46 protein-coding genes and 1 other RNA gene (2 of these 47 cut by a window edge) are annotated in these 56973 nt (G+C 66.6%); 20 read left to right on the top strand and 27 right to left on the bottom strand.

Annotated elements, in window-relative coordinates; all coding sequences use genetic code 11:
- From AUL30_RS10500 to AUL30_RS10475, 5 genes are all read left to right on the top strand, one after another.
- Positions 1-528: the 3' portion of a SixA phosphatase family protein gene (locus AUL30_RS10500; RefSeq protein WP_083507849.1), read on the top strand. The gene continues 30 nt to the left of window position 1, outside the view; the window shows 528 of its 558 coding nt (coding positions 31-558); its start codon lies beyond the left edge, outside the window; the stop codon is at positions 526-528.
- Positions 529-605: 77 nt separating this feature from the next.
- Entirely contained in the window at positions 606-2063 is a 1458-nt protein-coding gene (locus AUL30_RS10495; protein WP_062227835.1) for a YcjX family GTP-binding protein, read from the top strand.
- Positions 2060-3130, top strand: coding sequence for a YcjF family protein (locus AUL30_RS10490; RefSeq protein WP_062227834.1), 1071 nt, complete (start codon positions 2060-2062; stop codon positions 3128-3130). The genes AUL30_RS10495 and AUL30_RS10490 overlap by 4 nt, the downstream gene beginning before the upstream one ends.
- Before the next feature lie 55 nt (positions 3131-3185).
- Positions 3186-3716, top strand: a complete 531-nt coding sequence (locus AUL30_RS10485; RefSeq protein WP_407638278.1) for a hypothetical protein — start codon at positions 3186-3188, stop codon at positions 3714-3716.
- Between the two features lie 735 nt (positions 3717-4451).
- A complete protein-coding gene (locus AUL30_RS10475; protein ID WP_157070066.1) occupies positions 4452-5747 on the top strand; it encodes a Hint domain-containing protein in 1296 nt (431 codons plus the stop codon).
- Positions 5748-6715: 968 nt separating this feature from the next.
- On the opposite strand, the gene folK is transcribed toward AUL30_RS10475, so the two are convergent.
- Both folK and folP read right to left on the bottom strand, forming a co-directional pair.
- Positions 6716-7219 (bottom strand): 2-amino-4-hydroxy-6-hydroxymethyldihydropteridine diphosphokinase, encoded by a 504-nt coding sequence (gene folK / locus AUL30_RS10460; RefSeq protein ID WP_083507848.1) that lies wholly within the window; start codon positions 7217-7219, stop codon positions 6716-6718.
- Positions 7216-7992 carry a dihydropteroate synthase gene (gene folP / locus AUL30_RS10455; RefSeq protein ID WP_244490793.1) on the bottom strand — a complete coding sequence of 259 codons (777 nt, stop codon included), beginning with the start codon at positions 7990-7992 and terminating at the stop codon, positions 7216-7218. The genes folK and folP overlap by 4 nt, the downstream gene beginning before the upstream one ends.
- 210 nt (positions 7993-8202) lie before the next feature.
- Here folP and AUL30_RS10450 point away from each other — a divergent pair, with 210 nt between their 5' ends.
- A complete protein-coding gene (locus AUL30_RS10450; RefSeq protein ID WP_062227827.1) occupies positions 8203-8817 on the top strand; it encodes a DUF922 domain-containing Zn-dependent protease in 615 nt (204 codons plus the stop codon).
- A 4-nt stretch (positions 8818-8821) separates the two neighbouring features.
- On the opposite strand, the gene AUL30_RS10445 is transcribed toward AUL30_RS10450, so the two are convergent.
- Together AUL30_RS10445 and AUL30_RS10440 are read right to left on the bottom strand one after the other, a co-directional pair.
- On the bottom strand, positions 8822-9142 hold the full coding sequence (locus tag AUL30_RS10445) for a 2Fe-2S iron-sulfur cluster-binding protein (RefSeq protein WP_062227826.1): 321 nt from the start codon (positions 9140-9142) through the stop codon (positions 8822-8824).
- 32 nt (positions 9143-9174) lie between these two features.
- Entirely contained in the window at positions 9175-9555 is a 381-nt protein-coding gene (locus tag AUL30_RS10440; protein ID WP_062227825.1) for a hypothetical protein, read from the bottom strand.
- A 400-nt stretch (positions 9556-9955) separates the two neighbouring features.
- Between AUL30_RS10440 and AUL30_RS10435 the strand changes: the two genes are divergently transcribed.
- On the top strand, positions 9956-16495 hold the full coding sequence (locus AUL30_RS10435) for an apolipoprotein A-IV repeat region-like domain-containing protein (RefSeq protein ID WP_062227824.1): 6540 nt from the start codon (positions 9956-9958) through the stop codon (positions 16493-16495).
- Between the two features lie 105 nt (positions 16496-16600).
- Here AUL30_RS10435 and AUL30_RS10430 read toward each other — a convergent pair whose 3' ends face one another.
- Genes AUL30_RS10430 through AUL30_RS10410 form a run of 5 tightly spaced genes read right to left on the bottom strand, consistent with a single transcriptional unit; the run spans position 16601 to position 21917 of the window.
- Entirely contained in the window at positions 16601-17512 is a 912-nt protein-coding gene (locus tag AUL30_RS10430; RefSeq protein ID WP_062227888.1) for an NAD(P)-dependent oxidoreductase, read from the bottom strand.
- Between the two features lie 32 nt (positions 17513-17544).
- On the bottom strand, positions 17545-18129 hold the full coding sequence (locus AUL30_RS10425) for an ABC-type transport auxiliary lipoprotein family protein (RefSeq protein ID WP_244490790.1): 585 nt from the start codon (positions 18127-18129) through the stop codon (positions 17545-17547).
- 59 nt (positions 18130-18188) lie between these two features.
- Complete coding sequence (locus AUL30_RS10420; RefSeq protein ID WP_062227823.1) at positions 18189-19856, bottom strand: MlaD family protein; 1668 nt, start codon at positions 19854-19856, stop codon at positions 18189-18191.
- Between the two features lie 5 nt (positions 19857-19861).
- A complete protein-coding gene (locus tag AUL30_RS10415) occupies positions 19862-20767 on the bottom strand; it encodes an ABC transporter ATP-binding protein (RefSeq protein WP_062227822.1) in 906 nt (301 codons plus the stop codon).
- Positions 20748-21917, bottom strand: a complete 1170-nt coding sequence (locus AUL30_RS10410) for an ABC transporter permease (RefSeq protein ID WP_062227821.1) — start codon at positions 21915-21917, stop codon at positions 20748-20750. Before AUL30_RS10410 ends, AUL30_RS10415 begins: the two co-directional genes overlap by 20 nt.
- Positions 21918-22089: 172 nt before the next feature.
- Here AUL30_RS10410 and dgcA point away from each other — a divergent pair, with 172 nt between their 5' ends.
- From dgcA to AUL30_RS10380, 6 genes are all read left to right on the top strand, one after another.
- Positions 22090-23073 (top strand): N-acetyl-D-Glu racemase DgcA, encoded by a 984-nt coding sequence (dgcA, locus tag AUL30_RS10405; protein WP_062227820.1) that lies wholly within the window; start codon positions 22090-22092, stop codon positions 23071-23073.
- A 36-nt stretch (positions 23074-23109) separates the two neighbouring features.
- Positions 23110-24084: an FAD-dependent thymidylate synthase gene (gene thyX / locus AUL30_RS10400; protein ID WP_244490789.1), complete on the top strand. Its 975-nt coding sequence runs from the start codon at positions 23110-23112 to the stop codon at positions 24082-24084.
- Between the two features lie 7 nt (positions 24085-24091).
- Positions 24092-24447, top strand: a transfer-messenger RNA (tmRNA) gene (gene ssrA / locus AUL30_RS10395).
- A gap of 160 nt (positions 24448-24607) precedes the next feature.
- Positions 24608-25171 carry an SspB family protein gene (locus AUL30_RS10390; RefSeq protein WP_062227818.1) on the top strand — a complete coding sequence of 188 codons (564 nt, stop codon included), beginning with the start codon at positions 24608-24610 and terminating at the stop codon, positions 25169-25171.
- A 16-nt stretch (positions 25172-25187) separates the two neighbouring features.
- A complete protein-coding gene (locus tag AUL30_RS19940; protein ID WP_062227817.1) occupies positions 25188-25391 on the top strand; it encodes a DUF4169 family protein in 204 nt (67 codons plus the stop codon).
- Positions 25388-25630 (top strand): ribbon-helix-helix domain-containing protein, encoded by a 243-nt coding sequence (locus tag AUL30_RS10380; protein ID WP_062227816.1) that lies wholly within the window; start codon positions 25388-25390, stop codon positions 25628-25630. Before AUL30_RS19940 ends, AUL30_RS10380 begins: the two co-directional genes overlap by 4 nt.
- A 28-nt stretch (positions 25631-25658) precedes the next feature.
- Here the strand turns inward: AUL30_RS10380 and AUL30_RS10375 are convergent, their stop codons facing one another.
- Positions 25659-29429 (bottom strand): AsmA family protein, encoded by a 3771-nt coding sequence (locus tag AUL30_RS10375; RefSeq protein ID WP_062227815.1) that lies wholly within the window; start codon positions 29427-29429, stop codon positions 25659-25661.
- Positions 29430-29574: 145 nt separating this feature from the next.
- On the opposite strand from AUL30_RS10375, the gene AUL30_RS10370 reads away from it, so the two are divergent.
- The gene (locus AUL30_RS10370) at positions 29575-32166 is read left to right on the top strand and encodes an ATP-dependent helicase (protein ID WP_062227814.1); all 2592 of its coding nucleotides are present in this window, start codon (positions 29575-29577) and stop codon (positions 32164-32166) included.
- 10 nt (positions 32167-32176) lie between these two features.
- Here AUL30_RS10370 and AUL30_RS10365 read toward each other — a convergent pair whose 3' ends face one another.
- Complete coding sequence (locus tag AUL30_RS10365; RefSeq protein ID WP_062227813.1) at positions 32177-32989, bottom strand: PhzF family phenazine biosynthesis protein; 813 nt, start codon at positions 32987-32989, stop codon at positions 32177-32179.
- Between the two features lie 85 nt (positions 32990-33074).
- Between AUL30_RS10365 and AUL30_RS10360 the strand changes: the two genes are divergently transcribed.
- Positions 33075-34250 (top strand): MFS transporter, encoded by a 1176-nt coding sequence (locus AUL30_RS10360; protein ID WP_083507844.1) that lies wholly within the window; start codon positions 33075-33077, stop codon positions 34248-34250.
- Here AUL30_RS10360 and AUL30_RS10355 read toward each other — a convergent pair.
- Positions 34236-34928, bottom strand: coding sequence for a DapH/DapD/GlmU-related protein (locus AUL30_RS10355; RefSeq protein WP_062227811.1), 693 nt, complete (start codon positions 34926-34928; stop codon positions 34236-34238). The two genes, AUL30_RS10360 and AUL30_RS10355, sit on opposite strands and share 15 nt — an antisense overlap.
- A gap of 92 nt (positions 34929-35020) precedes the next feature.
- On the opposite strand from AUL30_RS10355, the gene AUL30_RS10350 reads away from it, so the two are divergent.
- The gene (locus AUL30_RS10350) at positions 35021-35647 is read left to right on the top strand and encodes an SCO family protein (RefSeq protein ID WP_062227810.1); all 627 of its coding nucleotides are present in this window, start codon (positions 35021-35023) and stop codon (positions 35645-35647) included.
- An 18-nt stretch (positions 35648-35665) separates the two neighbouring features.
- The gene (locus AUL30_RS10345; protein WP_062227809.1) at positions 35666-36526 is read left to right on the top strand and encodes a 50S ribosomal protein L11 methyltransferase; all 861 of its coding nucleotides are present in this window, start codon (positions 35666-35668) and stop codon (positions 36524-36526) included.
- A gap of 78 nt (positions 36527-36604) precedes the next feature.
- On the opposite strand, the gene AUL30_RS10340 is transcribed toward AUL30_RS10345, so the two are convergent.
- Positions 36605-36808, bottom strand: coding sequence for a hypothetical protein (locus AUL30_RS10340; protein WP_062227808.1), 204 nt, complete (start codon positions 36806-36808; stop codon positions 36605-36607).
- A gap of 162 nt (positions 36809-36970) precedes the next feature.
- Between AUL30_RS10340 and AUL30_RS10335 the strand changes: the two genes are divergently transcribed.
- Together AUL30_RS10335 and AUL30_RS10330 are read left to right on the top strand one after the other, a co-directional pair.
- Positions 36971-38803, top strand: a complete 1833-nt coding sequence (locus AUL30_RS10335) for an aminopeptidase P family protein (protein ID WP_062227807.1) — start codon at positions 36971-36973, stop codon at positions 38801-38803.
- 31 nt (positions 38804-38834) lie between these two features.
- On the top strand, positions 38835-39143 hold the full coding sequence (locus AUL30_RS10330) for an I78 family peptidase inhibitor (RefSeq protein ID WP_062227806.1): 309 nt from the start codon (positions 38835-38837) through the stop codon (positions 39141-39143).
- Positions 39144-39207: 64 nt separating this feature from the next.
- Here AUL30_RS10330 and AUL30_RS10325 read toward each other — a convergent pair whose 3' ends face one another.
- The gene (locus AUL30_RS10325; RefSeq protein WP_062227805.1) at positions 39208-39753 is read right to left on the bottom strand and encodes a BA14K family protein; all 546 of its coding nucleotides are present in this window, start codon (positions 39751-39753) and stop codon (positions 39208-39210) included.
- Positions 39754-39996: 243 nt separating this feature from the next.
- Here AUL30_RS10325 and AUL30_RS10320 point away from each other — a divergent pair, with 243 nt between their 5' ends.
- Positions 39997-40995 carry a Tim44 domain-containing protein gene (locus tag AUL30_RS10320; RefSeq protein ID WP_062227804.1) on the top strand — a complete coding sequence of 333 codons (999 nt, stop codon included), beginning with the start codon at positions 39997-39999 and terminating at the stop codon, positions 40993-40995.
- 68 nt (positions 40996-41063) lie between these two features.
- On the opposite strand, the gene ligA is transcribed toward AUL30_RS10320, so the two are convergent.
- The 13 genes from ligA to murD all read right to left on the bottom strand — a co-directional run.
- Positions 41064-43214: an NAD-dependent DNA ligase LigA gene (ligA, locus tag AUL30_RS10315; RefSeq protein ID WP_062227886.1), complete on the bottom strand. Its 2151-nt coding sequence runs from the start codon at positions 43212-43214 to the stop codon at positions 41064-41066.
- Positions 43215-43225: 11 nt separating this feature from the next.
- A complete protein-coding gene (gene recN / locus AUL30_RS10310) occupies positions 43226-44887 on the bottom strand; it encodes a DNA repair protein RecN (protein ID WP_062227803.1) in 1662 nt (553 codons plus the stop codon).
- A gap of 25 nt (positions 44888-44912) precedes the next feature.
- On the bottom strand, positions 44913-45806 hold the full coding sequence (locus AUL30_RS10305) for an outer membrane protein assembly factor BamD (protein ID WP_062227802.1): 894 nt from the start codon (positions 45804-45806) through the stop codon (positions 44913-44915).
- A gap of 141 nt (positions 45807-45947) precedes the next feature.
- Positions 45948-46892, bottom strand: coding sequence for a UDP-3-O-acyl-N-acetylglucosamine deacetylase (gene lpxC / locus AUL30_RS10300; protein WP_157070062.1), 945 nt, complete (start codon positions 46890-46892; stop codon positions 45948-45950).
- A gap of 300 nt (positions 46893-47192) precedes the next feature.
- Complete coding sequence (gene ftsZ / locus AUL30_RS10295; RefSeq protein WP_062227801.1) at positions 47193-48716, bottom strand: cell division protein FtsZ; 1524 nt, start codon at positions 48714-48716, stop codon at positions 47193-47195.
- 132 nt (positions 48717-48848) lie between these two features.
- Entirely contained in the window at positions 48849-50177 is a 1329-nt protein-coding gene (gene ftsA, locus AUL30_RS10290) for a cell division protein FtsA (protein ID WP_062227800.1), read from the bottom strand.
- Positions 50174-51088, bottom strand: coding sequence for a cell division protein FtsQ/DivIB (locus AUL30_RS10285; RefSeq protein ID WP_083507843.1), 915 nt, complete (start codon positions 51086-51088; stop codon positions 50174-50176). Before AUL30_RS10285 ends, ftsA begins: the two co-directional genes overlap by 4 nt.
- Complete coding sequence (locus AUL30_RS10280; protein WP_062227799.1) at positions 51076-51996, bottom strand: D-alanine--D-alanine ligase; 921 nt, start codon at positions 51994-51996, stop codon at positions 51076-51078. The genes AUL30_RS10285 and AUL30_RS10280 overlap by 13 nt, the downstream gene beginning before the upstream one ends.
- Positions 51997-52116: 120 nt before the next feature.
- Entirely contained in the window at positions 52117-53073 is a 957-nt protein-coding gene (murB, locus tag AUL30_RS10275) for a UDP-N-acetylmuramate dehydrogenase (protein ID WP_062227798.1), read from the bottom strand.
- On the bottom strand, positions 53070-54485 hold the full coding sequence (murC, locus tag AUL30_RS10270; protein ID WP_062227797.1) for a UDP-N-acetylmuramate--L-alanine ligase: 1416 nt from the start codon (positions 54483-54485) through the stop codon (positions 53070-53072). The genes murB and murC overlap by 4 nt, the downstream gene beginning before the upstream one ends.
- Before the next feature lie 28 nt (positions 54486-54513).
- Entirely contained in the window at positions 54514-55617 is a 1104-nt protein-coding gene (gene murG / locus AUL30_RS10265; protein WP_062227796.1) for an undecaprenyldiphospho-muramoylpentapeptide beta-N-acetylglucosaminyltransferase, read from the bottom strand.
- Between the two features lie 16 nt (positions 55618-55633).
- Positions 55634-56803 (bottom strand): FtsW/RodA/SpoVE family cell cycle protein, encoded by a 1170-nt coding sequence (locus AUL30_RS10260; RefSeq protein WP_062227795.1) that lies wholly within the window; start codon positions 56801-56803, stop codon positions 55634-55636.
- Between the two features lie 4 nt (positions 56804-56807).
- A protein-coding gene (gene murD, locus AUL30_RS10255; RefSeq protein ID WP_062227794.1) for a UDP-N-acetylmuramoyl-L-alanine--D-glutamate ligase crosses the window boundary here: on the bottom strand, positions 56808-56973 show its 3' portion. It continues 1229 nt past the right edge of the window; 166 of the gene's 1395 nt are visible here — the last part of the coding sequence; its start codon lies off the right edge, out of view; its stop codon occupies positions 56808-56810.

Here is a 56973-nt window from a genome sequence, read left to right as displayed (position 1 = left end):
GCATATTTCCGGCAAGATGGCAGCATGCAGAGCGGCCGATCGATGCGCCTTTATTGTCTCAGACACTTCCACGCCGCAAGGCCCGTTCCGGGCCAGCGCGATTATGACCGACCTCTGGATGCCAAGGGAATGGCGCAATCTGAGCGCATCCGCGACTGGATTACGCAGCGGGCGCTCGTCTTTTCCACAGTTCTGGCGTCTCCCGCACAACGCACCCGCCAGACGGTCGCCGCCATCGGCCTGCCATCTGCGGATGAACGAATCGTCTGGCTGCCGAACCTCTACGAGGCCGAGCCGGAGGTGTATCTGCGCCATCTCGGCCAGGATGGCCCTGGGGACGCGACGCTTGTCGTCGGTCACAATCCCGGCATGGAAGAGTTCCTGGTGCAGCTCTGCGGCCCCGATACGCCGGCGCCGCTCGCCGCCGGGTTGGGAACGGGCGCGCTTGCCATTGTCGAGATCGGGCAAGGCGGCGTGCGCACCGGCAATGGCCGGCTTGTGGAGCTGATTTCACCCAAGGCACTGTGAGCACGGGCGCGTGCACCCTATCTGCCCCTCCAGGTCGATCCAACGCGTCGACACTCCAAAAGGTTTTGCGAAGGTTCATGCCCAGTCTTGCGGATGAAGCGCGCTACGCGCTCGACACTCTGACCGATCGCGCGACCGAACTGTTCCATCCGACCCTGCGCATCGGCGTTGCCGGCCTGTCGCGCGCCGGCAAGACGGTCTTCATCAGCGCGCTGGTCCACAACCTCCTGCATGGCGGCCGGCTGCCGCTGCTGGAGGCTTACGCATCGGGCCGGATCGGCAAGACCTATCTGGAGGAGCAGCCGGACGACGCCGTCCCGCGCTTCCAGTACGAGGACCATGTCCGCACCATGGTGGAAGAGCGGCTGTGGCCGCAATCGACGCGCGCCATCTCGGAACTGCGGCTGACGATCGAGTTCCAGTCGGCCTCCGGCTGGTCCCGCCTGTTCTCCGCGGGCCGCCTGTCGCTGGACATCGTCGATTATCCGGGCGAGTGGCTGCTCGATCTGCCGCTGCTCGACAAGGATTTCCAGACATTCAGTGCTGAATCCCTTCAACGCGCGCGGCTGCCCGGCCGCGCGGCGCTGGCGGGGCCTTTCCTCGCTGCCATCGACGCACTCGATCCGATGGCGCCGGCCGACGAGCCGACGAGCCAGCGCCTGGCGGCGCTGTTCACCGAATACCTGCGCCGCTGCCGCGCGGACGACAAGGCCTTGTCCACGCTGCCCCCCGGCCGCTTCCTGATGCCGGGGGATCTGGAAGGCTCCCCCGCCCTCACCTTCGCGCCGCTTGGCGGTTCGTCCGGCACCGCAGCTCCGCCGCGCAACAGTTTCGCCGCCGTGCATGCCCGCCGCTTCGAAGCCTATAAGACGGTGGTCGTCAAACCCTTCTTCCGGGACCATTTCGCCCGGCTCGACCGGCAGATCATCCTGATCGACGCGCTGCAGGCCATCAATGCCGGGCCGGATGCCGTCCGGGACCTGGAAGCCGCGCTGACGGACATCCTAGCCTGCTTCCGTCCCGGCCGCGCGACCTGGCTCGGCGGCCTCCTGTCCCGTCGGATCGACCGGCTTCTCGTCGCAGCCACCAAGGCCGACCATCTCCACCGCGACAGCCACAAACGGCTGGAGGCGGTCGTCCGGCAAATCGTCGCCCGCGCAACGGAACGCGCGCAGTTCTCGGGCGCACAGACCGATGTGGTGGCCATGGCGGCCGTGCGCGCCACGCGTGAAGCCCAGGTGACGGAAGGCCGGGAAACGCTTCCGGTGATCGTCGGCACGCCGCTGGCGGGCGAGCGCATCGCCGGCGAGATTTTCGACGGGGCAACCGAGACGGCGATCTTCCCGGGCGATCTGCCGAAGGACCCGGCCCGCCTCTTCGCCGAGGGCGCGGACGGCAAGGGGCTCGATCCGTTGAACTTCGTCCGCTTTCGGCCGCCGGTCCTGGAGCGCGACGATCGGGGCCTGACCCTGTCCCTGCCGCATATCCGGCTCGACCGTGCGCTGCAATTCCTGATCGGAGACAGGCTTCGATGAGCGACGATCCCGACATGCCGTATCGCGGCCCCCGCAGCTTCCGGCCCCCGGAGGCAACCGCCGTGACGCAGCCGGTCCCGGCCCGCGCGCCGCGTGCCGTGCGGGAACTGTCGCGCCTGTCCATCGAGCCGGACGACGCTCTGGAGCGTGAGGCGCTCGACGCCCTCGATGCAGCCCCGGGCGCCCTGCGCCCCCGCCGCCACAGGCTGACATTCGGCAAGCTCTTCATGGCGGGCCTCGGCCTGGTGGTCTCGCTTGCCACCGGTCTTGCCCTGGACAGCCTGATCCGGGACTTTTTCGCGCGGGCGGAATGGCTCGGCTGGGCCGCGGCGGCAGCCTCCGCCATACTGGTGACGGGCGCGGTCGGTGTCGTCTGGCGGGAACTGTCCGCCATCCTCAAGCTGCGCCGGGTCGAAGAAGAGCGCATCGCCGCAAAAGCCGCCTTCGACGCCAATGACGACCGCGCCGCCGAACGGGTCACCGCGCAGCTCGTATCGATGCTGGCCCACCAGCCCGCCACCTTCGCGGGCCGCGAGCGCCTGGCGCAGGCGCGCGACGATGTAATGGACGGGCGGGATCGGATCACCTTGGCCGAGCGCGAACTCCTGGTTCCCCTGGATGCCCAGGCTCGAGCCCTGCTCATGGCCTCGGCCAAGCGCGTTTCGGTGGTGACAGCCGTCAGTCCGCGGGCGATCGTCGACCTCGCCTTCGTCCTGTTCGAAACCGTCGGGCTGATCCGTCGCATGTCCGAGCTCTACGGCGCGCGTCCGGGCACGCTCGGGCTCGTGCGTTTGACCCGTGACGTCTTGGCGCACCTGGCCGTAACCGGCTCGATCGCGATCGGCGACAGCCTGATCCAGCAGGTCGTCGGCCAGGGGCTGGCGCAACGCCTGTCCGCAAGGCTCGGAGAGGGCGTTGTCAACGGGCTTCTGACCGCCCGGATCGGTCTTGCGGCCATGGATATGTGCCGGCCCATGCCCTTCATCCAGGTGGAGCGACCGGGGATCGGAAGCATCCTGAAGGCGCTGACGGTGAACGACCCGCAGCCTGGCGAAAGGAAGGATTAACCCTTCCGCGAGATTATCGGCCTACGCATTTTCGCCCCGAGGATCTTTGCCCATGTTGCGCCAGCTCGCCGCCGGACTTTCCTTCGCAGCCGCGCTGTCCGCCGGCGCCGGCCCCGTCATGGCCGGCTCGTCCGACACCTTCCTGCAGACCATCAACGGCCGCTGGGTCGGCCCCGGCGAAATCGTCGCCGGCAAATACAAGGGCACCCGCTTCACCTGCGATCTGGCGGGCGGCACGGACCAGGCCCCCTCCGCCATGCAACTCGAAGGCTCCTGCCGCGTCGGCCTGTTCTCGCAGAAGATGTCGGCCCGGGTCTCTCATGACGGACGAACCTACACCGGCGCCTTCCTGGACGGCGCCAAAGGCGCAGGGCTGGACATCGTCTCCGGCGTGGTGGAGGGCGACCGCATGGTCTTCGGCCTCGACCGCAAGCAGCTCAATGGCGCCATGGTCGCCCGGCTGGAAGACCGCGACGAGCTGAACGTCACCATTTCCGTCAAGGTCGGCGAAGACCTCGTCCCCGTCATCGGCATGAAGCTCAAACGCGACGGCGGCACCGTCCGCCAGACCGCTTTGCAGGACTGACGCAAAGCCCCCAACACAATCAGACCGTTTCGCGCCCGCCCTACCCAGTAGGGCGGGCTTTTTTGCGCTCCCAACAAACGACTCAAGCCAGCAAAAAATCAGTTACATGATATATGAATTTATGTATCTTACATATATTCCGGTTCAAGGTGAGTATCGCTTCGCAATGCGTTTTATCCTTTACATGCTTCTGGCATCGGCCATGTCGATATCCTGTTGCCTGGCTGACGATGATGACGAGCTCCATAAGCCTGACGCCGAGGACTTCAGGATCATCGAAAGCTGCATTGCCGCGAACCGCCATCCAGAGCTCTACGGCCGCTACCAATGCATCGGCCTGGTTTTCAGCCGCTGCCTGAGCCTTAGTCTACCTATGCAGCACTATTGGTGTGATGAGAGAGAGGACACCGTTTGGACCTCATTGAAGGCTCGATACTTCCGGCTCCTTTATGACAGAGAAACAAACACGGAAGAAACTCGTCGTTTGCTACTTTCATACGACAAACACCTGCATGACAGGGCCGATGATGATTGTGCATACGAGATTGAAAGAGAGGAAGAGGGATCGATCGGTCAAAGCTATGCGTCATTCAGGTGCTACAGAAATGAGCATGCCGAGCAGGCACTAAAATATATATGGCTTACCGGGATATAAGTATGTCTAATAATTATATAAGTTCTTCAGATATACGCCTGGTTCTGACTCATACAGAGCATGGTGGCGATACATCTAAGATGTATCGTGTCACACTTGCAGTGAAGGATAGCATTCTAGAAAAAGAGAGACATGGGAACTCATCAGGCTTTACGTTTGGCCTGCCGCAGTTAGACATCGGGAGTAACGATCAAGGAATAATGGCTTACGGCGAAATCCTAGACGCTGCCGTAGCCAACGGTGACATCGATCTCAAACAGTTTATAAGACTGTACGACTACATGGGTGTCAAAAGACCCGATCTTGATCGCAATCTGCAGACGCGATACAAGGAAGATAAAGCGTTCTTATCAGAACTTATCAGCAATCATCAGTATGCCAAAGATATAGTCGATAAATATTCAGATGAATATCTGAATGGAGTACTTTTAAAGAAAATAAATTCATTCTTCGACGCAATCAAAGAAAGGTGGGGCGACGACACGGTATTCAACCGTTCTCACGATGATTCGGCCATTGCAATCGCTGCTGCTCTATCGGTAGCAAATCGCTCCAATGGTCTGAATGATTTAGCATCCGCCCTCTCCGATACTCGACCTAAGACGATCGCCGCCGTTAAGGCGGCCTTTAACGGCGATGCAAATGAATGGGAATTGGTGGTCAAAGGGGCGGCTGCAATCATTGCACATTGCTTCATAGCTGACACACAGATCGCCATGTGGAATGGCCCGGATAAGCCCATTCAAGAGATCCAACCTGGCGATGTCGTGCTTGCATACGATGAGAATGGGTTCCTGCATCCGGGACGCGTCAGTAGGTTATTCCGAAATCACTCTCGCAAGGTTTTGGACCTATTCGGCGTCGGCATCACCCCAGGTCATCTAACCTACTGTGCCGACGGCCCACTGAAGGGCCAGCACGTTCCAATAATAGATATTCTGCGCGCGGACGGCGCGATCGTGCTTCAAGACGGATCTTGCGTGCGCGCCGCGACCAATTGCCCGGTTGGATCAATCGGTGATCAGTTCGTTTGGGCAGTATGCGGGGAGCTGCTTCCCTCCGGCCTTACGCGCGTGAAGGAGCGGGCGCAGTTAAGGCTTGGCACGCGGTTCATCACTGCCGACGGCATGGATTGCTCGATCTTGGAGACCATCCTCCAAGCAGACGGTATTATCGGTCATGATGGCCTGCTCCGTCTTAGTGCAGACAGGCCGGGTATGCCCTTTCATTGGACAGCGTCATCATCGCTCCCGAAGCCGGAGGACTACGTTCTAGCGCGTTCGAAGGACGCGCTAGATATCCCCGTACGCACAGAAGAGAGGGAGGGAAACCATCGAAGCGGATCATTCTGCGAATCTCCGTGTCATGTGTCGTAATGAAGCGCTGCCCATCCGAAGATTGTGCATTCTGTTCGTCTGCACAACACCAACCAAACCGCGATACTCATGCTTAAGCGCTTTGCATTCCTGACTTACATATCGTCGGCTATTCTGACACATGCCTGCTTGGCGGGCGATGCGAACGGTTATCTGTTTCCAGATACGGAAGACTTCAATATTGTAGAAAGCTGCCTAAAGGCGCATAGCCAGCCTGAGCGTTATGGGCGCTATGTCTGCATAGGCCTCGTTGCCGAACGGTGCTTATCCCTGAACCTCCCGATCGAGGACCACCTGTGCGATGACAGAGAACGACGGTTATGGGAAGATGTGAAGTATAGGTACTTCCGCCTCATATTCGACGGGAAGTCGGTAAGCAACGCAGAACGGGATCTGCTGTACGCCGATGACAAGCAATGGTCCGACAATGTGGTGGTCAGGTGCGCCCACGAGGTGAACCGGCATCCTGATACAAGCCCAGCCAGGAAGGATGAATGGTTCCGCTGCAACAGAAATGAATCCGCAGAGCAGGCAATAAAATATATTCGGCTTAGTTTTCACACAGATTAATTCTTAGATAGTCATTTTGTAGGTATATGCTTGGTAGACGGATTTCCCGCCGATACATGTCCAGCGCTTCAACTCGGGCCTTACAGTAAGCACAGGCTAGCTTATATCCTCAATCCGACTCGGTAGTTGATGCCGCTTCGTCCTGTACCTTGAGGATGTCGGCTAGCCCCTCTCACGGCAGGCGAACTCACACCGGCGCCTTCCCGGACGGCGCCAAGGGTGCCAGGGAGGAACATCTGACGGAGCTGAATATTACCATTTCCTTTGCGGTCGGCGAGGCGCTCGTCCTAGCGATCGGGATGAAGATGGAATGCGACGACGGAACCGTCCGCCATACTGCTTTGCAGGACTGACGCGAAGCAAGTTCGATCAGGAAGAAGGGCACTGCCCGCCTTCTGTCAGACCTCAGTCCACCAACCACCATCGGCCGTCACGGCCTCGATGCAGGCTGCGTCGAGCCCTTTTAGCCAGTGGCGAACCGGGTGGCCTTCGATGTTCAGGTCCGGGTTCAGTTCGGCCAAAGGGATCAGGACGAAGGCCCGTTCGCGGATACGCGGGTGTGGCAGGGTGAGGCGGTCGGTTTCGACGCGCGCTTCTCCATAGGCCAGGACGTCGATGTCGATCGTCCGCGGCCCCCAGCGCTCCAGCCGAACCCGCTTCAGGCGTTGTTCGAGCGCGAGCGCGAGATCCAGGAGGGCCGCCGGGGCGAGGTCGGTTTCCAACTCGGCGCAGGCATTGCGGAACTCCGCCTGGTCCAGCTTGCCCCAGGGCGGCGTGCGGTAGAGGCGCGACACCTTGGATACGCGCACCCCGGCCGAGCTGTCGAGCAGGCGTAGCGCCTGTGCCATGCTGGCCGCGGGGTCGCCCATATTGCCGCCAAGGCCGATGAAGGCGCGGGTCACGCGCGCACTCCGGCGGCAAGGACGGCGTCCGCCACGCGCAGCGCATCGCGGTTGGGCAGGATGGCGTGCACCCTGAAGATGTGGGCGCCGCGCTCCCGCAGCAACACGCTGGTCGCCGCCGTGGCGACATCGGGCTCCGGCTCCTCGCGGCCGATGGCGCCCCTGACGAAGCGCTTGCGCGATGTGCCGACCAGGATCGGCAGCCCCATGGCGCGCAGCTCCGGCAGGCGGGCCATGAGGGCGAGGTTTTCATCGCGCTCCTTGGCAAAGCCGAAGCCCGGGTCCCAGACCAGGCGGTCGCGCGGGATGCCGGCCTTCGCCACGATCTCCATGGAGCGCTCGAAGAAATGGAACTGGTCGTCGATCACGTCCGGCAGCTTCGTGCGCTCGCGGCCCGTATGCATGAGGCAGAGACCGGCGCCGGTGCGCGCGGCGACCTCTGCCATGGCAGGGTCCTTCTGCGCGCCATAGACGTCGTTGACGATATGGGCGCCGGCAGCGACGGCGCGCTCGGCCGTCTCCGCACGATAGGTATCGACCGAGATGAGCACGTCGGAGCATGCACACAGGCGCTCGATGACCGGAAGCACCCTGTCCTGCTCTTCCTGCGGCGATACGGGCGTTGCGCCGGGGCGGGTCGATTCCCCGCCAATATCGATGATGTCGGCGCCCTCCTCCACCATGCGCAGCGCAGCCGCGACGGCCAGGTCCACATTCCCCTCGAAACGCCCGCCATCCGAGAAACTGTCCGGCGTGACGTTGAGGATGCCCATCAGCCGGGCCGGGCCGGCCAGGTCGAGGTGCCGGCCGTGCCCGAGCTGCCACAACTTTGAGTTATCTGCCGGATCGCCCGCCACAACACACCTCGCATTAACGCTCTCTGCAATCCAATGGCGCATCCGGGCCTGTTTCTTCGCCTCACCGCCCAGGATGCGTTAGCCTGATCATACGCTGATGCAGCAAGCGGGGGCGGGAGTCGATAGATGCGAAATGTGATCCTTGCCCTTGTCCTCGGCGCCTGCGCGTCCCAGGCCGCAAGTGCCGCCGACATTGCCGAGCGGACCCGACATTTCACCGTCACCGGCGCCACCCTGGAGGAGCTGGACCGATCCTTGGCACGCAACGGGCCCATGACAGGCGGCGGCGATGCCGGGCATCCGGGCGCGACTTCCGTCACCTTCGACGGCCAGGTGAACTACCGCCCGGATGGCACCCGCTGCCGTGTCGCGGTTGCCAACTTCCAGCTTCGGACCGAGATCATCCTTCCGCGCTGGAAGCGCCCGCGCAAGCCCGACCCGGTCGTGGTGCTCCTGTGGGAGACGCTGGAGCGGGACGTCGCGCGGCACGAGCAGCAACATGCAGACATTGCGCGCAACTGGGTTACCCGCATGGAGATGGCGGTGCGCAACCTTGCGCCGCAGCGCGATTGCCATGCCATGGAGACGCTCGTTGCGCGGACGACGAACCGCTATCTGGACGGGCATGAACGTGCCCAGCATGAATTCGACCGGCAGGAATCGCACGAGATGTCGCTGCGGCTGCGGCGCCTGTTGCGCGACAGGCTGAGAGCCGATTCCCCCGCGCAGGCGGCGGACTGAAGGCTCAGCCCTGACGGGTGGGGATATGCAGCGTCAGGCCGCGCAAGTCCGGCGTGATGCGGATCTGGCACGACAGGCGCGAGGTGGGCCGAACGTCGAAGGCGAAGTCCAGCATGTCCTCTTCCATGGTTTCGGGCTGCGGCAGCGCGTCGGCAAAGGCACCGTCCACATAGATGTGGCAGGTGGCGCAGGCGCAGGCGCCGCCGCAATCGGCGTCGATGCCCGGAATGTCGGCGCGGATGGCCGCCTGCATGGCGCTGGCGCCGTCGGCTGCCTCGACGGGATAGCGCGTGCCATCAGGCGAAACGAAGATGATCTCGGTCATGGCAGAGGCTTTGGCCCGATGGGCCGCGCCTGTCAATCGAGTGAGCGCAGGAAGCTTGCCGCACGCTCCAGTTCGTCGATGAAGGCGTCGTAGGCCATGGGGAAGCTCTCGGTCGTTGCCAGCGACAGCGCCGCCGCGCTGTCGGCCACCGCAAAGGCGCCGACATGCCGGCCCGCACCCCGGATGGCATTGGCCATCTGCCGGACTTCATCCCGCGTGCCGTGCGGGGCACGCTGCAGGATGAGCGCGATCTGGGAGCGTAAGAGGGCCAGGACATCGCGCTCCACCTTGCGATCACCGCCCGTCTTGCGCGACAGGAAGACGAGATCGATCGCCCGCCCGCGGGACGGCGGCTCACCGAAAGCCTCCGGCAGGGCGTTCACGAAAGTGGCGGCAGCGGCAGTGCGTGTCATGGCATGTTTCCCCTCGGCGGCGGTCGGCGGAGCGATCGGACCGGCTCCCCCACCGGTGTCGAACTGCTCTGCGCATCCTGCGGGGAGGAAACGGCCCAATTTGCGACGGGATCCTCCCCTCGGCACAGCATCTGCCTATATGGTAAACAGAAGGAAAACGCGTAACCCACTGGTGGCAAAGGCCTATGCCGGCTGGTCGGTGGCATTTGTTAAGGCGCGTTAACCTTATGTTTAAACTTTGGGGCGGGCCAAGGGTTTAGCGGTTCCCAACCCCCGGCACCGCCTCTACCATAGTTTGGCGGGAATGCCCCTCTAGCACGCAGGACGTGACGAAGGGCTCGCGCCGGCCGCTGTTCGATCGTGAGCGGCGGCTGGACAGGAAACGAACAAGGCGGCGCAGATGTCGAAGATCAGAACGGTCGAGCTTTCAGACGAAGCGATGATCGAGATGGAGCTCGAGGAAGCCTTCCGCGAAGCCGATTTCGAGACGTCCACCCCAGCCGGCACGCAGGCCGGCACCCCGCCGCGCGGCGATCACCTTCCCGACGACGAAGGGGATTTCGACTTCGTCTTCGACGAGTTCGACAGAAACCTGAACGAAGCGCGCAACGCCTTCTCCGAGACGGGCGACGCCGCGGCAACGCAGGCCCCTTCGCTCGGCGCGGAACCGGCCATCGAGCCGCAGGACGAAGCGCCCGGTCTGTTCGATGAGGAACTGGCCGATTTCGGCTGGGACCGCGATGCCGATACGCTGCAGGCCGCCCGTCCCGACGCCCCGGATCTGATCCCCGAGCCTGCCGCCGCGGGACTGGCCGCCGGCGCCGCCGCGGGAGCCTATGCTGCCACGCGCGGCGATGCCGGCCGTCCGCGTGCCGATATCCCCTCGCCCCAGCCGTTCGGGGCCACGCCCTACCAACAGAATGCGGCCAATGACGAGCGCCGTTCGGCCACCGTCATGGCCGACGGGCTCCTGAGCCGCCGCGCCTCCGCACGCCCGGTGGTCCTGGGCGGGCTCGGCGGCATTGCCTGGCTGGGTCTTGCCAGCGTTTCCGTCTACGGCCTGTTCGGCGGGCGTGCGATGGAAGGGGTCGATCTCCTGACGGCGAGCGCCGCCATGGTGGCCGGCGGCGTCCTGCCGGCCCTGATGATCTTCGGCTTCGGCGTGATGGTGCGCCGCATGCAGGATCTGCGGCTGATGAGCCGTTCGCTCGCCGAAGTAGCGCTGCGCCTGAACGAGTCGCAGCCGGCACGCGCGAGTGACCCCGTCGCGCTGCCCGCCGCTGCCCTGCCGAGCGATCAGGTCGCAGCCCTGGAAGAGCGCATTTCGACGGAAGTCGCCGCCCTGGAACGGGCCTTTGCCGATAACGAGGTCCGCATTCGCGGCCTGGTCGGAGAACTCAGCACCGAGCGCGAGGCCATGCTGAGCCATGCCGAACAGGTCCGTTCGCTCCTGATGGGTTCGCATCAACGCCTGTCCAACGATGTAGAGGGCGCTTCCGAAAGCGCCGCCGAGCGGATCGAGACGGCGGCGCGCGGCTTCTCCGAGCTGCTGGACGATCGAACGAACGAGATCACCCGCCGCTACGAGGAGCAGAGCCGCCAGCTCGCGCAGTTCTTCGCCGAGCAGAGCCAGTCCACGCAGACCACGCTCAACGCGACCGGCGAGGAACTGGCCGAGCGAATCGCCCGCACGGCGGACGAGGCCGGCACCCGCCTGCAGGAGGCCACCTCTGCGGTGAACCGCCTGATCGAGGAGCGTTCGGGCGAGCTGGAGCGCAAGGCGGAGGAGTTGACCCGCGGGGCGACCGAACTCAGCGAGCGCATCCACGATGCGATCGCCAGCGCCAACGAGCGTATCGGGGAAGCGCTGCGCACCGGCACGGAAAGTTGGAGCGTCGACAACACGCTGTTCCTGACCACGCTGGACAGCATGCTGAGCGAGCGTGCCGACCGGATCGGGGCCGAAGGCACGCGGCTCACCGAAACGGTGGCCGGCACGCTGGAAGACCGGCTCAAGGCGCTCAGCGCCGAGGCCGACCGTTTCCTCGGCCTCATCGACGAGCAGTTCGACGAGAAGCTGCTGCGCACCTCGCTCCTGCTGGAAGGCAAGGGAGAGGACGTTCTGGAGCGCCTGGAACAGCGCATTAACCAGCTCGAGCAGACGCTGGATTCCAAGGGCGCGCCCCTCGCCGCCACGCTCGGCCGCCACGCCGACGCTATCGAGGGCAATTTCACCCGGATCGGCGCTTCGCTGGACGCGGGCGCCGAGCGCATCAGCGCCGATATGCGCAGCCACGGCGACCGGATCGGCCAGTCCTTCGCGGACGGGCAGTCCAACCTTGCCGAGCGCGCCGCAGAGGCGCTGGCAGCCGCGCAGGAGGCCTTCACCCGCCAGATCGCGGAGATTCAGTCCGTGCTGGAAGCGCGCACCCGCGCGTTCGACACGGTCGCCGGCGACCGGCTGGGCGATATCGAAACCTCCCTCGCCCTGGCACAGCAGACCATCGCCTCCACCATGGAAGAGCGGGGCCAGGCCGTCACCACCTCCATCGAAAAGGGCGTGGCCGATCTGAACCGTCTGATGCAGGGCGTGGACGAACGTCTCCTGTCCGATTTCGACGAACGCTCCCGCACGCTGGCGGGCCGCATCGGCGAGCGGGTCGAGGACATCACGGCGACCCTGTCGGAACGCGTCACGGGCCTCGACGTCTCCCTTGCAGAGGTGCGCGAAGCCATGGTCGGGACGCTCGATCATCATGGCGAAGCCATCAACAAGGCGATCGACCGCAATGTGGAGCGCCTCGCCGCGCTCCTGGAAGATGTCGACGGACGCCTTCTGCGAGGCTTCGAGGGCAAGACGGAACTCCTGGCCGACAAGATCGGCGATCGTTCGCGGCAGATCATCGAACTTGTTGAAGACAATCGCGAAATGCTCGAAACGAGCCTCGAGCAGCGGATGGGCCTGATCGCCTCGCTCCTGGAAGAGCGGCGCAACGCCATGGCGCTCTTCCTAGAGGAAGGCACCAAATCCCTGTCCGATACGCTGGAAGGCCAGTCGAGCCAGCTCCTCGAAAACATGGACAGCCGCGCCAAGGCGATCTCGCAGGAGATCACGCTGCGCATGTCCGGCGGCGAAGAGGCCCTCGTCTCGGCCGGTCGCCGTATCGTCGAGGCGCTGGAAGCCCAGAACAGCGCCATCGATACCGATTCCATCCGCCGCCTGGAAAAGGCGCTCACTGCTGCCGACGCCCAGCGCCAGGAGCTGGCCCGGCACATCAGCGAACATGCCGCGCGGCTGGAAGCCGGCATCAGCGGCACGCTGGACGACATCACCGCCGAACTGGCGGCCAAGGTCGATGCGCTGCGGGCGGTCGTGGACGAAAGCCGCAGCCGGCTCCTGTCCGGCATGGACAGCTCCGCCGCGGTGCTCGCCAAGACGCTGGAAACGGGCAACCGCGAGTTCTCCGCCGGTGTGGAATCCTCGGCAGCCTCTGTCATCCAGTCCATGGACGAAACGCTCCGCGGCCTGATGGCCGGCCTCGAAACCCGCACAATGCAGATCCAGGGCGCCGGCGGGGACCTCAAGGGCGGCCTTCTGCAGGCGCTGGACCAGCGCCTCGACTCCGTGCGCGGCCTGTTCGACGGCACGAGCTCCTCCTTCCTGTCGGACTTCGACGAAAAGGCCGGCCTGCTCGGCACGGCTCTGTCGCGCAGCAATGCGGACCTTGCCCAGACACTCGACGACCGCGTGGCCGAATTGCGCGCCGCCTTCGTGGAGGCGGATGACCGCCTGGCCAAGGCGCTCGAAAACCGCCAGCAGGATTTCGAGGCGACCCTGTCGGCCGGCACCGACGCGATCAACCAGTCCTTCGAAAGCCGCACCACGGCCATTTCGCAGACTTTGGAGCGCGGCCTCGCCAGCGTGGAACGCACCCTCGCCGGCCGCACGGCCCAGGTGGCGGATGCGGTTCGCGAGGCTGTCCTTGGCGCGACGGGCGATATGGTCCGCGAGGCGACGGCCGCCCGCACCGAGCTCGACCAGCAGGCAGAACGCTTCACGGCGAGCATCGCCCGGATCGGCTCGGCCCTGGACGGTTCGGGCGAAGAAGCCCGCCAGCGTTTCGAGGACGATATCAAGCGCCTCACGGCAGAAGTCGACCAGACGGTGGCCCGCCTGCAGGTCGCGGCGGACGAGACACGCCAGTCGCTGCAATCCGACAATGCGCAGTTCGTCACGCACCTGTCCGGCGCCTCGCTCGCCATGCGCAAGGAGTCCGAGGCGGCGCGTGAGCGCCTGGCGGAAATGGCCAGCGCTTTCGTCGAGAACCTCGAAACCCTGTCGGAGCGCTTCCGCGCCGATACCGACGGCGCACGCGGTCGCCTGGCCGAAGAGGCCCGTGCTCTGGCCGAGGCGATCCAGGGCGCCGGCACCATGCTGTCGAGCGTCGGCGAAAGCTCGCGCCAGACCGTGACCAGCAATGCCGAGACCATGGCCCGCGGCGTCGAAGAGGCAGCGCGTGTCCTGACCGAGCGCGTCGACATCATCCGCGCGGAGCTTGCGGACCGGTCCTTCGATGTCGGCTCCGATCTCGATAAGGTGGCCGACCGTGTGCGTCAGGTGGCCGAGGAAGCCCGCTCCACGCTCGGCGACGGCGCCTCGCAGATGCTGGACGGCATTGCCGAGGCCCTGCGGCAGATGGACCAGCGGGCTGCCACGCTGCGCGGCGATCTGGACCAGCGCACACAGGGCTTTGCCGACATTCTGGACGGGGTCGCCGCGTCGATCGGCCAGGAGATCGGCCAGGCCGGCGACAAGCTGCGCGGCGAGGCGGAGGAAACCTCCCGTGCCGTATCCGGCCGCATGATCGACGATGCAAGGGAAGCGCGCGAAATCCTCCTGCGCGATACGGGCGATATCTCCAACGCGCTGGCCGGCGTGTCCACCGCCATCCGGCTGGAGGCCGACCGCGCCCGCGATCAGGTTCTGGAAGCCACGAGCGCCTTTGCCAACGAGCTGGCGCGCCGCGTGGAAGCCAACGAGAACAGCCTGGCCGGCCGTGCCGCGGCCCTTGGTGCGGCCTTTGCCGAACGCGTCCAGGAGTTGGAGGAAATGCTCGGCCGCCGCAATGCCGAGATCGCCCGCCTGCTGGACGAAGAGGCCCGGCCGCTGCTGTCCCGCCTGTCGGACGAAGGCAACGCCATCGCCTCCGCCATCGGCGAGAGCGCCCAGGATGCCGCCGACCGGCTGCGCAGCGAGAACGCCGCCCTTCTGGAAAGCTTCCGCACCCATGCCCGCCAGCTTGTCGAGGAAATCTCCGGTTCCTCGTCGGAGCTCGGAAGCCAGCTCGAACGTAGCTCGCGTGAGGCGGCGGACATCGTGGCGACGGCGCAGCGCAGCCTGACGCAGGAAGCGGCTCAGCTCGTCCAGCGGATCGGCCAGGTCAGCGGCGTGCTCGGCAAGCTGGTCGCGGACGCCACGGGCGACCTCGGAAGCCTGGAAGAGCGCTTCACGCAGACAGCCGAGCGCTTCTCCGACGGCACCGACAAGGCCGTTTCGGTCATCGAGCAGTCGGGCAGCCGCTTCGACGGCCAGATCGACCGCCTCGACACGCTCAGCGCAGAGGCTGCCACGCGGGGCGACAGCATCGCTCAGCGGCTTGCGGAGCAAAGCGAGGCGCTGGCGCAGGCCGCCCAGCTCCTGGACAATGTCCAGTCGGGCATGGGCCATACGCTCGAAGAGCGCCGGGCCGGGCTGGAGACGCTGGCCGCCGGCCTGTCGCAAAGCTCGACCGACATCGCCCAGACGGTGCGCTCGCTGGAGGAAGTCGTCAGCCGCCGGATCGAGGCGACGCAGCGCAACTCGGCGACCGCTGTCGACAAGGTTCGCGAGGCGCTCGCCTCCGCCCTCGACGATGCCAATCGCCGCTTCCTGCAGGCGACCGAGGAAATGCGGCAGACCGCTGCGACGCTGCGGACCGACCTCGACGCCACGCGCCAGGAGATCAAGCGCGGTGTCTTCGACCTTCCGGAAGAAGCACGCCAGAGCACCGATGCCATGCGTCGGGCCGTGTCCGACCAGATCCGCGCCCTCAAGGAGCTGGGAGAGATCGTGACCCAGTCCGGCCGCACGCTGGATGTCCGGGCCGCACGTGCCACCGCTCCGCAGCCGGCGGCCCCCGTGGTGCAGCAGGCCGCCGCGCCGCGGGAACAGCGCCCGGCCCCGGCCCCGGCGCCCGCGCCGCGCCAGGCCGTTGCCGACGAGCAGGAACAGCTGCGCGCGGCCGACGAGTTCGAGCGCCGCGCCATGGGGTCGATCCAGGCGGAGGGCAACCTTGCCCGCGACATGCGCGGCACGGTCGAGCCCCGGCCGCAGCCATCGGTCTATGCGGCCCGGCCCGTCGCGCCGACGCCGCCGCAGGGCGGCGCGGCCGCCGGCGGGCAGGCCAAGGGGCGGAGCTGGGTTTCCGACCTGATCCGCCGCGCCTCGAGCGACGAGGACGAGCGTCCGGAGGATGACGAGCTGGAATCCGCGCTGAACGCCGCCTTCGCGACCGATCGGCCGCAGGCCCAGCCCGCGCGAACGCCGGCCCATGTGGTGGACTCGCTCAACTCGCTCTCGGTCGAGATCGTCCGCGCCATTGATCATGACGCCTCGGTCGAGCTGTGGGACCGTTACCGCCAGGGCGAGCGCAATGTCTTCACGCGCAGGCTCTACACGATGAAGGGCCAGCAGACCTTTGACGAAATCCGCCGCCGCTACCACCGCGAGCAGGATTTCCGCCATGCGGTGGATCGCTACATCGGCGACTTCGAGGCCATGATGAACGACCTCAAGCGCCGCGAGCCCGATGGCAAGCGCGTGCAGGAGTACCTCGTCTCCGATACGGGCAAGGTCTACACCATGCTCGCCCACGCCTCCGGCCGCTTCGGCCAGGCCTGAAGGCTCACAGCCCCCCGGCGGCCCGTTCGGGCCGCCCGATCACAAACGAAAGGGCCGCGGCATCGCCGCGGCCCTTTCGTTTGCTGCATCGCCCGGTCGGCGGTATCAGTCGGCTTTGGGCAAGCCGTTCAGCTCCCGCACGATATCGGCGAGGACGGGCACGAAATCGTCGCCGCGCCCGATGCCTTCGGCCGTGGCATAGCCGTTCTTGACCGCGCTCGACATATGGCTGGCGATCCCGGCTTCGTTGGCCAATGACACGAGGTAGCGCGTGTCCTTGTGGGCGTTGCGCAGTGTGAACTTATGCGCCTGCGGGTCCTTGCCGACCACGTATTTCATGAAGGTCTGGTAGAAGCCGCAATCCATCCGGCCGCCGCTGATCACCTTATGCAGCGTCTCTGGGGACACGCCGGACTTCGCGCCGATGGCGAGGGCTTCCGCGTAAAGCGCGGCATAGCCGAGCGACAGGAAGTTGTTCAGAAGCTTCATCGTGTGGCCGGAGCCGACCACGCCCGTGCGCACGATGCGGCCGGACCAGCAATCGATGACCGGCTGCACGATGGCGTAGCTCGCATCGTCCGCGCCCACCATCGTGTCGAGCGTTCCGGCCATGGCCTCGACGGGCGTGCGGCTCAGCGGCGCATCGATAAGGGTGACGCCCTTTTCCGCCGCCAACGCGGCCAGGCCGCGGGTCGAGACGGGGTTGGAGGTGGAAGAGTCGATGATGACGAGGCCGGGCCTTGCATGGGCCAGCAAACCATCAGCCCCGGCGACGACGGCTTCCACCTCCGGCGATCCCGGCAGGCACAGGACGACGATGTCGCAGCCTTGCGCAATGTCCTGGACGGAGCGCCCTTCGGCCGCCCCATGGGCCAGGAGATCGTCCATCGCCTCCCGCCGCCGATTGGCCAGCCCCATCAGGCGGTATCCGCCTTTCAGGATGTTGCGGGCCATGCCGTGGCCCATATAGCCAAGGCCGATAAAGCCCACTGTGGGCTTTGCGTCCTGCGTCGTCATCATGCGTCCTCCCGGTGCGGCCGGCCGGCGCGTCAGGTGACCCTGGCGAACCATCCGGCAATTTCTGCCGCAATCCGCTCGAAGGCGCCGTTCAGGCCTGCGACCAGACTGGGGTTGTCACCGCCTGCGAGCGGTTCGCTGACACGGAAGACACGCGTGGCGCGGACGACCCCGCTTCGGTCGTCCAGCGCCTTGACGGCAATCTCGATCGTGGCGACGGGCTGGCCCGTCGTATAGGAAATGTCGAAGCGGCGGATCTCGCTGACGGCCTGGTAGTCGATCGCCAGGCCCTGGCCCGGCAGGCCGACCGCGCCGAAGCGCCCGGAATTCTGCAGCGCCTGGACGAGCCGAAGCTGCACCAGCCTCGGCAGGCGGTCGCTCCACTGGCTCGCGCCCAGATACTCGATGGTCAGCGGCGTCGGCATGACGACGATCTGCTGGCTGTCCAGCGTCCCGGTCGTCGTGGGCTCCGGCACCAGGACCTGCGTGCGCGAAGCGGGGGCGTTGCCGGCCGTTTGCGGCGCATCGAGGTCGAAGGTCTGCGGCGGCTTCGACAGCGACGCGCAGCCTGCCAGAAGGGCAGCCAGGCCGGCCATGAGCACGGGCTTCATCATCATGGTCATCCTGTTACTCCCCCTCGTGCCGCTCAGCGTCATGGCGGTGGTCGACAGCGGCTTCATCGCCGTGTCCGACCATCGAACTCACGGACCTGGCCGGAGCCGGTCCCGCCATAGATGATGCGGCTTGGATTGTCGGCCAGTCCGATGATGGCACGTTCGATGCGCGATATGGCCCCGGATGCTTCACGGATCAGCGAGCGGACATCGTTCAGCCCCTGGCCCGAGAAGCTCTGCAGATTGGCGGCGATCGGCCCGATATTGGCGCGGACGATATCGGCCGTCTGCCGGATGGACTGCAGCGTGGCGCGCGCTTCGGCCGTCAGGCCCTGCCCGTCCGGGCTGTTCACGAGGCCGTTGACCGAGTCCAGTATGGTCTGCACCTGAACCGAGGCCGAGCGCAGGTTGGTGCTGATGTCTTCCGCATTGGTGATGATGCGGTCGATATCCTCGCGGCGGTTGCCGATGTCCCGCGCGACGCCGCCGACCGAATCCGCTGCGCTGGCGATGTTGGCGCTGGCGGCCGAGATGTTGTTCATCACCTGCGTCACGTCGTCGGCGTCGATCCCCGCGATGATCTCGTCGATCTGCGCGCGCGTGCCGTTCAGGCCGTTCAGGGCGGTTGCGAGCGACGACAGGACCGTCTGCGTGCCGCCGAAGATGGAGCCGAGCGCCCCGGACTGGGCGTTCAAGGCGTCGGCAAAACCGCGCACGCCGTCCAGCGTGGCGCGGACCTGTGCCGGGTCGATGGAGGCGACGAGCCCCTCCGCCGACTGGAGCGTCGTGTCCAGCCGCCCGGCGACGCTCTGCGCCTGCTCGGAGATCGGGCCGAGATTGGCCACGAACTGGTCGACCGAGGACAGGTTGCGGTTGATCGTCTCCCCGACGGCGCCGAAGCTGCGGGCGGCCGTGGCCACCTGCTCCACCGTGGCGGTGATGTTGCCGGTCTGGTCCCGCACCGACTGGGTGATGGCGGCGACATTCTCGATCGAGCTGTTCACCGACTCCACGTTCAGCGCCGTGATAAATTCCGATGCGCGGTCGATCAAGGTCGGCAGGCGCAGCGCCACCGAGTTGGCGCTTTCGGCCAGGCGGCCGAGGCTCGCCACGAAGTCCGGAATCTGGTCGGCATTCTGCGCCAGGCTCGCGGTGAAGACTTCCACGTGGTCGGACGTTGCGGCGATGTTGTTGGCTGTCGTGCGGACGGCCGGGCCGATCTCCTGCACCAGCCGCTCGAATTCACCCAGAATATTGTTGGCGCGTTCGGAAATATCGCGCGCCGTGGCCAGAATGTCGGTCACATCGGACGGGCTGGCGCGGATGACGGGCGTCGCGCCTTCGGCCATGGCGGATTCGATGATGTTGCGGTCGTTCACATTGCCGCCCGTCAGTCCGATGAAGCTGACGCCGGTCAGCCCCTGCGATCCGAGCGTGGCGGCGGTGGACGTGGTGATGGGGGTGGTGCGATCCACCTGCGTCGTGGCGATCACGACGCGCGGATTGTTCGGATCGATCCGCAGATTGGTGACGGCGCCGACGGCCAGGCCGTTGAAGAGCACCTGGCTGCCGACGGACAGGCCGGATACGGAGCCCTCGATCCGGACGATCAGCGGCACCCGCTTATTGGCATCCGACACATTGGCCGACCAGTAGATGAAGCCGAAGCTCAAGGCGAGGATCGCCAGCGTGAAGACGCCCACCAGAATGTAATTCGCGCGATTTTCCATGAGCCTCAGGCCTCCCCGTCCGCGGAACGTTCCGCCTTCGGCCGGACATCATCGGCCGGCTCGGCTTCGTCAGTCACGATGCTGCGGGCGCGCTTGCCGTGGAAATAGCTGCGCACCCAGGGGTCGTCACTGTCGAGCATGGTCTGAATATCGCCTTCCACCAAGACACGTTTCTGGCCGAGCACCGCGATGCGATCGCAGGCCCGGAACAGGCTGTCGAGATCGTGCGTCACCTGGTAGACGGTCAGGCCCAGCGTGTCGCGCAGCGTCATGACGAGATCGTCGAAATCGGCCGCGCCGATGGGGTCGAGGCCGGATGTCGGCTCGTCCAGGAAGACGATATCGGGATCGAGCGCCAGCGCCCGGGCCAAAGCTGCGCGCTTGATCATGCCGCCCGATAGTTCGGACGGGTACTTGTCCGCCGCATCGGCGGCCAGGCCGACCAGATCGATCTTCAGGCGGGCGAGTTCCCCCATCAGCTTGGGCGAAATGTCGAGATATTCGCGCATCGGCACCTGGATGTTCTCCAGCACCGTCAAGGATGAAAACAGAGCCCCTTGCTGGAACAACACGCCCCAACGCTGTTCCACGGCCAGGCGCTCTTCGTCGCTTGCCCGCTCGTAATCAATGCCGAAGACTTCGATGGTCCCGCTCTGCTTAGCGTTCAGCCCCAGAATAGTGCGCAGCAGCACCGACTTGCCCGTGCCCGAGGCGCCGACGAAGCCCAAAATCTCGCCGCGCCGCACGTCCATGGACAGGTTTTCCAGGATGGTCTTGGAGCCGAAGCGCACGGTCACGTCGCGGCAGGTGATGATCACCTCGCGGTCGTCGCCCCCGCCGGAGCGGCTGGGCGTTTGCGCGGCCGGTGCGCGGCCGCTCTCAGGCGGTGTCTCAGTATCCGATGGAGGCATAGAAGATCGCAAACATGGCATCCATCAGGATGACGAGGAAGATCGCCTTCACGACGGATGCGGTCACGTGGAGGCCAAGGCTTTCGGCGCTGCCGCCAACCTTCAGCCCCTCGGAGGCGGCGACGACCCCGATGACGATGGCCATGAACGGCGCCTTGATCAGGCCGGCGAAGATTGTCGCGACATCGATAGCCCCGCGCAGGCGCATCAGGAACGCTTCCGGCGTAATGCCGGAATAGAGGAAGGTCACGACCATCGCCCCGAAGATGCCGGCGATATCGGCCACGATGGTCAGCAGCGGCAGGATGATGGTGAGCGCCACCAGCCGCGGAAAGACGAGGACGCCGATGGGGTTGAGGCCGATGACCTGGAGGGCATCCACCTCCTCGCGCATCTTCATCGAACCGATTTCCGCGGTGATCGCGCTGCCGGAGCGGCCGGCGATCATGATGGCCGTCAGAAGAACGCCGATCTCGCGCAGCTGCAGGATGCCGACTAGATCGACCACGAAGATCTCGGCGCCGAAGTAGCGCAGCTGGAAGGCGCCCTGCTGGGCGATCACGCCGCCGATCAGAAAACTCATCAAGGTGATGATCGGCAGGGCGCGCACGCCCATGTGATCGATCTGGGCGACGATCGCGGCCGGACGGAACTGCGTCTTGCCCGTCAGCCTGCGCCCGGCGCCATAGAGAGAAGCGCCGACGATGTTGAGCCCGTCCACCACCTCGCCGGCCGTTCCCACCACCCAACGCCCGAGCCCTTCGAGCATGTCGAGGACGGGGTTGCCGCGTTTGCGGGGCTGAGTGTCATGCTCGGCATCCAGCGAGCGGCGGACCGCCTCGAACAGCGGGTCGTTGCCGGCCGTCAGCCCGTCGATCCGGACCTCCGAGCCCTTGTCCGACAGGCCGCGCTTCAGCTTTTCGATCAGCAGCGCACCGGCCGTATCCACGCGGCCCACACCGCTGCAGTCCAGGCTGATGCGCGCGCCGAGGTCCGAGGCGAGCGTCTTTTCGATCGTCTGCTCGACAGCGCCGACAGAGCGGACGATCCAGTCACCCGTCAACACGATGGCCACGCCGTCGCCCGCCTTGTCGGCGGACAAGGCAGGCGCATTCTCGTTGCGCTGGTCGGTCCTGGTCGTGTCCAACATACTGGTGCGGAAAATCCTGCTGCAACCTTGTGCTTCTGCCGTAAAGCGATAAGCGGGTCGCCATGCGGCACGACGAGCCGATTCTCCCCTATCCTGGCAGGAAGCTAGCGGAGGTAGTCGTTCTTGTCACCGAAGCTTCAATCGTACCAATCATTTCCTGCGGAGGTTTTGGATGGCCCGTCGTCTTTCGGTCACAGTCGAGCGGTTTCGACTTGCATCCGCCTTCACCATCTCCCGTGGCTCGAAGACCGAGGCCGTCGTGGTGAGCGCGCGCATCGAGGATGAGTTCGGCGCAGGCTGGGGCGAGTGCGTTCCCTATCAGCGCTATGGCGAAACCGTCGAAGGCGTCGTCGCCACGATCGAGACCGTGCGGGCGCTGATCGAAGGCGGCGGCTCGCGGCGCAGCCTGGGAGAGGCTCTTGCGCCCGGCGCTGCGCGCAACGCGCTCGACTGTGCCCTGTGGGACCTGGAGGCCAAGTCCACCGGCCGGCGGGTGGAGGACATGATCTGCCGCCTTCCGGCGCGGCCCGCCGAAACCGCCTACACGATCTCGCTCGGCACGCCGGACGAAATGGCCGCGGCTGCGGCCCGGGTCTCGAACCGCAGCCTGTTGAAGATCAAGCTTGGTCGGGACGGGGATGCCGACCGCATGCGTGCGGTGCGGGCGGCCGCGCCGAATGCGCGCATCATCGTCGATGCCAATGAAGGCTGGACGCAGGACAATATCCGCCAGAACCTTTTGGCCGCCGCCGCGATCCGCGCCACCCTCGTCGAACAGCCCCTGCCCGACGGCGCGGACGAGATGCTCGGCGCCATTCCCCACCCGGTCCCGATCTGCGCCGATGAATCCGTTCACGCCACGGCCGATCTTGCCCGGCTGTGCGGGCGATACGATTACGTGAACCTGAAACTCGACAAGACGGGCGGCCTGACGGAAGGCGTCGCCTTCCTGCGGGAGGCGCGTCGGCTCGGCTTCGGCGTCATGGTCGGCTGCATGGTCGGCACCTCGCTTGCCATGGCGCCGGCCGTGCTCCTGGCGCAGTCGGCCGACCTCGTGGATCTGGACGGGCCGCTGCTCCTCGCGCGGGATCGGCCGAACGGGCTTTCCTATACGTCTTCGCTCGTCTCCCCGCCTGATCCTTCACTTTGGGGGTAAGTCCCTATAGGAGACGCAAGGCATCGGATCGCAAGAATGAGGGGACGTTCCATGGAAGGCACCGGCAAGCCGCGGCTGACGGATACGCAGCAGGACGAAATCTCCGCGGCGCGCCAGCGGCGGGCCGAGACGGTGCGCCCGGTTGCGCCCGAGCTCGAGGCGATTCTGTATGAGGCGCTCCCCGTGCTCGACCACGGCTTCGTGCGCGTGATCGACTATATGGGTTCGGACGACGCCGTCGTTCAGGCCGCGCGCGTGTCCTATGGCCGCGGCACCAAGCGGGTGCAGGAAGACCGGGGCCTCATCAACTACCTGCTGCGCCACTGGCACACGACGCCCTTCGAGATGGCGGAGATCAAGCTGCATGTGAAGCTGCCGATCTTCGTGGCGCGGCAGTGGATCCGCCATCGCATGGCCAGCGTGAACGAGTATTCCGCCCGTTATTCCGTGCTCGACCGTGAGTTCTACATTCCCGAGCCGGAGCATCTGGCCGCCCAGTCCGCCATCAACCGCCAGGGCCGGGGCGCGGTGCTGGAGGGCGAGGAAGCGGCCGAGGTGCTGGACATGCTGCGCCGCGATGCCACGCAATGCTACGATCACTACGCGCTCATGCTGAACGAGGGCGATGGCCCGGACGGCGCTGCGCGTGAGGACCGGCAGGGGCTGGCGCGCGAACTGGCCCGCATGAACCTGCCGCTCAACTTCTACACGCAGTGGTACTGGAAGGCGGACCTTCACAACTTCATGAGCTTCCTGCGCCTGCGCGCCGATCCGCATGCGCAGTATGAGATCCGCGCCTATGCCGACGTAATGGTGGGCATTCTCGCACGGTGGGCGCCGCTGACGCACGAAGCCTTCATGGAGCATCGCATGGGGGCGGCGCAGCTTTCCGCATCGGCCATCGCCGCTGTCCGCCGGATGATCGGTGGGGAAGAGGTGACGCAGGAGACGAGCGGCATGAGCAAGCGCGAGTGGACCGAGCTCTGCGCTGTCCTGGGCACGAGCGCTTAGAGCATTCGCTCTTTTCAAAAGCCCACGGCACCCCTATATTCCGTTGCGTCGGGCTTGCCCCGACTATGGCGATAAACGGCCGATGTAATAAGCCATTCGGACCCGGGGGCGGTACCCGGCGCCTCCACCTGAGCCCTGCTACGCAGGGTTCAGGTGGGGGCGAAATAGGATCGACGAGGGTGTAAAGATCGGACTTTTGCTCGGCATGGTACCGCCGTTATCGGGCTATTAAAATAGTTGCCAACGACAACTATGCGGAAGCACGTCTCGCCGCTTAACGCGGTGCGATAGCTTCGATTCAAGCCCTGGGGGTTCGCACCTCTAGGCGGGGCCCGGAGGCGCCTGGCAACAGAAGCCTCCACTTTCCCTTTGTATTCGATACAATTCGCCTCGCTTCTCGCGTCGGGTCTTTCATGCCCGGCAAAGTCCGGCTATGAAACGGCGATAGTCTGCAGCGCAGCATCGGGCCTTTCGACGAGGGGTCCGCACCATGCGGGCAAACATGATCAGGAACGGGTGGCCAATGGGTCAGGATCTTATCCGCTACGACATTCTGGCGCAGGACGCGCTTCGCGGCGTGATACGCAAGGTCCTGTCCGAAGTGGTCAAGACGGGCCTTCCGGGCGAACACCACTTCTTCATCACCTTCCTCACCTCCGCCCCCGGCGTGCGCATCTCGTCCCGGCTCCGGGAAAAGTACCCGGAGTTGATGACGATCGTCATCCAGCATCAGTACTGGGATCTCTCGGTCACCGACACGGCCTTCGAGATCGGCCTGTCCTTCTCGGACATTCCGGAGCGCCTTCTCATCCCCTTCAGCGCGGTGCGCGGCTTCTACGATCCGGCGGTGAATTTCGAGCTGGAGTTCGATGTGCGGGAGGTCGAGGCCGCCAACATCCAGCCCGAATCCGCCCCCTCGCCCATCGCCGCCACCGTCACGGAAGTTCCGACCCGCCGGCCGGCTCTGGTCGATGAGGACAAGCCGGAGCCGGTCGTCGAGGCGCAGGAAGACGATGCCGCCGAAGCGGAAGCGGCCAAGCCGTCCGCCGACGTCGTATCCCTGGATGCTTTCCGCAAGAAGCCCTGACGGGAGGGCCTGGCGCATGGGTGATGTCGTCAATCTGCGCATGGCCCGCAAAAACCGGCAGCGCCAGCAAGCTGCGCAGGACGCGGAACAGAACCGCGTGACCTATGGCCTCAGCCGCAAGGAGCGGGCCAAGGCCGGCAGCGAACGGGAAACCCTTCTCAAGCAGCTCGATGGCGCGCGCCTCGACAAGCCGGCAACGGCGCCGGACCCGGACGAATGATCGTCAAACGCTCGCTGTCGATCCGCGGGCACCGGACCTCCATCAGCCTGGAAGACGCGTTCTGGGAAGAGCTGCGGCGTATGGCGGAGGTCCGTGGCCTGTCGCTGGCGCAGCTTGTGGCGCAGATCGACGCCACGCGCGGCATGGACGACAATCTTTCCTCCAGCTTGCGTGTGGCGGTCCTCAAAGACGCCCTCGCCCGGGCGAGTTCGGATACGTCCGCCCCGCCGCAAGCTTGATGCCGCGCAGCATGAGCCGGGTTGCGCTCTAGCGCAGGCTCGGATCAACGCCCGGCAGGTCCGGCAGCGGTGCGGGCTGGGCCGGCACCGGAAGCGGTTCAACATCATAGCGGAACGGGGCCGAAGGAGCGCTCGGCACCGGCAGGCGAAGTTCGGGCACCGGGAGCGTGCCACCGGGAAGGGGCGCGTCCGTCGGCGCCGATTGCGCGGCAGCATCGGCACGCTCCTGTGCGGCACGGGCCTCGGCCGCCGCTGCTTCGATCAACTGCTGGCGCAGGGCCTCCGCCTGGCGCGCCGCCTCGGCCTGTCGCGCTTCCTCCGCCTGGCGCGCTTCCTCCGCCTGACGGGCTGCCTCTTCCTGGCGCAAGCGGCGTTCCCGCTCCTGCGCGACGAAGTAGCGGGCTTCCCGCCGCAGCCGCAGCGTTTCCTGCAGATCGTCGCGCATTGCCTGGAGGCGGTCCTGTTCCTTACGATAGGCGCGCAGCGACAGGTAGGATGTCAGCGGCTCCACATCGGCGAGCGTGACCGCATCCTGGCCGGGCCAGGTCCATTCGTAGGTTGCGGCGGGCGCCGTGTCCGAGATGGCCTCCGCCTCCGGCGGCGCATAGCGCCGCTGCAGGCGCGCAAAGCCCCGCCAGTCGACGAGGTTGAACCCGCCTTCCAGGACGAGCGTGCCATCGGCAAGCGGCTGTGTCACGGGCCCGGCGCGCAGGCGGCCAAGGCCGATCTCCACCGGCATGTCCACGGGGTCGAGGCGCGCCGACCCGCCGGCAAGCGTTTCGACCAGTGCGGCCACAGGCGCCGGCTCGGCTGTGAAACCATCGATGTCCGCCCCCATGAGGAGGGCCTCGAAGGCCGGCGGCGTATAGCCCTGGACATCAAGCGACGACAGTTGCACCCGGCCCTCACCGCTCGCCGATGCGGCAAGTTCGCCATAGGATTGGCCGCTGGCCTGGACGGTCAAACGACCCGAAGCCGTTCCGCGCGCGGGGCTCTGAGCGGCATCCAGCGCAACATCGGTAAAGCGCAGTTCCGCCTGCGCCTGCGCATAGCCGCTGCCATTGGCAAGGCGGGCCTGCCCGGCCAGGCGGCCGCCGGAAAGTTCGGCGTCCAGATCGCTCGCAGTCAGCCCTTCCCCATTGCCCGTCAGGCGCAGGCGCGATGCCCCGAGCATCGCATCGCCGCCAAGGTCGATCCGCTCCGCCGAAAGATCCAGCGCGAAGGGCGGCGCCTGGGCGATGAAGGCGCCGGTAAAGGCCGTATCGGGCCAGGGCACCGTCGCAGCGCCCGAAGGATTGGGCTCCGTTCCGAACACCATGGTGGACAGCCAGGGCAGCGACAGGGACGACAGAGCGAGACCGCCGCTGACGGCCTGCCCCGGCGCGCGGGCAATGTTGCCGGACGCGACGGTGACCTCCCCGATCGAACCGGACAGGTCGGCGAGCGCCCAACCACCATCGAGACCGAAGGTAAGGCCCCCCTGACCGTCCACCGGGAGCGCGTCCAACCCTTGGGCAAGGGCAAGCCCCATGCCGGACAACCAGGGTCCGGCATCCTCAGTCGACAGGCGCATGGCAAGGCTGCCATCCGTCAGCCCGCCCGCGCCCCACTGCGTGGTGCCCTCGCCCGTCAGCTCCAGGCCGGGGGCCGAGGCCGCAAGGCGTGTCGCCGCCTCGGCGGCGGTGCCGTCGATCGTGGCGGACAGGCGGAGCGGTCCCACAACGCCAAGGTCGATCCCCACCAGCCCGAACTGGCGCAGAAGATCGAGCGGCGCATCGGATGTCAGGGCCAGATCGGCCTGGATGGCATCCGCGGCCGCCGCGTCGGCAAGGGCTGCGGCCGGAAAGGTCACGCTGGCATCGAGCCGCGTTGCGTCGGCCGCCCCTTCACCGCGCAGCGTCACCATCTGCGCATCCTCGGCCCCGGTCAGGCTGCCGCTCAATGTCAGGCGGCCGAAGGCGCTTGCCCTGGCGGGCAATCCGGCAGACAGGGACGGGCGCAGCGCGGGCAGAAGCGTCGTGGCGGCGTCGATGAGCCGGCCGGCATCCGGCGTGTCGAGGTCGAAGGCGAGGTCGGGGCGGTATGCGTCGGAGGCGCCGGACAATGTCCCCCGCGCTTCGATATTGGCGCCGGCCAAATCCGTCAGGCTCAAATTGCGTAAGTCCAGCGCGCCCTCGGACAGGGCCAGATCGACCTCGCCAGCGGCGGCCTGCACGCCGCCATAGGCAATTGGCCCGCCGGCCAGGCGCAGGTCCAGCTGGTTGGGGGCATCGACCAGGACGGAGTCGCCCATGAAGAGCCGGGCAAATTCCAGGAAGTTCTCGATGTCGAGCGCCGCGCCGTCCAGATCGGCTGTCAGCGACGTGCCGGCTGCGCCGGTGCCGCGCTCGATCCGCCCGGCCAGCGTCTGGCCGCCAACATCCACTTCCAGATTGTCGAGGGTCTGCCGCTCGGCCGACAGGTCCACCCGCGCGGAAAAACCTGCGCGGGCAAGCTCGGCAAGTCCTGTCCCCGTGCTGCCGCCAAGCCAGGTGACGAGGCCGGCCGGCTGGCGCGATGCCAGGAGCACATCGCCCCGAAAGCCCAGTGCCGTCTGTATGGCCAGAAGGCCCGACGCCTCGACGAGGGTGCGGCCTGGCAGTTCTGCGCGCAACTGCCGCAGCGCCCAACCATCGGCATTGGGAGAGGCCGTAAGTTGAAGCCCCCGGACGGTCGTATCGCCCACCGTGAAGACGGGAAGGCCGAGCTCGACCTCCCCCGCGATGGGCAAAGCGGGGATGCCGGCGATGGCCCGGCGCATCGCTTCCGCCCTGGCCGCAAAGGTGATGTGCCCGCCCGCCTCCAGCGTATCGGCGGCCAGCGCATCCAGATCGACCTGCTCGCCCTGGAGCTTCAGCCGAAAATGCGGGATCGGCCCGGATGCCAGTTCTCCGTCGCCCGTCAGCACATAGGGGGCTTCCGCTTTGCCGAGCTCCATCCGCAGCTTCGTGAGTGCCGCATTGCCGCCCGTCGCCACCATGTCGGCCGAGGCGCGCAGCTCGGGAATGGCGTCCACCCGCTCCATGCCGGGCGCGGGCGAGGTGATGTCCACCCGCCCGGTGAAATCGGCGGCCTCGTCGCCGAGCTCGGTCGAGCCGTCGAAGCCGAAGGCGGTGGCGATGGCAGGCGCGACGACGTTGATGCGGAACGGAAAATGGCCACCACCCTCGATCGTGCCGGAGGACAGGGTGAAGTCCAGCGCCTGCCCACCGCTCCTGAAGGTGCCGCCGCCCCGGAAGGGGCCGCGCAGCGTGGAGGCCGACAGGCGCGCATCGACATCGTGCAGCTCGCGCCGCTGGCCGTTGCTCCCGTTCCGCAGGCTGATCGTACCGTCGGTGACGACCACGTTTTCCAAAACGATGTTGCTGCCCTGGCGATCCAGCCCATCGCCGATCACGGGCGCGCTGGAGCCCGCCCCATAGGGAAGGATCAGGTGCGGGCCGGCCAGTTCCATCTGGAAAATGCGGATTTCGCCCGTCAGATAGGGCGCTAGTTCCGCATCCATGCGGAAGCTTTCCAGCGTCATGGACGGTTGCCCGGTCCCCTCCTCACCCACCTGCACATCGGTGAAGGTCAGGCTGGGGAATGGCAGGAGGCGCGCCTGCGCCTGGCCGCGCACCTGCACGCGCTGGCCGACGAGCCGGCTGGCCTCGCTTTCGAAGGAAGCGCGCCAGGCTGTCCAGTCGATGAAGAACGGCGCGACCAGCGCGGCGACCAGCAGTGCCAGGACAAGCCCGCCTATGGCAATGAACAGTCGCACCCTATGATCGCTCCCTCGACATCCCGGCCGCGACGGCCGTCCGGCAGGATAGGCCATGCAAAAGCTGGCTTGTCGAGGGTGAAGACGGGTCTTTACGAAATGTGTTCCCCTAGTGTTCTCCGGAAAATTCGTGGATAAGAGGGCCATGAACGATCCGAAAGACATGCAGGGCGGCGCTGGCGCGGGCAAGCCTGGCGGCATCGCGGCGCGGGCCCTGGCGGGAATGCGTGGCCGCGCGCCGGCCGCGCCGCAGGCGGCATACCTGGCCGGCCTGAACCCGGAACAAAGGGCTGCGGTCGAAACGACGGAAGGTCCGGTCCTGGTGCTTGCGGGCGCGGGAACCGGCAAGACCCGCGTCCTGACCACGCGCATCGCCCATATCCTGGCGACGGGGCGGGCCTATCCGTCGCAGATCCTGGCCGTCACCTTCACCAACAAGGCCGCGCGTGAAATGAAGACGCGCATCGGCCTGCTCGTCGGCGAAGAGGTCGAGGGCATGCCCTGGCTCGGCACCTTCCACTCCATCGGCGTGCGCATGCTGCGCAAACATGCCGAACTGGTCGGCCTGAAGCCCAATTTCACCATCCTCGACACGGACGACCAGATCCGCCTGATCAAGCAACTCATCCAGGCCGAAAACCTGGACGACAAGCGCTGGCCGGCCCGCGATTTCGCCAATCTCATGGATGGCTGGAAGAATCGGGCCTTGACCCCGGACAAGATCCCGGAAGGGGATGCACGCGCCTTCGGCGACGGGCGCGGGCGGCAGCTCTACAAGGCCTACCAGCTTCGGTTGCAGCAGCTCAACGCGGCCGATTTCGGCGATCTCCTGCTCCATCCCATCGAGATTTTCCGGAACAATGCCGGCGTTCTGGCCGAGTATCACCGCCGCTTCCGCTACATCCTGGTGGACGAGTACCAGGACACCAACGTCGCCCAATATATGTGGCTGCGCCTGCTCGCCCAGCAGACCGGCGCCGAGGGCGCCCGCAATGTCTGTTGCGTGGGCGATGACGACCAGTCCATCTATGGCTGGCGGGGCGCGGAGGTGGACAACATCCTGCGCTTCGAAAAGGATTTTCCCGGCGCCACGGTGATCCGGCTGGAGCGCAACTACCGCTCCACGGCGCATATCCTCGGCACGGCCGGCCACCTGATCGCCCATAACGAAGACCGGCTCGGCAAGACGCTCTTCACCGACATGGCCGACCCGGAAGACGAGCGTGTCACCGTCCATGCGGCCTGGGATTCGGAAGAGGAAGCCCGCGCGATCGGAGAAGAGATCGAGCAACTCCAGCGCAAGGGCCACAATCTGAACGATATGGCGATCCTTGTCCGCGCCTCGTTCCAGATGCGCGGCTTCGAGGATCGTTTCGTCACGCTCGGGCTGAACTACCGCGTCATTGGCGGGCCCCGCTTCTACGAGCGGCTGGAGGTGCGCGACGCCCTCGCCTATTTCCGCGCCACCGTGCAGCCAGCGGACGACCTCGCCTTCGAGCGTATCGTGAACACGCCCAAGCGCGGGCTGGGCGATACCGCCATCCGGCTCCTGCGCGACTATGCCCGCGCCAAGGCCATCCCCCTTCTGGCGGCCGCTGCGGAGCTGGTGCAGGGCGACGAGATGAAGCCGAAGCCGCGCGCCGCGCTGGCCGAGGTGGTGGCGAACTTCACCCGCTGGCGGGATCTCCTGCCCTCCATGCGCCACACCGATCTTGCCGAGATGATCCTGGAGGAATCCGGCTACACCGCCATGTGGCAGAACGACCGCTCGGCCGAGGCGCCGGGCCGGCTGGAGAACCTGAAGGAGCTGATCCGCTCCATGGACGATTACGAGAGCCTGCCCGGCTTTCTGGAGCATATCGCGCTCGTCATGGACAATGAGCAGAATGCAGAGATGGACGCCGTTTCCATCATGACCCTGCATTCCGCAAAGGGGCTGGAGTTCGAAACGGTCTTCCTGCCGGGCTGGGAGGAAGGTCTTTTCCCGCACCAGCGCGCGCTCGACCAGGGCGGACGCTCGGGGCTGGAGGAGGAACGGCGCCTGGCCTATGTCGGAATCACCCGCGGCAAGAAGCGGGTGAAGATCTGGTTCGTCTCGAACCGCCGGATCCACGGCCTGTGGCAGAGCACCATCCCGTCCCGCTTCCTGGACGAACTGCCCGAGGACCATGTCGAGGTGATCGAGGCGCCGTCCTCCTATGGCGGCTACGGCGCGAGCCGATGGGATCAGGGGAGCTTTTCGACCGGTTCCTACCAGACGCCGGGCTGGCGCCGCGCACAGGCGGCCGGCGCCAATGCAGGCGGCTATGCCGGAGGCCGCGATGGCCGGATCGCCTATGGCGAAGGCGGCGCCACCAGCGCCCGTGACCGTGCCGCCGCCCAGGCCGACCGCTATATCGGCCGGGACGGCACGCTGCGCGACGAGGGGGCGCCCGGCTTTGCCGGCCGCATGGAGGAAGCCCATACGGCCCAGCACGGGCGCGGCTCGAACCAGCCGCCGCGCAAGGGCGCGGGGCTTTACAGCTCCGCCCTCGGCGGCGGCCCGCGGGAGATTGCCGGCGAACTCGTCGCCAAGTCCGTGGCGGTGGAGGAAAGCCGTTTTGCGGCCGGCGACAGGGTCTTCCACCTGAAATTCGGCAATGGCACCGTCTTCCTGGTGGAAGGCAACAAGCTGACGATCGATTTCGACAAGGCCGGGCGAAAGCGGGTCCTGGACGGTTTCGTCCAGCCGGTCTGACGGGGGTCGATCAGTCGTCCCCGTCCAGGACGATGCTGCCGCGCAGATAGATGACGCCCTCTCCCGCGACGATCACCCTGTCACCCGCCAGACGGCAGTGCAGGATGCCGCCCCGTGGAGAAACCTGCCGGGCGGTGAACTGCGTGCCGCCGAGCTGCTCGGCCCAGTACGGCACCAATGCGCAATGGGTGGAGCCGGTCACGGGATCCTCGTCGATGCCGTGGCGCGGCGCGAAATAGCGGGACACGAAATCCACATCGTCCCCGCGCGCGGTGACGATCAGGCTGCGCGCGTCCAGTGCGGCAATGGCGCCGATATCGGGCCGCAGCGACAGGACGGCGCCGGCATCGGCCAGGACGGCGAGGACCGTCTCGTCGCCGTCCACCGGAACGAGGCGCGTCTCAACGACCTTCGCGCCGATGGCGCGGGACACGGCATCGGCATCGCCGCCGGCGTCGACCCGACGCCGCGGCAGATCGAGCGTATAGAGGCTGCCCTCCCGCGTCACCGTCAGGACGCCGGACTTGCGCGTCCGGAACCGGAATGGCGGCTCCAGGCCGTATTCCTGCGCAAGGACAAGTGCGCTCGCCAGGGTGGCGTGCCCGCAGAGCGGCACCTCGACCGTCGGGGTGAACCAGCGCAGCTCGTGGCTTCCATCGGCTTGCGGAACCAGGAAGGCCGTTTCAGCCAGGTTGTTCTCGGCCCCAATCGCCTGCAGCAGACGGTCCGCCGGCCAGCTTTCCAGAAGCACCACGGCGGCCGGGTTGCCCGCAAATCGGCGGTTGGTGAAGGCGTCCACCTGGAAGATAGGCCTTTGCGACATATTCGAACTCCTTCGGCTGGTGAACCAGTAGCCAAGGACAGCCCTCATCCGCTAGACTTTTCGCACTGCACAAAGGCCTTGCATCATGAGTCCCATGCCGACGATCAGCCGCACCATGACATTCGTCATGGCTGTGACATGCGGCGTCCTTGCCGCCAACCTCTATTATGCGCAGCCCGTCCTCACGCTGATCGGCGCGAGTTTCGACATGGCGCCCGCGCTGGAAAGCCTGCTGGTTACGGCCACGCAGCTCGGTTACGCGCTCGGCCTCGTGCTCCTGGTGCCGCTCGGCGACATCGTCGACAACCGGCGGCTGATCCTCGCAACGATCCTGGCCTGCATTCTCGGGCTCGTGGCCCTGGCGCTGGCGCCCGGGCTCGGCTGGCTCTTCGGCGCCATGATCCTGGTGGGCGCGGCATCCTGCGCGGCGCAGATGCTGGTTCCGCTTGCCGCGCATCTGGCGCCGCCCGAGCGGCGCGGCGCCGTCGTCGGCAATGTCATGGCGGGTCTGCTCGGCGGCATCCTCCTGGCCCGGCCCGTTTCCAGCCTGAGCGCCGAGTATTTCGGCTGGCAAGGCATCTTCGTCCTGTCGGCCGGGCTTCTCTGCATCCTCTGGCTGGTCTGCCTTCGCATCATCCCCGAGCGCAGCCCGCCGGCGCGGGCCCGCTATGGGGCGCTGATCCGCTCGCTCGGCTGGCTCTTCCTGGAGCAGCCGACCTTGCGCCGACGTGCGCTCTATCACGCGACCATGTTCGGCGCCTTCGCCATGTTCTGGACCGGAGCGCCCATCGTCCTGTTGAGCCCGCCCTATGGCTATAGCGGCCATGCCGTCGCCCTCTTCACCTTGAGCGGCGTTTTCGGTGTCTTCGCCGCACCGCTGGCGGGCCGGCTTGCGGATCGGGGCTATACGCGCGTCGGCACGGCAGCGGCCATGGGACTTGCCGTCGCCGCGATGCTCGTGGCGGCTGTTGCCGGCGGGTCCATGGCGCTGTTCATCCTGTCGGGAATCCTGATCGACCTGGGCGTCCAGGCCAACCTCGTCTTCGGCCAGCGGGAAATCTTCGCGCTCGACGATTCCATCCGCAGCCGCCTGAACGCGGTCTATATGGCGGTGTTCTTCCTGGGCGGGGCCTTCGGATCCGCCATCACCAGTCCCGTCCTGCAGGGCTTCGGCTGGCCGGCGGTCGCTCTTCTGGCGGCGGCCCTGCCGGGCATCGCGCTCGTCTTCGTGGCCACCGAGCGGCGCTCAACCGGCGCCTGAGCCTGCGCCAGAACGGGCGCCAGCCTCCCAGCGGTCCAGAAACGCTTCGATCGGCAGGGACTGCATGTCTGGAATGGAACTGTAGAGCGTCTCCAGCGGCCAGTCCCACCATTGCAGCGCCAGGAGCCTGTCCACGACATGCTGCGGAAAGCGCGGCCGCAAGGTGCGGCCCGGCACCCCGGCCACGATCATGTACGGCGCCACATCCTGGCGGATCACGGCATTGGCGCCAATCACCGCGCCATGGCCCACCGTGACCCCGGGCAGGATCACCGCGCCATGACCGATCCACACATCGTGGCCGATCGTCACATGCGCTGCCCGGCGCCGCGCCCGAAAATCGCCATCGACGGGCAGAAAGCGGAAATACTCGTTGGGGCGGTAGCTGATCTTATGGGTGGTGACCCGCTCCATGGGATGTTCCAGCGCGTTGATCCGCGCATTGGCCGCAATGGATACGAACCGTCCGATCGTCGCGTAGATCGCCTCCCCGCCGCGCTCGACATAGGAGAAATCCCCGAGCGCGACCTCGCGCAGGACGCAGCGGGGACCGACCTCGCAATAGCGCCCCAGCGTCGACTGCTTCACTTCGGCGCTGCCATGGACCTTCGGCGTCTCTGCCCGGAACCGCAGTTCCGTGTCCTCGTCCGGCGCCATGCCGTCATCACCCGCCGTCATGCCTGTTCCCGATCCGGGGCCGCGCCACGCTCCGCCCCCTTTCCCGTCCCTGCGGCTTCATGTATCGCGATGCCAGAGATTGGAGAAGCGCCATGTCGAACGAACCGACGAACACGCCACGGCGCCGTCGCGCCAGCCTGCGCATCGCACTCTGGGTCCTCGTCGCGCTGGTCGCGGCGCTGCTGGTGCTGGTCTGGGCGGTCGGGCTGCGGCAGTTCCGCACCGCCGAGGACGTCGCCGAGCCCTACGGCGTGCCGTTCCAACTCGTCGATCAGGACAACGCGCCCGTCACGGAAAGCATCCTGCGTGGCGGAGCGACCGCGCTCTTCTTCGGCTTCACCCATTGCCCGGATGTCTGCCCCACGACGCTCTACGAACTGGCGGGCTTCCAGAAGCAGCTTGCCGATGAAGGCAAGTCGCTGAACGTCGTCTTCGTCACCGTCGATCCGGCACGCGACACGCCCGATGTCCTGAAGACCTATGTCGCCGCCTTCGGCCCCGGCATCACCGGTGTCACCGGCACGCCGGAAGCGGTGAATCAGATGCTGGACGGCTTCGGTGTCCATCATGAGCGCGTCCAGACGGGCGATGGCTACACGATGGATCATACTGCCTCGGTCATTCTTCTGGGCTCGGCCGGGCAGTTCGTCGGCACGATCGCATACCAGGAAAACTCCGATACGGCGCTCGAGAAGCTCGATCGCCTGACGACACTCTAGCGCAGGCGGCAGACGAGATTGGGCCAAGCACGTTACTTTGCACGCGGTACCCAGCCCGCGGCCGACCGCGCCTATGCCGCACTCGATGCGGCCTTCGGCGATGAAGGCCTGCCCGTCTCCATCTTCGAATGGGACGAGGCGGCAGGCATTTTCGAGGTGGCGGTCTATTTCGACGTCTCGCAGGAGCCGGCGCAGGATGCGGCCATAGCGGCCTTTGCACCGCTCACTCCCGAGCGTGAGGACCTGCCGGATGTGGACTGGATGCAGAGCGTCCTGGCGGAGCTCAAGCCCGTGCGGGCCGGCCGGTTTCTGGTGCATGGCGCCCATGACCGGGGGCGCGTCAAGGCCAACGATATCGGCATCGAGATCGAGGCGGGCCAGGCCTTCGGCACCGGCCATCATGGCACGACGGCAGGCTGCCTCCAGCTGATCGGGGATGTGCTGCGCCGCAAGGCCCCGCAGACCGCCCTCGACCTCGGCACCGGAAGCGCGGTCCTGGCCATCGCCATCGCCAGGCTCGGCCGCATCCCCGTTCTGGCGACGGATATCGATCCGGTCGCCGTGCGGGTCGCGGTGGACAATGTGCGCGCCAACGGGGTCGCGGGCCTTGTCACCGGCGCGGTCGCGACGGGATTTGCCGGCCCTGCCTTTGCAGATGGCGCACGCTTCGACCTGATCGTCGCCAATATCCTGGCCGGCCCGCTCATGCGCCTTGCGCCGCAGATGGAGCGCCGGCTGCAACGCGGCGGCGATATCATCCTGTCGGGCATCCTGGCACGTCAGCGCCGCGCCGTGCTGGCCGCCTATCGCGACCAGGGGCTCTATCACCGCCGCACCTTGCAGATGGGGGACTGGGTCACTCTCCATCTGACCCGGTAGGCACGGCGTGCCAGAAACGCAAAAGGCGGCCGAGGCCGCCTTCCCGATCATGCCCCCGATGGGGCGTGTAGCGAAGCGTCAGTGACGCTCGGGGCTGCATACCTCGAAGAAGGAGCCGCGGCGTCCGACAAGGCTCGTCATTTCGTCCTGCAACATGCCGCGCGCGCTGGCGACCTGCAGCCGCGACGGCAGTCGACGGCCTTCCGCACTGCCGATGCGGCGGGACGGGAAGCCCTGACGGGGCGAAACGGGTGCGGTACGGTGGTTGTTCAGCGTCAACATGATAAAGCCTCTGATGGGTGGTCCTTAGCACCTCTCCCAGCACCGTTATGCTCCATACGAGCCTATTGAGCTATACGGGCAAACGCATAGGTCCGTTTCGCGAAGCGCACGGCAAAGAGCCGGATGTTTTCACACTTCGTTCATGATTCATGAGAGGCACTGATGGTGTTCCAGTCTTTCGAAGAAACCGCGAGTTCTGCCGCCAGCGCCAGCCGGCTGGAAAACCTGCGCTCCGAACTGCGCCATCTTGGCGTGGACGGTTTCATCGTTCCGCGCGCCGACGAGCACCAGGGCGAGTACATTCCCGACGCCTCGGCCCGCCTTGCCTGGCTGACGGGCTTTTCCGGCTCGGCCGGCTACGCCGTCATCCTGCCGAACCAGGCGACGCTCTTCGTCGACGGGCGCTACACGACCCAGGCGCGCGAACAGGTCGACCCGGCCGCCATGGCCACGGGCAGTTCCATCGAGCAACCGCTGGATAGCTGGCTTGCCCGCAACGCCGCCGGCCTGACGATCGGCTTCGACCCTTGGCTCCACACGCGCGGGGAGGTCGAGCGCCTGCGGCGGGCGGGCGCCGAGCATGGCTTCAAGCTCGTATCCCTTCCGCACAACCCGATCGACCGCATATGGCAGGATCGCCCCGCCGCGCCGAAGGGCCAAGTCACCGTCCACCCCGAAACACTGGCCGGGCGTTCGGTGGCCGACAAGCTCGCCGAGCTGTCCGAATCGATCCGCGCCGATGGCGGCACGGCAAGCGTCCTGACCGATCCGTCCTCGATCGCCTGGGCCTTCAACATTCGCGGGGAAGACGTTCCGCACACGCCGCTGCCCCTCTCCTTCGCCATCCTGCGCACCGATGGCAAGCCGAGCCTCTTCATCGATCCGGACAAGCTCGACCGCGCGGCGCAGGCCCATCTGGAGGCGGTGTCGCAGCTTCTGCCCCCGGCACGCTTCGAGCCGGCGCTGGCGGCCCTCGGGCCGGCCGAGCGGGTGCTCCTGGACGATTCCCTCTGCGCCGAGCGCATCGGCAATCTCGTGGCCGAAGGCGGCGCCAAGGTGATCGCCAAGCCCGACCCCGCCCGGCTTCCGCGCGCCCGCAAGAACATGACGGAGGTTGCCGGCTGCCGGGCGGCCCATCTGCGCGATGGCGCGGCAATGGTCCGCTTCCTGCGCTGGCTCGATTCGCAGACGCCCGGCCAGGTGACGGAGATCGATGCCGCCACCATGCTGGAGCGCCTGCGCGCGGAGACCGCCTCGCGCGCGGGGAGCCCGCTCCTCGACATTTCCTTCGATACGATCGCGGGTGCCGGGCCGCATGCGGCTCTGCCGCATTACCGGGTCAACCAGAACTCCAATATCGCCATCGAGGATGGATCGATCTTCCTGATCGATTCCGGCGCCCAGTATCGCGATGGCACGACGGACATTACCCGCACCGTGGCCATCGGCACCGTGGACGAGGAGCGCCGCCGCAAGTTCACGCTCGTGCTCAAGGGCATGATCGCCATTTCCACCATCCGCTTCCCGGTCGGCACGCGCGGACTGGACCTCGATCCTCTGGCGCGCGTGGCCCTGTGGAAGGCCGGATGCGACTACGCCCATGGCACGGGCCACGGCATCGGCTCCTACCTCGCCGTTCATGAAGGGCCGCAATCCATATCCCGCCGCGGCGCGACGGTCCTGGAAAGCGGGATGATCCTGTCCAACGAGCCCGGCTACTACCGCGAGGGCCATTTCGGCATCCGGATCGAGAACCTCATTCTCGTGACCCCGCCCGAGCCGATCGAGGGCGGCGATCTGCCCATGCATGGCTTCGAGACACTCACCTTCGCGCCGATCGACCGCAGGCTCGTCCTGCCCGATCTGTTGGAGTCATGGGAGCGGGCCTGGCTGGATGCCTACCACGAGGATGTGCGAAACAAGCTTGCCCCGCACCTGCCGGACGATGCCGACCGCGCCTGGCTGGCCCGTGCGACAGCGCCGCTGGGCGATTGAGCCCCACCCCGGACGCAAAAGGAGCCATCCCATGAACTTCAGACGGAACCTCGCCTTTGCCGCAGTGCCGGTTGCCCTCGCCCTTCTGGCAGGCTGCCAGTCCGGCGGGCAAACCGAACCTGCGCCGGAGCAGGCGGCCGGCCTGTGCCGTGCCGATGGCGCCGCCGCGCTGGCGGGCCGCGACAGAATGACCGATGCACAGCTTATGGCCGCAACGGGCGCGGCATCGGTGCGCCAGATCACGCCGGGCTCCCCCGTCACCATGGATTATCGTGCCGAGCGCGTAACGGTGGAGACCGACCCGGCCTCCGGCCGGATCGTGGAGGCGCGCTGCGGCTGAGGACAGCACAAACGAAAAGGCCCCGCCGGGATCGGCGGGGCCTTATTGCTACGATGCGCCAAGCCTACTGGCAGAAGCGCCGGGGGCCGTTATAGGGCTGGAACGTCCCGCTGCCCGGATCGAAGCTGCGGTAGCGCTGCGAGCAGTACTGATACCATTCCCGCGTCCAGGGCTGCGGCGCATAGGCGGGCTGCGCGTAGTAGCGGCGCGGTGCCGGCTGGACATAGCGGGGCTGATTGTTGTTGGCGATGGCCGCGCCGACGCCAAGGCCGACAATGCCGCCGATGATGGCGGCCGCCGCTGCGTCGTTGCCGCGATGGCGGCGATAGTAGCGCCGATCGTCCCAGCCGCGCCCACGGTAATAGCCGGGGCCGCCATTCCAGCCCGGGCCACGGTTCCAGCCCGGACCACGGTCCCAGCGCCGGCCGCCACCCCACCCCGGAGGTCCACCCCACGGATCGGCCTTGGCCGAGGTTGCGCCCAGAAGGTTGGAAACGGCCGCGCCGACCGGCCCGGTGGTGTTCTGCGGCACAGCCACGCTGGCCGGCACCATGGCCATACCCAGCGCCACGATCAGCGCTTTGCCGCTCAGTCTGTTGAAGAATGACATGTCACGTCTCCTCGGAGATCCTATGCCCCGATTAACCATTGTCCACCTGAATGGTCGCTGAATGGGAGAGTGCCCGATCGAAGATCCAGGTGCATCGAATGGTTAACGCGCCAAACGCCGATTTGATCGCATGTTGCCGCAAATTTGATCATCAGGCGGTGCCTTGGCTTGCGCAGACCCTTCAATCTGCCCGGACGCACCCCCTATATCGGGGCACATGATGATTCCGGAGGAAGGCTCCCCATGGCTCTATTTCACAGAATGCGCTTCGGCGTTCTGTTCGCTGTCTTCACACTGATCTTCTCGGTGGTGGCGGTGGACTACGCCGAGGCGCGGCGTGGCGGCAGCTTCGGCAGCCGTGGCGGACGCACCTTCCAGTCTGCACCGGCCACCAACACGGCGCCCTCCGCGGCACCCGTGCAGCGTTCCATGACACCGGGCACGCCGGCGCAGGGAACCGCCGGGCGCGCTACCGGCGCCGCCGCCGGTGCGGCGGCCAGCCGTGGCTTTCTCGGCGGCGGTCTGATGCGCGGCCTGATGCTGGGCGGCCTCTTCGGCCTTTTGATGGGCGCCGGCTTCGGCGGCATGGGTGGGCTTCTGGCCATGCTGGTCCAGGTGGCGATCATCGGTGGGCTCATCTGGCTGGCCATGCGCCTGTTCCGGTCGAGGTCCCAGCCGGCAGCCGCGGGCGGGCGCCCCAATGCCACGCACTTCCAGGCGCAGCCCGAACGGCCGATGGGCGGCAGCAATGCCGGCGGCAGACGCGATTTCAGCCATCTGGGCGCAGGCGTCGGCGGGACCGCCCCGACCAACCGGACCAACCTCGCCCAGCCCGACGAACTCGGCATCACGCCCGATGATCTCGGCGTCTTCGAACAAAGGCTGTACCAGCTCCAGGACGCCTTCGGGCGCGAGGACTATGCCGCCCTGCGTGAGATCACCACGCCGGAGATCATGTCCTACCTGTCGGAAGAGCTGTCGCAGAATGCGACCCGCGGCCAGAAGAGCGACGTGCGCGACGTGAAGCTACTGCAGGGCGATATTGCGGAAAGCTGGAAGGAAGGCTCGCGCGAGTTCGCCACGGTGGCCATGCGCTATTCCATGATCATGGTCCTGCGCGACCGGCAGACCGGCGCCATCGTCGAGGGTTCTGAGACCGAGCCGGTAGAGTCGACCGAGGTCTGGACCTTCCTGCGCGATCATCAGGACGAGTGGAAGCTCACCGCGATCCAGGAAGCCTGACGGCACCCCGTCATCCTTCGATGGAAGGGCCGCCGGCGCGAGCCGGCGGCCCTTTTGCATGCGCCGCATCAGCGGCCGATCAGTTTAAACCAGGCGTCTTCGTCGATGACTTCGATGCCGAGTTCCTGCGCCTTCTTCAGCTTGGAGCCGGCGCCCGGACCGGCCACGACGAGGTCGGTCTTGCGCGAAACGGAATCGACCGATTTGGCCCCGAACTCCTCGGCCATGGCCTTGGCTTCGTGCCGCGACATGCGCTCCAGCGCGCCGGTGAAGACGATGGTGCGGCCCGACACGGGCGATGCGGTATCGGCCACCGGGGGGATTTCCTCCTCCGGCCGGACCTCGCGCAGGAGGGCGTCCACCGCCTCGCGGTTGTGCGCTTCGTGGAAGAACTCCACCACGGCGCCCGCCACGATGGCGCCGATGCCGTCCACCGCGTTCAAGGCCTGCCATTCTTCGTTGCCGCGGTCCTTGCGTTCGACCGGCGGCTCGGCTGCTTCCGCCGCCGCTCGCAAATCGTCGAAGCGCAGGTAATGGCGGGCGAGCCGCCTGGCGTTGGTCTCGCCCACATGCCGGATACCGAGCGCATAGAGGAAGCGGGAGAAACTCGGCCGGCGCCGCGCATTGATGGCATCGAAAAGGTTCTTCACCGAACGCGCGCCGAAACCGTCGAAATTCTCCAGCCGCGTCAGGGAGGATGCCTGCCGCTTTTCCAGCGTGAAGATATCCGCCGGACTTGCGATCCGTAAGGACGGGTCCGTCTGCTCGAAGAAGAACTCGACCTGCTTGTCGCCCAGACCCTCGATGTCCAGCGCGTTGCGCGATACGAAATGGCGCAGGCGTTCCACCGCCTGTGCGGGGCAGATCAGGCCGCCCGTGCAGCGCGTCACCACCTCGCCGTCCTCGCGTACGGCATGGCTGCCGCAGGCCGGACAGGTCGTGGGGAAGGCAAAAGGCTCGGCATCGGCAGGCCGCCGCTCGGCGACGATGTCCAGCACCTGGGGGATCACGTCGCCCGCCCGCTGGACGATGACCGTATCGCCGACACGAATGTCGCGGCCCTCGCGCAGGATGGCCCCGCCCTGCCCGATGCCCTTGATGTAATCTTCGTTGTGGAGCGTGGCATTGGACACGACGACGCCGCCCACCGTGACCGGGTCCAGCTTGGCGACGGGCGTGAGCGCGCCCGTCCGGCCGACCTGGATTTCGATGGCGCGCAGCACTGTCATGGCCTTTTCGGCTGCGAACTTGTGGGCGATGGCCCAGCGTGGGAAGCGAGAGACGAAGCCGAGCCGCTTCTGCAAGGCAAGCGAGTCGACCTTGTAGACCACGCCGTCGATATCGTAGCCGAGCTCGGCCCGGATCAGTTCGATATGGTGGTAATGCCCGATCAGGCCCTCGATCGTGTCGAAGCGCCGCATCAGGTCGTTGACCGGAAATCCGAACCGGCCGATCGCCTCCACCACCTCCGACTGCGTTTGCCCCGGAACGGCGCTCGCCTCTCCCCAGGCATAGGCAAAGAAGCGTAAGGGGCGCGCCCGTGTGACGGCGGGATCGAGCTGGCGGAGCGACCCGGCCGCCGCATTGCGCGGATTGGCGAACAGAGGCAATCCCGCCTCCGTCCTGCCGGCATTCAGCGCGGCAAAGTCGGCATGGCTCATATAGACCTCGCCCCGGACCTCGAAGATGTCCGGAGCATCGCCCGTCAACGCGTGCGGTATGTCGTCCACCACGCGGGCATTGGCGGTGACGTCCTCTCCCACGCTGCCGTCGCCACGCGTCGCAGCGCTGACGAGCTTGCCCTTTTCGTAGCGTAAGGAGAGCGAAAGACCGTCGATCTTCGGCTCGGCCGTGATGGCGAGCGGCGCGTCGTCCGACAGTTTCAGGAAGCGCCGCACGCGCCTGGCAAAGTCCGCCACGTCCTCGTCGGAGAAGGCGTTGTCGAGCGACAGCATCGGCACCGAATGGGTGATCTTGCCGAACTTTTCCGACACGCCGGCACCGACGGTCTGCGAGGGCGTATCGGCGCGCTGCAGTTCCGGGAAACGGGCCTCGATGGCCAGGTTGCGTTGGCGCAGCGCGTCATAGGCGGCATCGTCGATTTCGGGCGCGTCGTTCTGGTAGTAGAGGTTGTCGTGGTGGGCGATTTCGCCGGCGAGCGCCGCCAGTTCCTCGGCGGCGTCCTCGAGCGTCAACGCGTCGACTGGCTTCTCCCGCAACATGGATCGGATCAGCTCCCCTGGCCCATCAATTGCACCGCCGCGGCGCGGGCAGCCTCGGTGATGTGCTCGCCGGCCAGCATCCGGGCAATTTCCTCGCGCCGGGCGGCCGTGTCCATCTGCGCGACACGCGTGGAGACGCGCTCCTCGCCGGATTTGGATATCAGAAGGTGCGTATCGGCACGCGCGGCGACCTGCGGCGCATGCGTGACCGACAGGACCTGCACATTGGCCGACAAGCGCGCCAGACGGCGCCCGATCGCATCGGCCACGGCACCGCCCACGCCGGTGTCGATCTCGTCGAAGACGAGCGTCGGCGCCGAACCGCGATCGGCCAGCGCAACCTTGAGCGCCAGGAGAAATCGCGACAACTCACCGCCCGACGCCACCTTCATCATCGGGCCCGCGCGGGTGCCGGGATTGGTCTGCACCCAGAACTCGACCGTGTCGAACCCGGCCGCGCTCGGCGCATCTTCGTGCGTGTCCTGGCGTATGATGAAGCGGGCGCGCTCCAGCTTGAGATCGGGCAGCTCGGCCATTACGGCCGCTTCGAGCTGCCCCGCTGCCGCCTGGCGCCGGGCCGACAAAGCGCGGGCGGCGGTGACGAAGGCTTCCCGCGTTTCATTTGCGGCCCCTTCGAGCTGCGCCACGCGTTCCTCTCCGGCGTCGATCTCCGCCAGTTCCCCGGCCATGCGGGCCGCCAGCGCCGGCAGATCGTCGACCAGCACATTGTGCTTTCGACCGGCCGCGCGCAGCGCAAAGAGGCGCTCTTCGGTAGATTCCAGGGCGCGGGGGTCGAATTCGATCCGCGCCAGCGCCTGTTCAAGGCCGACCTGCGCATCGGACAGCGCGTCCAGCGCCTCGCCCAGGCGCTCCAGCACGCCATCGAGCAAGCCGGGGATCTCCTCGCGGCGGCGGTCCAGCCGGCGCAACAGGCTGGCGAGCCCCGGCACGGGGGAGCCGGGGCCGGACAGTTCCTCATTGGCTTCGTTCACATCGCCCGCGATCTTTTCCGATCGCATCATGGTCTGGCGCCGCGCGGCCAGCTCCTCTTCCTCGCCCGGCTGCGGCGCCAGGATGGTGAGTTCATCCACCACCGCGCGCAGATATTCGCCTTCGCGGGCGGCGGCCTCGATGCGCTCCCGCTGCTGGCGCAGCGCGGCCTCGGCGGCGCGCCAGGTGGTATAGGCGGCTTCCACCTTCGCGGCCTGCGCGGTCAGGCCGCCAAAGGCATCGAGCAGCGTGCGGTGGGCGGCGGCGTCGACAAGCGCCCGGTCGTCATGCTGGCCATGGATTTCGACGAGCGTTTCGCCGAAGGCCCGCATCAGCGCCACGCTGGAAGGCCTGTCATTGACGAAGACCCGCGTGCGCCCGTCCGCGCCCTGGACCCGCCGCAGGATGACGTCGCCATCATCGTCCAGCCCGTTGTCACGCAGGAGCTGGCGTGCGGCGTGCGCGCCCGGAACGTCGAACACGGCCGTTACCTCGCCCTGGGTGGCGCCATGGCGCACCAGCGAGCCGTCGCCGCGCCCTCCGAGGGCGAGCGACAGGGCATCCAGGAGGATCGACTTGCCGGCGCCGGTCTCGCCCGTCAGGACGGACAGACCGGCGCCGAGCGTCAGATCCAGCTTTTCGATGAGTACGATGTCGCGGATGGCCAGATGTACGAGCATGGGTCAGACCCGGCTCCTGGCGGCGTCAGCCCTGAGGAGCCGCGCCGCCGCCGGCCAGGCGCCGCGTGGCATTGCCGAACCAGGAGCCCTGGTTGGCGGCCTGCGGCTCGAGCCCTTCGCGCTGCAGGAGCGCATAGGCATTCTTGTACCACTCCGATTCGGGGAAGTTCTGGCCGAGCACCGATGCCGCGGCCTGTGCCTCCGGGCGGATGCCCATGGCCAAATTCGCCTCGACCAGGCGGTAGAGCGCTTCCTCGACATGGCGGGTCTGGCCGAACGTATCGACCACGGTCTTGAAGCGGTTCACCGCGCCGATGTAGTTGCGCCGCTCCAGGTAGTAGCGGCCGACCTGCATTTCCTTGCCGGCGAGCTGGTCGCGCGCTTCGCGCAGCTTGACGCGGGCATCGGGGGCATATTCGGAATCGGGGTAGCGATCGACGACCTCCTGCATGGCGGCGGCGGCGCGGATCGTGTCGGTCTGGTCGCGGGTGACTTCCGGGATCTGCCGGTAATAGGACAGGCCGATGATATACTGCGCGTAGGCTGCCTCGTCCGAGCCGGGATACAATGACAGGTAACGCCGTGCGGAGGAGACGGCCTCGTCGTAATCGCCATTGCGGTAGGAGGTGAAGGCGCGCATCACGAGCGCCTTGCGCGCCCATTCCGAATAGGGGTGCTGCCGGTCGATCGCTTCGAACTTGGCGGCGGCTTCGCCCAGGCGGCCGGCTTCCAGATTGGCCAGGCCCTGATTGTACAGGACATCGGCCGGCTCGGTCTGCGATGCCAGGGCGAGCGCATCGATATCGGTGTCCTTGCCGGACATGCAGCCGGACAGTCCGACCACGGAACCCGCGAGCAAGACCGCAGCCAGCGACCGCGTGACGGCGAACCGGCCATGATTGGGCAAGAACTGGCGCATAGAAACGTTTCCCCTGCTGCATTCCGGCGGCGGATGATCCGCCAACGCCCTTCTACTTGTCAGGACGGCAGCCGACAATGTTTCAAGGCCTTTCCAACGCGCCTTTTTTGAGGCGGACCGGCGGCACCGCGATCCGTGCGCCTAAAGCTTCTGCGCTTCGTAGGCCGGCGCGGCAACGGCGACGGCCGGCTCCGGGCGCGCCCGCGTGCCCGTCCGCATCGGCAGCTCGACGATCTCGTAGGCCGTGGGATCGGACAGGAGGGCCTGCAAGGCCATGGCGTTCAGCCGATGCCCGCCGCGATAGGAATGGTAGCAACCCAGGATACGCGCGCCAGCCAGCGCCTGATCGCCGATCGCGTCGAGCGTCTTGTGGCGCACGAACTCGTCCTTGTAGCGCAGGCCACCTGGATTGATGATGCGGTCGTCATCGCCGATCACCACCGAATTCTCGAGCGAGGAGCCGAGCGCATGGCCGGAGGCCCAGAGCCGCTCGACATCCTTCATGAAGCCGAAGGTGCGCGCACGGGAAATCTCGTCGCGGAACATGGCAGGGGTCAGGTCGCCCGCAAAGCTCTGCCGGCCGATTGCGCCGGAGGCAAAATCGATCTCGATCTCGAAGCGCGTTCCGTCGTGCGGGCGATACTCCCCGAAGGCTCCACCCATCTCCACCCGGATCGGGCGCAGAACACGGACATAGCGGCGCGCGACGCGCTGCTGCACGATTCCCGCCTCTTCCATGGCCTGGACGAAGGCATGCGAACAGCCATCCATGATCGGGATTTCGCCGCCATCCATTTCGATGACGACATTGTCGACATCCATGGCGTAGAGCGCGGCCATCAGGTGCTCGATCGTGGCGACATGCGGTCCGCCCGGCTCGCCGACCACGGTGGCGAGATCGGTGGAGGAAACATTGGCCGATACGGCGGCGATCTCACGGACGCGTCCGGACGGCCCCGCCAGGTGGAAGACCACGCCGGTCCCGGCGTCGGCGGGATGCAGCGTCATCTCGACCGCTTCGCCGCTGTGAACGCCGACCCCACGAAAGCCGATGCTGGCTCCGATCGTTTGCTGCTGCCTGGCCACACTCAAATCCTTGATCACACCCGCGGGTTGTCCACTGCCATGCCATGCGCTGCAAGAAGCATGTCGGGCGGAGCCCGGGCGCCGCTCCACGCATAAAGGCGGAGCGAAACCATCACGTTGCCGGGAAACTAGGATTTGAGGCCCTTAGGGCCAAATCACGCTTCTTTTCCCCATGTTACCGGGCACAAGCTTAACCGGGGGTAAAAGCGTTACTTTGCAATACCTTAAGTAGAACGGGCCCGCCTCGTGAGAGGCGGACCCGGTCAAAGCTTGCGACGATTTTGTGAAGTCGCGAACCGCTTAGCTGGACTGGCGGCGCAGGAAAGCGGGGATTTCGAGCTGCTCGTCGTCGGATTGGGGCCGAACCTGGCTCACCGGACGGGCCGCCGAGTCAGCCGCCACGCGGCGCGGCGCGTAGGGGTTGTGCTCCGGCTGCGCACGGCGCTCGGCATAGGCTTCCGGCTCTTCCTCGCGGCGCGACAGGCCGCTGGTCAGCTTGCGGATCAGTCCGAGCGCACCGCGCTCTTCGACCGGCTCGTGCTCGACACCGCCGCGGCGCTCCATCTCCGACTGCACCATCGGCGGAAACTCGTCGACGCGGGGCATGCGGGTCTGCTGCGGGGCATGTGCACGCTGCGGGGTCGGCGCGGCGACCTGCGACAATTCCTGCTCCAGCGCATTGGTGAAATCGTCCTCCAGCTCGAGCGGCGCAGCGGCGGCCGGCGCCGGTGCACCCTGATGGAAGGACGGAATCTCATGAGCGGGACGCGGAGCCGGAGCAGCGGGAGCAGCGGCGGCCGGACGGGCCACGGCCGGCGTCTGCTTGACGTGCGGCTCGCGGTCGAAGGCCTCGGCGGCTGTCTTGTCGATGCCGGTGGCCACGACCGACACGCGGATCACGCCTTCCAGGTTCTCGTCGAAGGTGGCGCCCAGGATGATGTTGGCGTCCTGGTCGACTTCTTCGCGGATGCGGGTCGCGGCTTCGTCGACCTCGAACAGCGTCAGGTCACGACCGCCGGTGATGGAGATGAGCAGGCCCTTGGCGCCCTTCATCGAGGTTTCGTCCAGCAGCGGGTTGGCGATGGCGGCTTCCGCCGCGGCCATGGCACGGCCTTCGCCGGAGGCTTCGCCGGTGCCCATCATGGCCTTGCCCATTTCGCGCATCACGGAGCGAACGTCCGCGAAGTCGAGGTTGATGAGGCCTTCCTTGACCATCAGGTCGGTGATGCAGGCGACGCCGGAATAGAGGACCTGGTCCGCCATGCCGAAGGCATCGGCGAAGGTGGTCTTGTCGTTGGCGATGCGGAACAGGTTCTGGTTCGGAATGACGATGAGCGTATCGACGTTCTTCTGCAGTTCCTCGATGCCCTGTTCGGCGATGCGCAGGCGGCGCTGGCCTTCGAAGTGGAAGGGCTTGGTCACGACGCCGACCGTCAGGATGCCCTTTTCACGCGCGGCGCGGGCAACCACCGGGGCCGCTCCCGTGCCGGTGCCGCCGCCCATGCCGGCGGTGACGAAGCACATATGCGAGCCGAGGAGATGGTCGCAGATTTCGTCCAGTGATTCCTCGGCGGCGGCGCGGCCGACTTCCGGCTGCGAGCCGGCGCCTAGACCCTCGGTCACGGCGACGCCCATCTGGATGACACGCTCCGCGCGGGAGGACCGCAGAGCCTGCGCATCGGTGTTGGCGATGACGAACTCGACGCCTTCCAGGCCGGCATTGATCATGTTGTTGACGGCGTTGCAGCCACCGCCGCCGACACCGAACACCGTGATGCGGGGCTTGAGTTCCGTGATATCCGGCTTCTGCAGGTTGATGCTCATATCCAGTTTCCCTTTTCGCAGTTGGCCGCCTCGGCGCGCCGGCCCAAATTCGTTGCTAAAGTCTGCCAGTGCGTGTGAAGGCACCGTATCCCGCAAGGCCCGCCTGAAACTTGCGGCCCCTGCTTCAAATCATCAAAAACTTCGCCGCAGCCATGAGCCGATGCGCCCGACGCGCGTCGTCTCGTCGAAGGCGAAATCGAGGGGCGAATTCTCGGCCACATATTCCTGCCAGGCGATCTGCGGGTAGATCAGAAGCCCGACGGAGGTGGAGAAGATCGGGCTCTTGTTGGTGGTCGACAGGCCGGCGACACCGACCGGCCGCCCCAGGCGCACATTGCGCTGGAGGATGTCATGCGCCGCGCCGGCCATGCCCGAAAGCTGGCTGGCCCCGCCGGTCAGAACGACGCGCTTGCCGATCACGTGGCCGAGCCCGGAATTGGCCAGCCGGTCGCGGATCAGCTCCAGCGTTTCCTCGACACGCGGCCGCACGATGCGGGCGATGAGCGAGCGCGAGACGTGGATCTCGCCCTCTCCGTCATCGTCGCTGAGGGGCTCGACCGTCACCGGCTCGCCGTCTTCCATCAACTCGGTCAGCGCGTTGCCGTGCATGACCTTGAGGCGCTCGGCCTGTTCGGGGCGGATGGACAGGCCGCGGGCCAAATCCATGGTGATGTGCTGCCCACCCATGGCGACCGCATCCGCATAGGCGAAATGGCCGTTCTGGAAGATCGAGATCGTCGTCGTGCCGGCGCCCATGTCGATGCAGGCCGAGCCCATCTTGGCCTCGTCCTCCACCAGGGTCGCCAGGCCCGATGCATAGGGCGCGGCGACGAAGGCCTCGACCACCAGATGCGCGCGGTTGATCGCCGCTTCGAGGTTGCGCAGCGGGGTTTCCTCCGCCGTCAACACATGCAGTTCGGCGCCCAGCACTTCCCCGACCATGCCGAGCGGATCGTCCAGCCCGGCCTCTCCGTCGAGCGCCATGTCGAAGGGCACCGAATGCAAGGCGACGCGGCCCGGCGCCATCTGGGTGCGGGCGGCCTGGTTCAGGACGCGGCGCAGATCGGACGGCCCCACCTCGTTGCCCGCAATGGTCAGCTCCGCCTTGCCGCGCAGGCTCTTCAGCCGGCCGGCGGTGACCGAGACGATGAGGCTCTCGATGGTCAGCCCGGCCTGCCGTTCGGCCGCGTCGACGCAGGCGCGGATCGACTGTTCGGCAGCCGAGATATCCACCACCACGCCGGACTTGATGCCCCGCGAGCGCTGGTGGCCGATGCCGATGACTTCCGCCACATGCGTCCGGTTCGGCAGGACTTCGCTTTCCGGCCGGGGCTTCAGCCGGGCGATCAGGCACGTGACCTTCGACGATCCGACATCGAGGATGGAGAAGAGATGCGTGCGCCGCTGCGACAGTTTCTCAATGCGCGGCAGGGCATCTTTCCTGCCCAGGAAAAGGCTCATGCCGGATTCCCCCTCTTGGCCTGCTTGGCAAGCTTTTCGCGTTCCGCCAGCATCGCATCGCGCCGGGCCTTGGCCTCGGGCGTCAGCTTGACGGTGACCCTGTCGGTCAGGCGCATGTCCACGGCGGCGATGTCGCGCGACAGAAGACCGTAGCTGCGGTCCATGCGCACCACTTCGGCCGCCGCCTCGATGGCGTCTTCCTCGGGCAGGCGCACCGTCACGCCATTGTCGAGCCGCAGGTCCCAGCGGCGCGAGCCAACGCGCACATAGGCACGCACCCGCGGCTTGAGCTCCGGCACGAGTTCAATATTGTCCAGGAACGCCGCAGCCGTGGTATCAGCGCCCTCACCCACCACCAGCGGCAGTTCGGTGAAGCGCGTCGTCGCAAAGGGCACGATCGCCACGCCGTTGCGGTCGATGATGGTCAGGTCCTGTCCACGCTGCCAGATGGCGAAGGGCTGCTTCTCGGTCACCTCCACGAGGAGTTGGCCGGGATAGACCTTCGTCACGCTGGCCGAGGCGATCCAGGGCATGGCTTCCAGCGCCATGCGCGCCGCATCGACATCCAGCCCCGGCAGGGTCTGCGCGCCGACGCCGTAGATGGTCTGCAGAATATCGATCTGCGATGTTTCCGACGCGCCGGTCACATCCACCTGCTCGATGGCGAAGCCGACCGGTTCGGCCAAAGCATCGATGACCTGCGTCGTGTGGCCGCCGCTCGACATGCCGTAGAGCGCCGAAGAGCCCAGCACCAGCGTGGCCAGAACCGAAAAGCGCGGCAGCGGCAGCGCCTGGCAGACGCGCGCATAACCGGCCAACCGGCGCATGGCGATCTGCGTGCGCATGGCGAGGCGGCCGGTCGGCCGCATGTCGGAATGGTCGGCCCGGCCGATTCCCCTTACCGGCGGCATGATGCGTCCCTCACCATCCAGTCGAGCAGCTTGCCAAAGGGCAGTCCGCCGGCAGCCGCGATATCGGGCACGAGAGAGGTGGAGGTCATGCCGGGCTGGGTATTGATCTCCAGCCAGACGACGCCGTCGCTGCCGGCCGAAGGATCGTAGCGGAAGTCCGAGCGCGAGACGCCCCGGCACCCGATGGCGCGATGCGCCGCCAGCGACCAGTCCTGGACCCGCGCCGTCACCTCTGCATCCAGCTCGGCCGGAATGATGTGGGACGAGCCGCCGGGCGCGTATTTGGCATCGTAGTCGTAGAAGGCATGGTCGTTGGACACGATCTCGCAGACGCCGAGGACTTCATCGCCCATCACGGCGCAGGTCAGTTCCCGGCCGGGCACGAAGCGCTCCACAAGGACCATGTCACCGAAGCCCCATGCCGGGTCGGAAAGCTGCTGCGGAGGGTGCTCCTGCCCGTCCCGCACGATCACCACGCCGAAGCTCGACCCTTCGCAGATGGGCTTGACCACATAGGGCGGCTGCATGACGTGCCGGCGGGCGATCTCCAGCCGGTCCACCAGGAGCTGCTCGGCAACGCCGACGCCCGCCGCCACGGCAACCGTCTTGGCCTTGACCTTGTTCATCGCCAGGGCCGAGGCCAGCACGCCCGAATGCGTGTAGGGAATTTCCAGAAACTCCAGAATGCCCTGGATGGTGCCGTCTTCTCCGAAGGGGCCATGCAGGGCATTGAAGGCGACGTCGGGCTTCAGTTCCGACAGGACCGAGGCGATATCGCGGCCCACGTCGACACGCGTGACGCGATAGCCTTCCGCCTCCAGCGCATCGGCACAGGCATTGCCGGAGGAAAGGCTCACCGGCCTTTCGCTCGACATCCCGCCCATCAGGACCGCCACATGCCGCTGCATCGAAACCGAACTCCTTCACCAAAGGTTACAGAGCCCATTCATGCTGTGCGGATGGTTAAGCGCTGGTTAACCGAGTGTGGCGAAGCTAAGAAAATCGTAAGGTCATATGCGGGCCCGCCGTCAACGCGGAGGTTGGAACGGGGCCACGTCCCGCCCGTCCAACGGCAGGCCGATCCTTTGGATCTCCCATTCCAGAACGATGCCCGACGCCTCGTAGACGCGGCGGCGCACCGTCTCTCCCAGCAGCTCCAGGTCATGGGCCGATGCCGCGCCGCGATTGATCATGAAGTTGCAATGCATCTGAGACATCTGCGCATCGCCGATGCTGAGGCCCCGGCAGCCGGCCTTGTCGACCTCTGCCCAGGCGGAGGTACCAGGCGGGTTCTTGAAGGTCGATCCGCCCGTCTTCTCGCGCACGGGCTGCGCCGCTTCGCGGTGGGCCTGCACATCGTCCATGGCCTGGCGGATCGTCTCCGGCGCGGTCTGTGGCCCGCTAAAGAGCGCAGAGGTGAAGATAAGCCCCGCATCGGCATCGCAATGGCGGTAGCGAAAGGCCATGTCGGCGGCGGTCAGATCGACCAGCCGTCCCCGGCGGTCGATCGCCCGGGCAGAAATGAACCGCTCGGCGGTCTCGACCCCGTTCGCCCCGGCATTCATGCGCAGGGCGCCGCCGATCGATCCCGGTATGCCGTGCAGGAAGTGGAAACCGCCAAGGCCAAGTTCCAGCGCCACGGCGGCGACCCGCTTGTCCGAGGCGCCGGCCCCGGCACGCAGGAGCCCCGGGCCCTCCGGCGCGACGGTGCCGAAGCCCTTGGGCGGCAGCCGGATGACGATGCCGGGGATTCCGCCATCGCGCACCATCAGGTTGGAGCCGATCCCCACCACCGTTACGGCGATCTCGTCCGGAACGGCAGCCAGGAATGCGGCGAGGTCCTCTTCATCCGCGGGCTGGAACAGGAGTTCGGCCGGGCCACCGGTGCGGAACCAGGTTACCTTGTCCATCGGCGCATCGGCGGACAGCTTGCCGCGCAGCGGCGGCAGGTCCAGGGCCGTCAAAAGCCGTGCGCCGTCCATCATGCCCGTTCCGCGGCCAGGGCTTCCAGTTCTTTGGGGAGCGCATAGGCCCATTGCGTCACGGAGCCGGCGCCAAGGCACACGACCATGTCACCCGGCGCGGCGATGGAGGCGATGAGCGGCGCCAGTTCGGCCGGGCCGCCGATCAGGCGCGCATCGCGGTGGCCGCCGAGCTTGAGCGTATCGACCAGCGTTTCGGAGTTGATGCCGGGAATGGGGTCTTCCCCCGCCGCGTAAACGGGCGCGAGCACCACCGTATCGGCATCGTTGAAACAGGCCGCGAAATCGTTGAACAGGCTCTGCAACCGCGTGAAGCGGTGCGGCTGGACGACGGCGATCACCCGGCCCGTCGCCGCCGATCGGGCGGCCGATAGGACGGCGCGGATCTCGACCGGGTGGTGGCCGTAATCGTCGAAGATCTCGATCCCGTTGACGGTGCCCGTATGGGTGAAGCGCCGCTTGACCCCGCCGAAGGCGCCCAGCCCCTTGCGGATATCGGCCTGCGTCATCCCCAGCTGATGCGCCGTGGCAATGGCCGCCGTGGCGTTGGAGATGTTGTGGCGGCCCGGCATGGGAAGCACCAGGTCGCGCATCGTCTCCGATGCGTCGGTGATACGATCGCGCAGTTCCACGTCGAAGGTGGACTTGCCACCCACGGAACGCACGTTGAAGAAGCGCGCATCGGCCTGCGGGTTTTCACCATAGGTGATCACACGCCGATCCTCGATCTGCGCGACGAGCTTCTGCACCTCCGGATGGTCCAGGCACATGACGGCGAAGCCGTAGAAGGGCACGTTCTCGACAAAGGCCCGGAACGCTTCACGCACCTTGTCGAAGCTGCCGTAATGGTCGAGATGCTCGGGATCGATATTGGTGACGACCGCCACATCGGCCGGCAGCTTGAGGAAGGTTCCGTCGGACTCGTCCGCCTCCACCACCATCCAGTCGCCCGCGCCCATGCGCGCATTGGTGCCGTAGGCGTTGATGATGCCGCCATTGACGACGGTCGGGTCCATGCCGCCGGCATCGAGCAGCGTCGCCACCATGGAGGTGGTCGTCGTCTTGCCGTGCGTGCCGCCGATGGCGATGGCCTGGCGGAAACGCATCAGCTCGGCCAGCATTTCGGCGCGCCGCACGATGGGCAGGAGCCGGCCCCGCGCCGCGGCGAGTTCGGGGTTGTCCCGGCGGATCGCCGTCGACACCACGACCACTTCGGCCTGGCCGAGATTGGCCGCATCATGGCCGATATGCACCGTCACGCCCTTGTCGCGCAGCCGTTGGACATTGGCGTTCTCGCTCTGGTCAGAGCCCTGGACCGTGTAGCCGAGGGTGACCAGCACCTCGGCGATGCCGCTCATGCCGATGCCGCCGATTCCGATGAAGTGAACCGGTCCGATATTGCGCGGCATCTTCATGAGGCATGTCCTTTCATTCCGTCGATCTTCAACGGCTGGTTCTGCGCGAGGGCATAGCCTCAACGAGGTCTGCCAGCAATGCCGCAGCATCGGGAATGCCGGTGGCCTGCGCCGCGGCCGCCATGCGGGCCGCGTCCTGCGGATCGGACGCGATAGCGCCGATCATGCCGGCCAGCCGCTCGGGCGACAGATCGGCCTGGCGGGCGACGATGGTTCCGCCCTGGCGCTCCAGCCGCGCCGCATTGGCGGCCTGGTCGTGATCCAGCGCATAGGGATAGGGCACCAGGATGGACGGCCGGCCGATGACGGCCAGCTCCGAGACGGTGGACGCGCCGGAACGGCTGATTACGAGATGCGCACGGCCGATCCGCTCCGCCATGTCGCCGAAGAAGGGCGATACCTCGGCCGGAATGCCCATGGCGGCATAGGCCTCGCGCACGGCGGTCTCGTCGTCCGTGCGGGCCTGCTGGGTCACGACAAGGCGCTGCCGGAGCGCCTCCGGCAGTTGCCCTATGGCAGCCGGCAGGGCCTGCGAAAAGAAGGATGCGCCCTGGCTGCCGCCGAACACCACCAGATGGAAGGGATCGCCGGGCCCGCTCGGTGCATAGGGCGCCTGCGCGGCGGACAGGACGGCCGGCCGCACGGGATTGCCTGTCACGACGATCTTGGCGGCGAGTTCGGCCGGCGCGCTATCCAGCGGAATGCCGGCCGCGATGGTCCTGACGCGCTTGGCGAGGAACCGGTTGGCGCGGCCCATGACGGCGTTCTGTTCATGGATCATCGACGGCCAGCCGGCCTGCGTGGCGGCCAGGACCGGCGGCACGGAAGGGTAGCCGCCGAAGCCGATCGTCACATCGGGCTTGAGCGCCCGCAGAAGCGCGCTGGCCGTGCGCAGGCCCGTCCACAGCTTGACGAGCGTGCGCAGGACAGCAACCGGATTGCGCGAGCCGAAGGTGGCCGACGGCACGACATGGACCTCCGCCGCCGGGAAACGGCCGGCGAAGCGGTTGGCCCGCGCGTCCGTCGCCAGATGCACCGTATGGCCCCGGCGGGTCAGCTCGTGCGCCAGCGCTTCGGCCGGAAAGAGATGCCCGCCCGTGCCGCCGGCCGCGATGAGTACAGTCTTCGCCATGCCCCCGCCTGTTCCTTCAGCGCGCATCGAGCGCGGTGTTGAGCGCGAGCGTGCGCGTCATGAGCCGGTCGGTCTGGGACGAGTTCTCGGCCCGCTTGCGCGTCAGCGCCAGGACGAAACCTGCCGAGATCGCGACGGCCAGCATGGACGACCCGCCATAGGAGATGAAGGGCAGCGTCATGCCCTTGGCCGGCATGAGCTGCAGGTTCACCGCCATGTTGATGATGGATTGCATGCCGAACATCATGACGAGGCCGGAAATGGCAAGCCGCGTGAAGGCATCGCGCTGCTGGAAGGCGACCTGCAGCCCGCGCACGACCACGAAGCAGAACACCGCCGCGAGCAGCATGCAGGTGACGATGCCGAACTCCTCGGCAATGACCGAGAAGGCGAAGTCGGTGTGGCTGTCCGGCAGGATGCGCTTGACGGTGCCCTCGCCCGGCCCCTGCCCGAACCAGCCGCCACGCATGATCGCCTCGCGCGCCGTATCGGTCTGGAACGTATCGCCCTCTCCGGTCAGGAAGCGGTCGATGCGGCTCGCCACGTGGCTGAAGGTCAGGTAGGCGCCGAAGAAGCCGACGCCGGCCACCGAGCCGAGCGCCACGATCCACAGCCAGGGCATGCCGGCCATGAAGAACAGGCCGCCCCAGGCGCCGGCCGTCAGGATCGTCTGGCCAAGGTCTGGCTGGGCCACGAGCAGCGCCGCCACCACGATCAGAAGGATCAGCGAAAGCAGATTGCCGGGCACGTCGGGCCGGCGCGCCCGCTCGGCGAAGAGCCAGGCGCAGACCACGACGAAGGCCGGCTTCATGAATTCGGACGGCTGCACGCCGAAGGGGCCGAAATACATCCAGCGGCGGGCGCCCTTGACCTCCATGCCGAAGAAGAGCGCCAGGACCATGGTCACCAGCGCCATGACGAGCATGATCAGCGACATGCGGCGGATGCCATGCGGCGTGAGCAGCGAGGTGGCGAGCATGGCCGCGATGGAGGGAATCAGGAAGACGGCATGCCGCTTGACGAAGTGGAACGGCTCCAGCCCGATGCGCTCGGCCACGGGCGGGCTGGCCGCGAAGGACAGCATCATGCCCCCCAGCATCAGGATGAGGAAGGCAGCGAGCAACCAGCGGTCGATCGACCACCACCAGTCGGCGATCAGCCCCTTCTTTGCGCGGCTCACGGCCATGGCCTTACCCTTTCGGAACGGGTTTGAACCCGGGCAAGGCGGCGACCGCATCGCGGAAGGCCGCCCCCCTTACCTCGAAATTGCGGAACTGATCGAAACTCGCACAGGCGGGAGACAGGAGGACGACCTCCTCCCCACCGGTGCCAGACGCATCGCGGGCCGCGCTTTGC

This window comes from Aureimonas frigidaquae, assembly GCF_001463905.1.
Lineage (GTDB): Bacteria > Pseudomonadota > Alphaproteobacteria > Rhizobiales > Rhizobiaceae > Aureimonas > Aureimonas frigidaquae.
The sequence above is the reverse complement of the archived record's forward strand: the minus strand, read 5'-3'. Positions and strand labels throughout refer to the sequence as shown.

What these genes read in the sequence shown, in the direction of transcription:
- AUL30_RS10410 (WP_062227821.1), bottom strand. Translation starts at nt 21,917, where the DNA reads ATGTTGGACACGACCAGGACCGACCAGCGCAACGAGAATGCGCCTGCC.
- AUL30_RS10330 (WP_062227806.1), top strand. Translation starts at nt 38,835, where the DNA reads ATGAACTTCAGACGGAACCTCGCCTTTGCCGCAGTGCCGGTTGCCCTC.
- recN (WP_062227803.1), bottom strand. Translation starts at nt 44,887, where the DNA reads ATGCTCGTACATCTGGCCATCCGCGACATCGTACTCATCGAAAAGCTG.
- AUL30_RS10415 (WP_062227822.1), bottom strand. Translation starts at nt 20,767, where the DNA reads ATGCCTCCATCGGATACTGAGACACCGCCTGAGAGCGGCCGCGCACCG.
- AUL30_RS10435 (WP_062227824.1), top strand. Translation starts at nt 9,956, where the DNA reads ATGTCGAAGATCAGAACGGTCGAGCTTTCAGACGAAGCGATGATCGAG.
- AUL30_RS10360 (WP_083507844.1), top strand. Translation starts at nt 33,075, where the DNA reads ATGAGTCCCATGCCGACGATCAGCCGCACCATGACATTCGTCATGGCT.
- AUL30_RS10350 (WP_062227810.1), top strand. Translation starts at nt 35,021, where the DNA reads ATGTCGAACGAACCGACGAACACGCCACGGCGCCGTCGCGCCAGCCTG.
- AUL30_RS10285 (WP_083507843.1), bottom strand. Translation starts at nt 51,088, where the DNA reads ATGCCGCCGGTAAGGGGAATCGGCCGGGCCGACCATTCCGACATGCGG.
- dgcA (WP_062227820.1), top strand. Translation starts at nt 22,090, where the DNA reads ATGGCCCGTCGTCTTTCGGTCACAGTCGAGCGGTTTCGACTTGCATCC.
- ftsA (WP_062227800.1), bottom strand. Translation starts at nt 50,177, where the DNA reads ATGAGCCTTTTCCTGGGCAGGAAAGATGCCCTGCCGCGCATTGAGAAA.
- AUL30_RS10390 (WP_062227818.1), top strand. Translation starts at nt 24,608, where the DNA reads ATGGGTCAGGATCTTATCCGCTACGACATTCTGGCGCAGGACGCGCTT.
- AUL30_RS10305 (WP_062227802.1), bottom strand. Translation starts at nt 45,806, where the DNA reads ATGCGCCAGTTCTTGCCCAATCATGGCCGGTTCGCCGTCACGCGGTCG.
- ftsZ (WP_062227801.1), bottom strand. Translation starts at nt 48,716, where the DNA reads ATGAGCATCAACCTGCAGAAGCCGGATATCACGGAACTCAAGCCCCGC.
- AUL30_RS10420 (WP_062227823.1), bottom strand. Translation starts at nt 19,856, where the DNA reads ATGGAAAATCGCGCGAATTACATTCTGGTGGGCGTCTTCACGCTGGCG.
- murB (WP_062227798.1), bottom strand. Translation starts at nt 53,073, where the DNA reads ATGATGGACGGCGCACGGCTTTTGACGGCCCTGGACCTGCCGCCGCTG.
- AUL30_RS10475 (WP_157070066.1), top strand. Translation starts at nt 4,452, where the DNA reads ATGTATCGTGTCACACTTGCAGTGAAGGATAGCATTCTAGAAAAAGAG.
- AUL30_RS10490 (WP_062227834.1), top strand. Translation starts at nt 2,060, where the DNA reads ATGAGCGACGATCCCGACATGCCGTATCGCGGCCCCCGCAGCTTCCGG.
- AUL30_RS10495 (WP_062227835.1), top strand. Translation starts at nt 606, where the DNA reads ATGCCCAGTCTTGCGGATGAAGCGCGCTACGCGCTCGACACTCTGACC.
- AUL30_RS10440 (WP_062227825.1), bottom strand. Translation starts at nt 9,555, where the DNA reads ATGACACGCACTGCCGCTGCCGCCACTTTCGTGAACGCCCTGCCGGAG.
- AUL30_RS10260 (WP_062227795.1), bottom strand. Translation starts at nt 56,803, where the DNA reads ATGGCCGTGAGCCGCGCAAAGAAGGGGCTGATCGCCGACTGGTGGTGG.
- AUL30_RS10325 (WP_062227805.1), bottom strand. Translation starts at nt 39,753, where the DNA reads ATGTCATTCTTCAACAGACTGAGCGGCAAAGCGCTGATCGTGGCGCTG.
- AUL30_RS10320 (WP_062227804.1), top strand. Translation starts at nt 39,997, where the DNA reads ATGGCTCTATTTCACAGAATGCGCTTCGGCGTTCTGTTCGCTGTCTTC.
- murG (WP_062227796.1), bottom strand. Translation starts at nt 55,617, where the DNA reads ATGGCGAAGACTGTACTCATCGCGGCCGGCGGCACGGGCGGGCATCTC.
- murC (WP_062227797.1), bottom strand. Translation starts at nt 54,485, where the DNA reads ATGAAGATGCCGCGCAATATCGGACCGGTTCACTTCATCGGAATCGGC.
- AUL30_RS10365 (WP_062227813.1), bottom strand. Translation starts at nt 32,989, where the DNA reads ATGTCGCAAAGGCCTATCTTCCAGGTGGACGCCTTCACCAACCGCCGA.
- AUL30_RS10280 (WP_062227799.1), bottom strand. Translation starts at nt 51,996, where the DNA reads ATGCAGCGGCATGTGGCGGTCCTGATGGGCGGGATGTCGAGCGAAAGG.
- AUL30_RS10380 (WP_062227816.1), top strand. Translation starts at nt 25,388, where the DNA reads ATGATCGTCAAACGCTCGCTGTCGATCCGCGGGCACCGGACCTCCATC.
- AUL30_RS10355 (WP_062227811.1), bottom strand. Translation starts at nt 34,928, where the DNA reads ATGACGGCGGGTGATGACGGCATGGCGCCGGACGAGGACACGGAACTG.
- AUL30_RS10340 (WP_062227808.1), bottom strand. Translation starts at nt 36,808, where the DNA reads ATGTTGACGCTGAACAACCACCGTACCGCACCCGTTTCGCCCCGTCAG.
- AUL30_RS19940 (WP_062227817.1), top strand. Translation starts at nt 25,188, where the DNA reads ATGGGTGATGTCGTCAATCTGCGCATGGCCCGCAAAAACCGGCAGCGC.
- AUL30_RS10450 (WP_062227827.1), top strand. Translation starts at nt 8,203, where the DNA reads ATGCGAAATGTGATCCTTGCCCTTGTCCTCGGCGCCTGCGCGTCCCAG.
- folP (WP_244490793.1), bottom strand. Translation starts at nt 7,992, where the DNA reads ATGGGCATCCTCAACGTCACGCCGGACAGTTTCTCGGATGGCGGGCGT.
- thyX (WP_244490789.1), top strand. Translation starts at nt 23,110, where the DNA reads ATGAGGGGACGTTCCATGGAAGGCACCGGCAAGCCGCGGCTGACGGAT.
- AUL30_RS10430 (WP_062227888.1), bottom strand. Translation starts at nt 17,512, where the DNA reads ATGACGACGCAGGACGCAAAGCCCACAGTGGGCTTTATCGGCCTTGGC.
- AUL30_RS10370 (WP_062227814.1), top strand. Translation starts at nt 29,575, where the DNA reads ATGAACGATCCGAAAGACATGCAGGGCGGCGCTGGCGCGGGCAAGCCT.
- AUL30_RS10445 (WP_062227826.1), bottom strand. Translation starts at nt 9,142, where the DNA reads ATGACCGAGATCATCTTCGTTTCGCCTGATGGCACGCGCTATCCCGTC.
- AUL30_RS10335 (WP_062227807.1), top strand. Translation starts at nt 36,971, where the DNA reads ATGGTGTTCCAGTCTTTCGAAGAAACCGCGAGTTCTGCCGCCAGCGCC.
- AUL30_RS10425 (WP_244490790.1), bottom strand. Translation starts at nt 18,129, where the DNA reads ATGATGATGAAGCCCGTGCTCATGGCCGGCCTGGCTGCCCTTCTGGCA.